This window comes from Actinoplanes sp. NPDC051851 (assembly GCF_040681165.1).
GTDB lineage: Bacteria > Actinomycetota > Actinomycetes > Mycobacteriales > Micromonosporaceae > Actinoplanes.
This window is the reverse complement of sequence record NZ_JBFAYF010000029.1, coordinates 56070-113740: the sequence shown is the minus strand read 5'-3', so window position 1 is coordinate 113740 and position 57671 is coordinate 56070. Positions and strand designations below refer to the sequence as shown.

At 71.3% G+C, this 57671-nt stretch carries 51 protein-coding genes (2 of these 51 cut by a window edge); 34 read left to right on the top strand and 17 right to left on the bottom strand.

The annotated features are described in order from the left end of the window. A protein-coding gene (locus AB0M08_RS26190; protein ID WP_364498288.1) for a hypothetical protein crosses the window boundary here: on the bottom strand, nt 1-1030 show its 5' portion. It extends 4220 nt beyond the left edge of the window; 1030 of the gene's 5250 nt are visible here — the first part of the coding sequence; the start codon lies at nt 1028-1030; the stop codon falls past the left edge of the window. Nucleotides 1031-1883: 853 nt separating this feature from the next. After that, a complete protein-coding gene (locus AB0M08_RS26185) occupies nt 1884-2408 on the bottom strand; it encodes a hypothetical protein (protein WP_364498287.1) in 525 nt (174 codons plus the stop codon). Nucleotides 2409-2676: 268 nt separating this feature from the next. Here AB0M08_RS26185 and AB0M08_RS26180 point away from each other — a divergent pair, with 268 nt between their 5' ends. After that, complete coding sequence (locus AB0M08_RS26180) at nt 2677-3825, top strand: glycosyltransferase family 1 protein (RefSeq protein WP_364498285.1); 1149 nt, start codon at nt 2677-2679, stop codon at nt 3823-3825. After that, complete coding sequence (gene mptB, locus AB0M08_RS26175) at nt 3822-5531, top strand: polyprenol phosphomannose-dependent alpha 1,6 mannosyltransferase MptB (protein WP_364498283.1); 1710 nt, start codon at nt 3822-3824, stop codon at nt 5529-5531. Before AB0M08_RS26180 ends, mptB begins: the two co-directional genes overlap by 4 nt. Here mptB and AB0M08_RS26170 read toward each other — a convergent pair. After that, entirely contained in the window at nt 5447-5848 is a 402-nt protein-coding gene (locus AB0M08_RS26170; RefSeq protein ID WP_364498281.1) for a TIGR03618 family F420-dependent PPOX class oxidoreductase, read from the bottom strand. The genes mptB and AB0M08_RS26170 overlap by 85 nt on opposite strands. 61 nt (nt 5849-5909) lie before the next feature. Continuing rightward, a complete protein-coding gene (locus AB0M08_RS26165) occupies nt 5910-7334 on the bottom strand; it encodes a DUF2252 domain-containing protein (RefSeq protein WP_364498279.1) in 1425 nt (474 codons plus the stop codon). 171 nt (nt 7335-7505) lie between these two features. On the opposite strand from AB0M08_RS26165, the gene AB0M08_RS26160 reads away from it, so the two are divergent. From AB0M08_RS26160 to mmsB, 5 genes are all read left to right on the top strand, one after another. Next, entirely contained in the window at nt 7506-8492 is a 987-nt protein-coding gene (locus AB0M08_RS26160; protein ID WP_364498277.1) for a LacI family DNA-binding transcriptional regulator, read from the top strand. A 648-nt stretch (nt 8493-9140) separates the two neighbouring features. Beyond that, nucleotides 9141-10622, top strand: a complete 1482-nt coding sequence (gene araA / locus AB0M08_RS26155; protein WP_364498276.1) for an L-arabinose isomerase — start codon at nt 9141-9143, stop codon at nt 10620-10622. Nucleotides 10623-10649: 27 nt separating this feature from the next. Beyond that, entirely contained in the window at nt 10650-11777 is a 1128-nt protein-coding gene (chvE, locus tag AB0M08_RS26150; protein WP_364498274.1) for a multiple monosaccharide ABC transporter substrate-binding protein, read from the top strand. A 74-nt stretch (nt 11778-11851) separates the two neighbouring features. Then, nucleotides 11852-13387 carry a multiple monosaccharide ABC transporter ATP-binding protein gene (gene mmsA / locus AB0M08_RS26145; protein WP_364498272.1) on the top strand — a complete coding sequence of 512 codons (1536 nt, stop codon included), beginning with the start codon at nt 11852-11854 and terminating at the stop codon, nt 13385-13387. Next, complete coding sequence (mmsB, locus tag AB0M08_RS26140) at nt 13384-14631, top strand: multiple monosaccharide ABC transporter permease (protein ID WP_364498270.1); 1248 nt, start codon at nt 13384-13386, stop codon at nt 14629-14631. Before mmsA ends, mmsB begins: the two co-directional genes overlap by 4 nt. Before the next feature lie 71 nt (nt 14632-14702). On the opposite strand, the gene AB0M08_RS26135 is transcribed toward mmsB, so the two are convergent. Together AB0M08_RS26135 and AB0M08_RS26130 are read right to left on the bottom strand one after the other, a co-directional pair. Next, nucleotides 14703-15953 carry a DUF1501 domain-containing protein gene (locus AB0M08_RS26135; RefSeq protein WP_364498268.1) on the bottom strand — a complete coding sequence of 417 codons (1251 nt, stop codon included), beginning with the start codon at nt 15951-15953 and terminating at the stop codon, nt 14703-14705. A gap of 7 nt (nt 15954-15960) precedes the next feature. After that, nucleotides 15961-17478 (bottom strand): DUF1800 domain-containing protein, encoded by a 1518-nt coding sequence (locus tag AB0M08_RS26130; protein ID WP_364498265.1) that lies wholly within the window; start codon nt 17476-17478, stop codon nt 15961-15963. Nucleotides 17479-17605: 127 nt separating this feature from the next. Between AB0M08_RS26130 and AB0M08_RS26125 the strand changes: the two genes are divergently transcribed. Further along, nucleotides 17606-18667: an ROK family protein gene (locus tag AB0M08_RS26125; protein WP_364498262.1), complete on the top strand. Its 1062-nt coding sequence runs from the start codon at nt 17606-17608 to the stop codon at nt 18665-18667. Nucleotides 18668-18703: 36 nt separating this feature from the next. Here AB0M08_RS26125 and AB0M08_RS26120 read toward each other — a convergent pair whose 3' ends face one another. After that, complete coding sequence (locus tag AB0M08_RS26120) at nt 18704-19060, bottom strand: STAS domain-containing protein (protein ID WP_364498259.1); 357 nt, start codon at nt 19058-19060, stop codon at nt 18704-18706. Nucleotides 19061-19197: 137 nt separating this feature from the next. Next, nucleotides 19198-20688: a glucose-6-phosphate dehydrogenase gene (gene zwf, locus AB0M08_RS26115; protein ID WP_364498256.1), complete on the bottom strand. Its 1491-nt coding sequence runs from the start codon at nt 20686-20688 to the stop codon at nt 19198-19200. Nucleotides 20689-20935: 247 nt separating this feature from the next. On the opposite strand from zwf, the gene AB0M08_RS26110 reads away from it, so the two are divergent. After that, a complete protein-coding gene (locus AB0M08_RS26110; protein WP_364498254.1) occupies nt 20936-21880 on the top strand; it encodes an exopolyphosphatase in 945 nt (314 codons plus the stop codon). 193 nt (nt 21881-22073) lie between these two features. Here the strand turns inward: AB0M08_RS26110 and AB0M08_RS26105 are convergent, their stop codons facing one another. Next, entirely contained in the window at nt 22074-22952 is an 879-nt protein-coding gene (locus tag AB0M08_RS26105; RefSeq protein WP_364498252.1) for a DUF1775 domain-containing protein, read from the bottom strand. Between the two features lie 155 nt (nt 22953-23107). Here AB0M08_RS26105 and AB0M08_RS26100 point away from each other — a divergent pair, with 155 nt between their 5' ends. The 3 genes from AB0M08_RS26100 to AB0M08_RS26090 all read left to right on the top strand — a co-directional run bounded on the left by AB0M08_RS26100 (nt 23108) and on the right by AB0M08_RS26090 (nt 25027). Further along, nucleotides 23108-23317, top strand: coding sequence for an RNA-binding S4 domain-containing protein (locus AB0M08_RS26100; protein WP_364498249.1), 210 nt, complete (start codon nt 23108-23110; stop codon nt 23315-23317). An 85-nt stretch (nt 23318-23402) separates the two neighbouring features. Next, on the top strand, nt 23403-24290 hold the full coding sequence (locus AB0M08_RS26095) for a hypothetical protein (RefSeq protein WP_364498247.1): 888 nt from the start codon (nt 23403-23405) through the stop codon (nt 24288-24290). A 92-nt stretch (nt 24291-24382) separates the two neighbouring features. Further along, nucleotides 24383-25027: a hypothetical protein gene (locus AB0M08_RS26090; RefSeq protein WP_364498244.1), complete on the top strand. Its 645-nt coding sequence runs from the start codon at nt 24383-24385 to the stop codon at nt 25025-25027. Between the two features lie 7 nt (nt 25028-25034). On the opposite strand, the gene AB0M08_RS26085 is transcribed toward AB0M08_RS26090, so the two are convergent. Next, complete coding sequence (locus AB0M08_RS26085; RefSeq protein WP_364498241.1) at nt 25035-25403, bottom strand: FKBP-type peptidyl-prolyl cis-trans isomerase; 369 nt, start codon at nt 25401-25403, stop codon at nt 25035-25037. A gap of 136 nt (nt 25404-25539) precedes the next feature. On the opposite strand from AB0M08_RS26085, the gene AB0M08_RS26080 reads away from it, so the two are divergent. The 5 genes from AB0M08_RS26080 (at nt 25540) to AB0M08_RS26060 (ending at nt 29666) form a co-directional block, all read left to right on the top strand. Next, nucleotides 25540-26433: a lytic polysaccharide monooxygenase gene (locus AB0M08_RS26080; protein ID WP_364498239.1), complete on the top strand. Its 894-nt coding sequence runs from the start codon at nt 25540-25542 to the stop codon at nt 26431-26433. A gap of 113 nt (nt 26434-26546) precedes the next feature. Continuing rightward, nucleotides 26547-26831, top strand: coding sequence for a hypothetical protein (locus tag AB0M08_RS26075; RefSeq protein ID WP_364498236.1), 285 nt, complete (start codon nt 26547-26549; stop codon nt 26829-26831). Nucleotides 26832-26850: 19 nt separating this feature from the next. After that, nucleotides 26851-28245 (top strand): DUF4331 domain-containing protein, encoded by a 1395-nt coding sequence (locus AB0M08_RS26070; protein WP_364498233.1) that lies wholly within the window; start codon nt 26851-26853, stop codon nt 28243-28245. Continuing rightward, nucleotides 28242-28643 carry a phospholipase gene (locus AB0M08_RS26065; RefSeq protein ID WP_364498230.1) on the top strand — a complete coding sequence of 134 codons (402 nt, stop codon included), beginning with the start codon at nt 28242-28244 and terminating at the stop codon, nt 28641-28643. The genes AB0M08_RS26070 and AB0M08_RS26065 overlap by 4 nt, the downstream gene beginning before the upstream one ends. A gap of 9 nt (nt 28644-28652) precedes the next feature. Continuing rightward, entirely contained in the window at nt 28653-29666 is a 1014-nt protein-coding gene (locus AB0M08_RS26060; protein WP_364498228.1) for an AraC family transcriptional regulator, read from the top strand. Between the two features lie 98 nt (nt 29667-29764). On the opposite strand, the gene glgC is transcribed toward AB0M08_RS26060, so the two are convergent. The 3 genes from glgC to AB0M08_RS26045 all read right to left on the bottom strand — a co-directional run bounded on the left by glgC (nt 29765) and on the right by AB0M08_RS26045 (nt 34895). Beyond that, nucleotides 29765-30997, bottom strand: coding sequence for a glucose-1-phosphate adenylyltransferase (gene glgC, locus AB0M08_RS26055; protein WP_364498225.1), 1233 nt, complete (start codon nt 30995-30997; stop codon nt 29765-29767). A 59-nt stretch (nt 30998-31056) separates the two neighbouring features. Next, complete coding sequence (locus AB0M08_RS26050) at nt 31057-33261, bottom strand: bifunctional diguanylate cyclase/phosphodiesterase (protein WP_364498222.1); 2205 nt, start codon at nt 33259-33261, stop codon at nt 31057-31059. Nucleotides 33262-33347: 86 nt separating this feature from the next. Next, nucleotides 33348-34895: a GGDEF domain-containing protein gene (locus AB0M08_RS26045; RefSeq protein ID WP_364498219.1), complete on the bottom strand. Its 1548-nt coding sequence runs from the start codon at nt 34893-34895 to the stop codon at nt 33348-33350. A gap of 59 nt (nt 34896-34954) precedes the next feature. Here AB0M08_RS26045 and glgA point away from each other — a divergent pair, with 59 nt between their 5' ends. The 3 genes from glgA to AB0M08_RS26030 all read left to right on the top strand — a co-directional run bounded on the left by glgA (nt 34955) and on the right by AB0M08_RS26030 (nt 38633). After that, on the top strand, nt 34955-36157 hold the full coding sequence (glgA, locus tag AB0M08_RS26040) for a glycogen synthase (RefSeq protein ID WP_364498216.1): 1203 nt from the start codon (nt 34955-34957) through the stop codon (nt 36155-36157). After that, nucleotides 36154-37761, top strand: a complete 1608-nt coding sequence (locus tag AB0M08_RS26035) for a family 10 glycosylhydrolase (protein WP_364498214.1) — start codon at nt 36154-36156, stop codon at nt 37759-37761. The genes glgA and AB0M08_RS26035 overlap by 4 nt, the downstream gene beginning before the upstream one ends. A gap of 233 nt (nt 37762-37994) precedes the next feature. Further along, nucleotides 37995-38633: a maleylpyruvate isomerase family mycothiol-dependent enzyme gene (locus tag AB0M08_RS26030; RefSeq protein WP_364498211.1), complete on the top strand. Its 639-nt coding sequence runs from the start codon at nt 37995-37997 to the stop codon at nt 38631-38633. A 457-nt stretch (nt 38634-39090) separates the two neighbouring features. On the opposite strand, the gene AB0M08_RS26025 is transcribed toward AB0M08_RS26030, so the two are convergent. Together AB0M08_RS26025 and AB0M08_RS26020 are read right to left on the bottom strand one after the other, a co-directional pair. Beyond that, nucleotides 39091-39819 (bottom strand): hypothetical protein, encoded by a 729-nt coding sequence (locus AB0M08_RS26025; RefSeq protein WP_364498209.1) that lies wholly within the window; start codon nt 39817-39819, stop codon nt 39091-39093. Beyond that, nucleotides 39800-41431, bottom strand: a complete 1632-nt coding sequence (locus AB0M08_RS26020; RefSeq protein WP_364498206.1) for an ABC-F family ATP-binding cassette domain-containing protein — start codon at nt 41429-41431, stop codon at nt 39800-39802. Before AB0M08_RS26020 ends, AB0M08_RS26025 begins: the two co-directional genes overlap by 20 nt. A gap of 56 nt (nt 41432-41487) precedes the next feature. Between AB0M08_RS26020 and AB0M08_RS26015 the strand changes: the two genes are divergently transcribed. Then, nucleotides 41488-43077, top strand: a complete 1590-nt coding sequence (locus AB0M08_RS26015) for a GGDEF domain-containing protein (RefSeq protein ID WP_364498317.1) — start codon at nt 41488-41490, stop codon at nt 43075-43077. On the opposite strand, the gene AB0M08_RS26010 is transcribed toward AB0M08_RS26015, so the two are convergent. Then, on the bottom strand, nt 43010-43813 hold the full coding sequence (locus AB0M08_RS26010) for a PhzF family phenazine biosynthesis isomerase (protein ID WP_364498203.1): 804 nt from the start codon (nt 43811-43813) through the stop codon (nt 43010-43012). The two genes, AB0M08_RS26015 and AB0M08_RS26010, sit on opposite strands and share 68 nt — an antisense overlap. A gap of 121 nt (nt 43814-43934) precedes the next feature. Between AB0M08_RS26010 and AB0M08_RS26005 the strand changes: the two genes are divergently transcribed. Together AB0M08_RS26005 and AB0M08_RS26000 are read left to right on the top strand one after the other, a co-directional pair. Next, the gene (locus tag AB0M08_RS26005) at nt 43935-45359 is read left to right on the top strand and encodes a sigma 54-interacting transcriptional regulator (RefSeq protein ID WP_364498201.1); all 1425 of its coding nucleotides are present in this window, start codon (nt 43935-43937) and stop codon (nt 45357-45359) included. Next, nucleotides 45356-47287 carry a VWA domain-containing protein gene (locus AB0M08_RS26000; RefSeq protein WP_364498198.1) on the top strand — a complete coding sequence of 644 codons (1932 nt, stop codon included), beginning with the start codon at nt 45356-45358 and terminating at the stop codon, nt 47285-47287. Before AB0M08_RS26005 ends, AB0M08_RS26000 begins: the two co-directional genes overlap by 4 nt. A gap of 87 nt (nt 47288-47374) precedes the next feature. Here the strand turns inward: AB0M08_RS26000 and AB0M08_RS25995 are convergent, their stop codons facing one another. Continuing rightward, nucleotides 47375-48337: an AraC family transcriptional regulator gene (locus AB0M08_RS25995; RefSeq protein ID WP_364498195.1), complete on the bottom strand. Its 963-nt coding sequence runs from the start codon at nt 48335-48337 to the stop codon at nt 47375-47377. A 520-nt stretch (nt 48338-48857) separates the two neighbouring features. On the opposite strand from AB0M08_RS25995, the gene AB0M08_RS25990 reads away from it, so the two are divergent. From AB0M08_RS25990 to AB0M08_RS25940, 11 genes are all read left to right on the top strand, one after another. Further along, a complete protein-coding gene (locus AB0M08_RS25990; RefSeq protein ID WP_364498192.1) occupies nt 48858-49481 on the top strand; it encodes a CDP-alcohol phosphatidyltransferase family protein in 624 nt (207 codons plus the stop codon). Between the two features lie 158 nt (nt 49482-49639). Further along, on the top strand, nt 49640-50632 hold the full coding sequence (locus tag AB0M08_RS25985) for a DUF881 domain-containing protein (protein ID WP_364498189.1): 993 nt from the start codon (nt 49640-49642) through the stop codon (nt 50630-50632). Continuing rightward, on the top strand, nt 50629-50961 hold the full coding sequence (locus AB0M08_RS25980; RefSeq protein ID WP_364498186.1) for a small basic family protein: 333 nt from the start codon (nt 50629-50631) through the stop codon (nt 50959-50961). Before AB0M08_RS25985 ends, AB0M08_RS25980 begins: the two co-directional genes overlap by 4 nt. 7 nt (nt 50962-50968) lie before the next feature. Then, a complete protein-coding gene (locus AB0M08_RS25975) occupies nt 50969-51841 on the top strand; it encodes a DUF881 domain-containing protein (RefSeq protein WP_364498183.1) in 873 nt (290 codons plus the stop codon). A gap of 40 nt (nt 51842-51881) precedes the next feature. Beyond that, complete coding sequence (gene gcvH, locus AB0M08_RS25970; protein ID WP_364498180.1) at nt 51882-52262, top strand: glycine cleavage system protein GcvH; 381 nt, start codon at nt 51882-51884, stop codon at nt 52260-52262. 206 nt (nt 52263-52468) lie between these two features. After that, on the top strand, nt 52469-52921 hold the full coding sequence (locus tag AB0M08_RS25965) for an FHA domain-containing protein (RefSeq protein ID WP_364498178.1): 453 nt from the start codon (nt 52469-52471) through the stop codon (nt 52919-52921). Nucleotides 52922-52989: 68 nt separating this feature from the next. After that, nucleotides 52990-53658, top strand: coding sequence for a MerR family transcriptional regulator (locus tag AB0M08_RS25960; protein ID WP_364498175.1), 669 nt, complete (start codon nt 52990-52992; stop codon nt 53656-53658). Nucleotides 53659-53762: 104 nt separating this feature from the next. Then, nucleotides 53763-54227, top strand: coding sequence for a bifunctional nuclease family protein (locus tag AB0M08_RS25955; RefSeq protein WP_189330985.1), 465 nt, complete (start codon nt 53763-53765; stop codon nt 54225-54227). Nucleotides 54228-54362: 135 nt separating this feature from the next. After that, nucleotides 54363-54917 carry a MerR family transcriptional regulator gene (locus AB0M08_RS25950; protein WP_364498171.1) on the top strand — a complete coding sequence of 185 codons (555 nt, stop codon included), beginning with the start codon at nt 54363-54365 and terminating at the stop codon, nt 54915-54917. Between the two features lie 28 nt (nt 54918-54945). Further along, nucleotides 54946-55557, top strand: a complete 612-nt coding sequence (locus AB0M08_RS25945; protein ID WP_364498169.1) for a hypothetical protein — start codon at nt 54946-54948, stop codon at nt 55555-55557. Between the two features lie 40 nt (nt 55558-55597). Then, nucleotides 55598-57671, top strand: the 5' portion of a protein-coding gene (locus AB0M08_RS25940) for an ATP-binding protein (protein WP_364498166.1). The gene runs 1241 nt beyond the window's last position; the window shows 2074 of its 3315 coding nt (coding positions 1-2074); the start codon lies at nt 55598-55600; the stop codon falls past the right edge of the window.

Genomic DNA, 57671 nt, shown 5'->3' with positions numbered 1-57671 from the left:
GGCCGGTACGGCGCAGCTCGTCCTCGTCCCGGCGGGGACGGCGTCCCCCGACCGGGCGGATCGGGCCGAAGTCGTCCTCCTCCCAGGGCTGGGAGATCGAGCCGCGGCCGCGGTCGTCCTCGTACCGGGCGGCCTCGGAACGGCGCTGCGAACCGTAGTCGTCGTCCCGGTCGGCGGGCCGGCGGGAACCGGGCCGCTCGTCGGGCCGGGGCTGCCGGCGGACGTCGGCACCGTCGTCCCAGCGGCCGTCCGGACGGCTCTCCGCGGTACGCCGGCGGTCACGCGAACCCCGGTCGTCGTCCCAGCGGTCGCCCTCCCACCGGTCGTCCTCGCGCCGGACATCCTCGCGCCGGACATCCTCGCGCCGGACATCCTCACGGCGCACATCGTCACGCCGGACATCCTCCCGGCGGACATCGTCACGGCGGTCGCGGCGCGGGGTGTCCTGCTCCGCCCAGCGGGCGCGTTCCCGGTTCTCCTCCTGGCGGGGGTCGCGAGCCTCACCGCGGGGATCCCGGACGTCGCGGGTCTCCCGGGGATCCCGGATGTCGCGCGGATCGCGGGGGGCACGGGAGTCGCGGGACTCCTCGCGCTTGGCCTTGTCGCGGGCGCGGGCACCGTACCGGTCCGGCTGCGCGGGCCGGGTGCGGCGCTGGCGCTCCGGGTTGTTCCGGGCGGCCGGATCCACGATCGGGAAGTCCGGCTTGTCGAAGTCGATGCCGAGCTCGGGCCGGTTGAAGTCGATGTCGTCGAAGTACGATCCGGCCAGGTTCTCGACCGAGGTGTCGACCGGCGAGAAGTCGGGGTCGTCGAGCCAGCTCGGGCGCTGGTCGTCGAAGGGCTGCTTGGCGGCCTTACGCGCGCGCCGCGCGGCGAGTTCGTCGCTCTCCGTGTCGGTGCGGCTGGTGGGGATGATCGGGTCCGGAGCGGTGCGCTTCTCGTAATGCGTCTGCTGGATCACCGCGTGTTTCGGCATCATCGAGTATTCGGAATACTCGTCATCCCAGTACTCGTCATCCTCGAAGCTCATGACACGGCTCCGTCATGGCCGGGAATCGTCCCGCCGGCCCTCCGCCGCATCTGCGCCACCGTCCTCACCTGATCCACCTCCGCGCCCCCCGGTGCCGCCCGACGCGCTCCCGGATCAACCCCTACTCCACGTGAAGGATGTGGAAGGTTAATCACGGATTTGCGCAGTGCGCCACCGCCCTGCGGGTCCCCCTCGGCCGGAACGCGTGAGCCGCGCGCCCGGTGACCGCCCCGGCGCCGCAGCCCGCCGGGAGTCCTCGGTCACGGGGGAGTACGTCGGCCCGGTGCGGCCGGTTCAATGTGGTGAGCTGTGAATACCCGGAAATTTCGGAGCGTTTACGGCGTGTTCCGCGAACCCCGTGGTCATCAACCCGGTGCGGCTTCCGGGGGTAACGGGGGCCGCGTCGAATTAAGCACTTCTTAAGGTCGTTTTCAGGATGAGGAGAACGTGCGGGCGACCCCGATCAGGTGACGGAACGTGGCGAAGGACACCGCCCACGGTTGCGGATCTCGGCGATTCGCGTGGCACGGTTGATGGGTGCCCGGTCCACGAAGGACCGAGTCCGGAACTCCCCGGCCGGCGGCCGCGGCCCCCACGCGACAGCGGCTGTTCCCGCGCCCGAAAGACGACCGCCCGGCAGTCCCCCCGATACGCCGGGCGCTTGGCGGACAGGGCGCCGAGGCCGGGACGAGAGGCGGCGGCGGGGACCCCCACCCGCCGCCGTTCTTGTCCCTGCGGGCGGGGTCGGATGACAACTACCCGCGGGGTGAGGCCGGATGACGACTACCCGCGCGTGGGGTCGGATGACGACTACCCGCGCGTGGGGTCGGATGACGACCACCTGCGGGCGGGGTCAGATGACGACGCGGCGGGCGATCTCGAAGAGGCGCCGGCGGCCGCCGAACGTGCGACGGACCGAGGCACCCATCGCCTCGAAGAGGGCGTCGCCGCCGAAGTCGCACTCCTCGTCGTGGCTGAGTTCGCCCAGCAGCAGGTGCACCGCCAGCTCGTCCTCGAGGCTGTTCGGCAGGTAACCCTCGCCCGGCAGGTCGGCCGCGAACACCCGCTGGGCCAGGCCGCTGTCGCCCGCCGGGTCGTCCGCCTCGGGGGCGTGCAGGTAGAGCAGGGCGGCCGTCTGCGGACGCAGGACCCGCTGGAACACGCAGGGCTCCAGGTCGTACACGTCGGCGAGCGCGCCACCCCAGAAGGGATCGGTGACCGCGTAGCCCACACCGGCCAGGTGCCGGGCCGCGGACCACCCGCTGGGCCCGTCGTCCCAGGTGATGGTCGGGGGGAAGCCCTGGTCCGTGCGGGGCAGCAGACCCGGGAGGTTCCCCAAGTCCGCCAGCAGTCGCGCGGTTCCGGGGGTCGGTGTCACCGGGTGATCATGGCAATCGACGGTTCCGCAAGTAAAGCCGGGTCCCGGGTTCACAGCATTAAGCCGACAATTCGCCCGGGTGCGCCGAACTGAAGAGGGAAGCGGGGGCTGAGCAGGGAAGCGGGGGCTGAACAGGGAAGCGGGGGCTGAACAGGGGCGCCGGGCGGAACAGTGGCGCAGAGGTGAACATCAGTATTGTCAGCCACCGTTCCGCCCTGCTTCACATGTGTGTCTCCCGATGGCCCCGGCCTCCGCTTCCCCTGGGTGCATGCGCATCGCGCTGGTCACAGAGTCGTTCGCGCCGGACGTCAACGGCGTCGCCCACTCGGTCGTACGGACTGCGGAGCATCTGATCCGTACCGGTCACGAGCCGATCGTCATCGCGCCCGTGCCCGCCCCCGGGCCGGTCGCCGCCGCGCCGCCCTACCCGGTGGTGCGGATCCCCTCGGTCCCGATGCCCGGGTATCCGCAGATCCGCCTCGGCCTGCCGCTCCCGGCGCTCCGCACGGCGATCAGGCGGCACCGCGCCGACGTGGTCCACCTGGCCAGCCCGTTCGTGCTGGGCGCGTGGGCCCAGGCCGCCGCCCGGTCACTCTCGCTGCCCTCGGTCGCGGTCTATCAGACCGATGTCGCCGCGTACGCCAGGGCCCGGAATCTCGGCTATGGCGAGCAGGCCTCGTGGCACTGGATCCGGCGTCTGCACAACGCCGCGACCCGGACCCTCGCGCCCTCCACGGCATCGGTGCGGGCGCTCCAGCGGCACGGGGTGGAGCGCGTCCACCTCTGGCGCCGGGGCGTCGACGACGTGCGGTTCCACCCGGACCGGCGCAGCGACGGCATCCGCCGGGCGCTCTGCCCCGGCGACGAGGTACTGGTCGGCTTCGTCGGACGGCTCGCCGTGGAGAAGGAGGTACACCTGCTGGCCGCGGTCTCCAAGATGCCGCGGGTACGCCTGGTGATCGTCGGTGACGGCCCGGCCCGGGCGGAGCTGCGCCGTGCGCTGCCCGCGGCGACGTTCCTCGGCGCCCGGCACGGCGACCAGCTCGCCCGGATCTACGCGAGCCTGGACGTGTTCGCGCACACCGGGCCGTTCGAGACTTTCGGGCAGACCGTGCAGGAGGCGATGGCCAGCGGCGTCCCGGTGGTCGCGCCGGCCAAGGGCGGCCCGCTCGACCTGGTCAATCCCGGTCAGACCGGCTTCCTGGTGCCGCCGCACGAGTCCGGCGGCTTCACCGACGCGGTCCGGCATCTGGCCGCCGACCCCGCGCTGCGCCGCCGCCTCGGTGCCGGCGGCCGCGCCGCGATCGCGGGCCGGAGCTGGGCCGTGGTCGGCGACCAGCTCCTGCACCACTACGCCGAGGTGCTCGGCACCGCGTCCCCGGGGCGGGTCACGCTGCGCACGGCGGCCGCGGCGTGAGCGCACCCGGTCCGGCGTTCGCCCGTTACCGCCGCCACCGGCCGATGCCGGCGACGACCCTCCGCCTGCTCGGCCTCGGGGGATCACTGCTCCTGGCCGCGGCCGCCCTGCTCGGCGGCGCGTGGCCGGACGCCGACCTGGTCGCCACCCCGGCCAGGATCCTCGCCGCCCCGTTCGGCGGGGCGGTCCTGTCGCTCTGGCTGGTGGGTACCGCACTGCAGGGGTACGCGTGGTGGTCCGGCCGGGATCGCGACCCCGGCGTCCGCTGGACACTCGGCACGCTGGCGCTGTGGAGCGCTCCGTTCCTGTTCCTGCCGCCGGTCGGCAGCCGGGACTTCTTCTCGTACGCGTGCCAGGGTGAGATGTTCCGGAACGGCGTGAGCCCGTACGAGTACGGCGTCGCGGCGGGCGCCTGCACGTGGCTCGGCACGGTCTCCCCGATCTGGCGGGACACCCCGGCGCCGTACGGTCCGCTCTTCGTCCTCGCCGCCGCCGGGGTGACTGCCGCCGCCGGGGTGATCGCCACCGGGGTGATCGCCATCGCCGGGGCGCTGACCCCGGCCCTGGTGCTGTTCCGGCTGCTGGCCCTGGCCGGGCTCCTCGCCGTCGCCGCCGGCCTGCCGGTGCTCGCCCGCCGCTGCGGGGTGGACCCGTCCCGGGCGCTCTGGGTCGCGCTGGCCGGGCCGCTGGTCGGCGCGCACCTGATCGGCGGCCCGCACAACGACGCGGTGATGCTCGGCCTGGTCGTCTCGGGGCTGGCCCTGGCCGCCCGCCATCCGCGCCGTCTCCCCGCGGTGCTCGCCGCCGGGGTGCTGCTCGGGCTGGCCGTCGCGGTCAAGGCGGTCGCCGTCGTGGTCCTGCCCTTCGCCGTCCTGCTCTGCGCCTGCCCCCGCCGCACCATGCCGTCCGCGTCACCCGCGTCACCCGCGTCGCCCGGGTCGCCCGCGTCGCCCGGGTCACCCGGGTCACCCGGGTCACCCGGGTCACCCGCGTCGCCCGCGCCGTCCGGGCCGATCAGCTCCGGGCTGATCAGTTCCGGCCGGGACGGGGCCACGGTGGACTGGCAGCGACTGATCCGTTCCGGACTCGCCGTCGCTGTGGGAGCGGGTGCCGCCTTCGCCGGGGTCACCGGGGCGAGCGGGCTCGGGTTCGGGTGGATCGCCGGGCTCGCGGCGGGCGACACGCTGATCCAGTTCACCTCGCTGCCGACCGCGATCGGGATGACGCTGACCTACCTCGGCGAGCCGTTCGTGCCCGGGTTCGACGCCGTACCCGCACTGCGTCTGATCGCCCTCGCCGCGCTGGCCGTGACGCTGGTCCTGCTCTGGGTCCGGGCGCTGCGCGACCACGCCCCGGCCCGGGCCGCCCTGCACGGCGCCGGGCTGGCCCTCGCCGCCGTGGTGGCGTTCGCCCCGGCGATCCACCCCTGGTACCTGACCTGGCCGCTGGCCATCCTCGCCGCGACCACCCACCGCACCAAGGTGATCATGGGGCTGGCGATCATGCTCTCCTTCTCGGTGCTCTCCGACGGCAGCGGCCTGGCCCGGTTCGCCAAGTTCCCCGGAGCCCCGCTGGTCACCGTCGTCCTGCTGGTGCTCGCGGGTGCCTGGCTGAAGCGCCGTTACGCCAGGGCGGCCGAGCCCAGCACCCGGGTCACCGTCACCTCGATGACCACCCGGGCCGGGTTGGGGCGCGGGGTGCGGTAGCGGGACGCGTACCACCGCTCCGCCTCGGCGACCGCCGCCGGCTCGTCGCGGATCACCGCGAGACCCTCGACCGTGCTCCACCGCCGCCCGTCGACCTGGCAGATCGCCACCCGCTCCTGACCGCGGAGAACGTGCCGGACCTTCGCCGAGCCCCCCGACGAGATGACCCGCGCGATCCCGGCCACCGGGTCCAGCGTGGCGCCGACCGCGACCACGTGCGGCGACCCGTCCGCACGCAGGGTTGTGAGCGTGCACAGGTGCCGTTCGGTCCAGAACTCCCGCAACGCCGCGGACTCCAGCGGGATCACGCCGCTCATACCGTTCCTCTCCCCGTGACACCGTTCCGCGGTTGCGCCGGGTGCCACCCGGTGCGGTCGTTCATGCCGGGGCCTCCGCCGGGAGGGCGCCGCGTTTGACCGCCGCGACCAGGGCCGCGTGGTCGCGTTCCACCTGATCCGCGTACGACCGGGCGAACCTGCCCAGCGACTCGTCCAGTTTGTCGCTGCCGCCCACGTACCCGGCGATCATCGAGGCGCCGCTGGTCCGGGCGTGCGACTTGGCGAGCAGGTAGCCGCAGATCCCCGCGTAGTCGGCGAGCGCACCGGCGTTGATGTCCTCGACGACGATCGCGCCCTTCATGTCGCGGAACTGGCGTACGTAGTACTGATGCTCGCCGACCGTGGTCCACCCGAGCAGCGGATCGCTGACCGTCTGCAGGGCCTGCTGATACTCCACCACGCGCTGTCCCTGATGCCGGTGCCAGGCCAGCGCGCCGTGCTGGTGTTTCGCCACCACCGACCGGCGGGCCTGCTTGAGCTGGAGGAACACCACGTCCTCGGGGTCACTTCCCTCGCAGAGCGCCACGTACGCCCGCAACCCCACCGACCCGACGCCGACCACCTTGTGCGCGACGTCGACGATCCGGTAGCCGCCGAGGATCCGCGCCCAGTGCGGCTTGAGCGTGTTGAGGTACCCGTCCAGGGCCTCCTCCAGCTGCTCCCGCTCCTGGTCCGTGGGCCGGGTGATCACCGGTGGCTCCTCGACCAGGCGCCGGGTGCCGTCGCGCCGCTCGGTGAAGCGGGGCAGCGCCCGGTCGCTGGTCCGGCGCCGGGCCCGCCGCGCGGCCCGCTCGATCTCGTCCCGGAAGCTGGCCCGGCTCGCCGCCGACCGCATTGCGTCCACGCCGAGCTGGTCGAACGAGCGGGCCAGCAGCGGACGGCCGGAGAGGTGCGCGATCTGCTCGCGGTACTCCTCGACGCAGTGCTGTACCGCGTCCTCACAGGAGCTCTCCCGGAACCCGTTCACCCGCCCGGCCACGTGCACGCTGACCACCAGCCGGCGCAGGTCCCACTCCCACGGGCCGGGGTGCGCCTCGTCGAAGTCGTTGAGGTCGAAGACCAGCTCGCGCTCCGGGGAGGCGTAGAAGCCGAAGTTGCCGAGGTGGGCGTCGCCGCAGATCACCGGGGTGATGCCGGTGTGCGGCAGCCCGGCGAAGTCGTCGGCCATCAGGCCCGCGGTGCCGCGCAGGAACGTGTACGGACTGGCGATCATCCGGCCCACCCGGACCGGCACCAGCCAGGGCAGACGTCCCTCGTGCGACGCGGCGACCTGGCTCACCGGGTCGGGCCGGCCGGCCGGTGGCCTCCAGTGCGCCATGTCCGCGCGGGGGGACCGGTCGCGCAGGCCACGGCCGATCTCGTATCGTTCGGCGCGCGGCCGTGCGGGGCGGCGCAGGGACGTGAAGCCCTCGTCGTCCGCGGTGCCGAGAACGACGAGGTTGGCGGGGGTCGGTGACGCGTCCATCGCTGCCGAGCGTACGTGCCGTCACCCAACGCCCGTGCGGGGCTCGCGCAATGGGATTGTTATCGATAACATTTTCGCACATCGGAGTGTGCGGTTGACCCGTTACTCTCCATGACAACTCGACACGGCGAGGTGCGCAAGTTGGAGCCCAGGGGAACCCGTAGTCCGGCCATGACGGATGTGGCCCGGCTCGCCGGTGTGTCGCACCAGACCGTCTCGCGCGTCCTCAACGATCATCCGAACGTCAAGGAGCAGACCCGGATACGGGTCCGTGCCGCCATCGCCGAGCTGGGCTATCGTCCCAACCGGGCGGCCCGTGCCCTGGTCACCGGCCGGTCCCAGCTGATCGGCGTGGTCGCGCGGAACAGCACGCTCTACGGTCCGGCCTCGATGCTGACCGAGTTCGAGCAGGCCGCCGCGGACGCCGGGTTCGCGGTGAGCGTCGGCAGCGTCCGCGAGCTGGACCGCGACTCGATAGGGGCGGTGGTCGAGCGTCACCTGGACCAGCGGGTGGCCGGCCTGGTGGTGATCGCACAGACCGCGTCCGCCGCCGAGGCCCTCGCGGAGATCCCCGCCGACGTCCCGGTGGTCTTCATCGACGGCGATCCGGCCGGCGGCCGCGCCCTGGTCACGGTGGATCAGGTGGCCGGCGCCCGGGCCGCGACCCGGCATCTGCTGGAGGCCGGGCACCAGACCGTCTGGCACGTCTCCGGCCCGACCGACTGGTTCGACTCGGCGGGCCGCATCCAGGGCTGGCGGCAGACCCTGGAGGAGGCGGGCGCCGAGATCCCGCCGCTGCTCAGCGCCGACTGGTCGGCCGCCGAGGGCTACCGTGCCGGTCAGATGCTGGCCCGGATGCCCGAGGTCACCGCGGTCTTCGCGGCCAACGACCACCTCGCGCTCGGTGTGCTGCGCGCCCTGCACGAGCGCGGCCGCCGGGTGCCGCACGACGTGAGCCTGGTCGGTTTCGACGACGTACCCGAGGCCGCCTTCTTCATCCCGCCCCTGACCACGGTCCGCCAGGGGTTCGGCGACGTGGCCCGCGCGGCTCTCACCCTGCTGCTCGGCCAGATCCACGACGAGCCCGCCACCGCCGACCAGGTCGTCGTCCCGGCCCAGCTGGTCGTCCGGCAGAGCGTCACCCCGCCGTCCGTCTGACCCACGGCGGCCTTCCGGTCACTCGAGGTCACTGCCCCGGCTCCTTCTCGCGGCCGGGGCTTTTCCCGTACGCCCGACGGCGTCTCCACCGCGCTCAAAAGGTGCTCGGGGGCGGCGCGCCCGCTCACGGGTGCGCGCGGTGGGGTCGAACCTCGCTCATCCGCCGGTTCGGGCGGGGCGGCAGGAAGACCCTGCTCCGGGCGTACCGGAAAAAGGCGCAACTGGCGACCGGGGTGGCCGATCTTCGAGGTGTGGAGCAGAATCCGGGACAGACGCGACCGGCGTAGCCGGGAGTGGGGTGTTTCCGGTGTGGTCCGCGCCGGGTTAAACGGCCGTTACCGCGTTGTTGCAGACGGCGCGTTGACACGAGAATTGTTAGCGATAACACTAGGGCTCTCCCGCCGGAGTGTGGCCGCTGCCACCGTTCGGCTCCCCTCGTGGAGGTACACCTCATGCGCGTCGTCGAGCAGAGCGCCGCCCACGCCACCGGCGTCCGGGGCGCCTCGACGCGTCGTGACGCGATGTGCCATGAGATGAACAGATCTTCCGGCGGGACCGTCCCTGGTATGTGTGGGTTGTGGATTGACGTCATCCCGCGACGAGCCACCGAGAACCGCTGATTTTTTCACAACCTCAAAGGAAAAACCGATGAAACCGCAGATCTGGTTTCTCACCGGTAGCCAGCACCTCTATGGCCCGGAGACCCTCCAGCAGGTGGCCGACCAGTCCGCCGAGATCCAGCGGACCCTGGCCGGCGGCCTCACCGCCGAGCTGATCACCAAGCCGGTCCTGACCGACTCGGGCGCGATCAAGCAGACCATGCTGGAGGCGAACGCCGACCCGGACGTGATCGGCGTGATCGCCTGGATGCACACGTTCTCGCCGGCGAAGATGTGGATCGGTGGCCTGGACGCGCTGCGCAAGCCGCTGCTGCACCTGCACACCCAGCACAACGTGTCGCTGCCGTGGGAGTCCATCGACATGGACTTCATGAACCTCAACCAGGCCGCGCACGGCGACCGGGAGTTCGGGTTCATCCAGGCCCGCCTCGGCGTGCCGCGCAAGACGGTCGCGGGGCACACCTCCGACCCCGCCGTGCAGGCGCGGGTCGAGGGCTGGGCGAAGGCGGCGACCGGCCTGCAGCGGATGCGGACGCTGCGCCTGGCCCGCTTCGGCGACAACATGCGCGACGTCGCGGTCACCGAGGGCGACAAGGTCGAGGCCGAGCTGCGCTTCGGCGTCTCGGTCAACACGTACGGTGTGAACGACCTGGTCGAGGTGGTCGACGCGGTCGACGAGAAGACGATCGACGCGCTCATCGACGAGTACCGCGAGACCTACGACATCGCGCCCGAGCTGCTGGGCGAGCGTGCCGAATCGCTGCGCTACGGCGCGCGGATCGAGGCCGGTCTGCGGCGGTTCCTGACCGACGGCGGGTTCGGCGCGTTCACCACCAACTTCGAGGACCTCGGCGGGCTGCGCCAGCTCCCCGGCCTGGCCGTGCAGCGCCTGATGGCCGACGGTTACGGCTTCGGCGGCGAGGGCGACTGGAAGACGTCCGTCCTGCTCGCCACGATCAAGGCGATGGGCGCCGGCACCGGCCGCGGCACCTCGTTCATGGAGGACTACACCTACCACTTCGGCCCCGGTGAGCCCAAGATCCTGGGCGCGCACATGCTGGAGGTGTGCCCGACGATCGCCGCGGGTAAGCCGAAGCTGGAGATCCACCCGCTCGGCATCGGCGGCCGCGAGGACCCGGTCCGCCTGGTCTTCGACGCCACCCCGGGCCCGGGTGTGGTGATCGGCCTGGCCGACCTCGGCGAGCGGTTCCGCTTCGTCGCGAACGTGATCGACGTGGTCACGCCGGACGAGCCGCTGCCCAACTTGCCAGTCGCCCGTGCCGTGTGGAAGCCTGCGCCGTCGTTGTCGACGTCGGCCGAGTGCTGGCTGACGGCCGGGGGCCCGCACCACACCGTGCTCACCCAGGCCGTCGGAGCGGAGGTCCTCCGGGACTTCGCCACCATGGCCCAGACCGAGCTCCTGCTCATCGATGGCCGCACCACGACCGACGACTTCGCCGACCGGGTGCGGTGGAACCAGGCGTACCACCGCCTGGCCCGCCCTCTGTAACACCAACGCTCAAAGAGGAGTTTCACCATGAAATACCCACGGATCGCGGCGGTCCTCACCGCTGCCACCCTGGTCGCCACGATGGGCGCCTGCGGGTCCAGCGAGAAGACCAGCGAGAAGACGTCGACGAGCACGGACAACACCGGCGCCCTGGTCGGCGTGACCATGCCGACCCGGTCCTCGGAGCGTTGGGTCGCCGACGGTGACAACGTGAAGAAGCAGCTCGAGGCCCTGGGCTACAAGGTCGACCTCCAGTACGCGGAGAACGACATCCCGACCCAGACCCAGCAGCTGGACACCCAGATCACCAAGGGTGCCAAGCTCCTGATCATCGCCTCGATCGACGGCACCGCGATCACCAGCCAGCTGGACAGCGCGAAGGCCGCCAACATCCCGGTCATCGCGTACGACCGCCTGATCCGCGACAGCGCGAACGTCGACTACTACGCGACGTTCGACAACGAGAAGGTCGGCATCCAGCAGGCCACCTCGCTGATCACCGGCCTCGGCCTGCTGAACGCGGACGGCTCGGCGGGCAGCAAGACCGGCCCGTTCAACATCGAGCTCTTCGCCGGCTCGCCGGACGACAACAACGCGACGTTCTTCTTCAACGGCGCGATGAGCGTTCTGCAGCCGTACATCGACAAGGGCACCCTGGTCGTCAAGTCCGGTCAGAAGGACTTCAAGACCGTCGCCACGCTGCGCTGGGACCCGGCCACCGCGCAGAAGCGCATGGAGGGTCTGCTGACCTCCACCTACAAGAGCGGCACCAAGGTCGACGGCGTCCTCTCGCCGTACGACGGCATCTCGATCGGTATCCTCTCCGCCCTGAAGAGCGCCGGTTACGGCACCTCCTCGCAGGCGTACCCGATCGTGACCGGCCAGGACGCCGAGAAGGCGTCGGTCAAGTCGATCATCGCGGGTGAGCAGTACTCCACCATCTACAAGGACACCCGCGAGCTGGCCAAGACCACCGTCTCGATGGCCGACGCCATCCTGAAGGGCCAGACCCCCACCACGAACAACACCACGGACTACGACAACGGCAAGAAGGTCGTTCCGTCGATGCTGCTCGAGTCGGTCATCGTCGACAAGAGCAACTACCAGAAGGAGCTCATCGACTCGGGTTACTACACCGAGGCCGACCTGAAGTGATCTAGCTCCGAGCCCCGCCCGACCCCAGCGGGCGGGGCTCGGTTCTCTCCTTAGCGGCCCAAGGAGGGTCCCACATGACTGACACCATCCTTCGGATGTCAGGCATCACCAAGACGTTCCCGGGCGTCAAGGCGTTGCAGGACGTCAACCTTGAAGTCCGCAGGGGCGAGATCCTCTCCATCTGCGGCGAGAACGGGGCCGGCAAGTCGACCCTGATGAAGGTGCTCTCCGGGGTCTACCCGACCGGCACCTACGACGGCTCCATCGAGTACGACGGTGAGACCTGCCAGTTCTCGGGCATCCGGGACAGCGAGCACAAGGGCATCGTCATCATCCACCAGGAGCTCGCGCTCGCCGGCAACCTCTCCATCGCCGAGAACATCTTCCTCGGCAACGAGCAGGCCAAGGGCGGCTGGATCGACTGGAACAAGACCAACGCCGCCGCCGACGAGTTGCTGCGCCGGGTGGGTCTGGCGGAGAGCGCGGTCACCCCGGTCATCAACCTGGGCGTCGGCAAGCAGCAGCTCGTCGAGATCGCCAAGGCGCTCTCCAAGGACGTCAAGCTGCTGATCCTGGACGAGCCCACCGCGGCGCTGAACGACGACGACTCGGCCCACCTGCTCGGACTGCTGAGCGGGCTGCGGGACGAGGGCATCACCTGCGTCATCATCTCGCACAAGCTCAACGAGGTGATGAGCATCTCGGACCGGGTCACCATCCTGCGGGACGGTAAGACCATCTGGACCGAGGAGACCGCGAAGCTCACCGAGGACAAGATCATCTCGGGCATGGTCGGCCGGGACCTGGAGCACCGGTACCCGGAGCACGACTCCACCATCGGCGACGAGGTCCTGCGGATCGAGGACTGGACCGTCTTCAGCCCGACCCAGCCGGACCGGGCGCTGGTCAACAAGGCGAACCTGACGCTGCGCCGGGGCGAGATCGTCGGCCTGGCCGGCCTGATGGGCGCCGGGCGCACCGAGCTCGCGATGAGCGTCTTCGGCCGCTCGTACGGGGTGAACATCTCCGGTCGCCTGGTCAAGGACGGCAAGGAGATCCAGGCCCGGTCGGTGCAGGAGGCCATCAAGCACGGCCTCGCGTACGCGACCGAGGACCGCAAGCGCTACGGCCTCAACCTGATCGAGGACATCAAGCGCAACATCTCCGCCGCCGCCCTCGGCAAGCTCGCGAAGCGGGGCTGGGTCGACGGCAACGAGGAGCACAAGGTCGCGGACGAGTTCCGGGCCAGCATGAACATCAAGGCGCCGACCGTCGAGGCGGTCGTCGGCAAGCTCTCCGGCGGTAACCAGCAGAAGGTCGTACTCTCGAAGTGGATCTTCACCAACCCGGACGTGCTCATCCTGGACGAGCCGACACGCGGTATCGACGTCGGCGCGAAGTACGAGATCTACACGATCATCAACCGGCTCGCGGACGAGGGTAAGGCCGTTCTGGTCATCTCCTCGGAGCTCCCCGAACTGCTCGGGATCTGCGACCGCATCTACACCCTCTCGGCCGGACGGATCACCGGCGAGGTGGCGCGCGCCGAGGCGACGCAGGAGTCCCTGATGACTCTCATGACGAAGGAAGAACAGGAGGTCGCGCCGTGACGGTCGCACCCACCAACGCGGACCTCGCGGTCGGCAAGCAGCCGGCTCAGGCGCCCGGCAAGAAGAGCGGCTTCAACCTCAACCTGAAGCAGAGCGGTATCTACATCGCCTTCGCGGCGATCATCGTGCTGTTCACCATCCTCACCGACGGTGACCTGCTCGCCCCGCAGAACATCAGCAACATCATCGTGCAGAACTCGTACGTGCTGATCCTCGCGATCGGCATGATCCTGATCATCATCGCCGGGCACATCGACCTCTCGGTCGGCTCGGTGGTCGGTGCGACGGGCGCGTTCGCCGCGGTGCTGATGGTCCAGCACGACGTGGCGTGGCCGATCGCCCTGGTCCTCACGCTGCTCTTCGGTGCGCTGATCGGCGCGTGGCAGGGCTTCTGGGTGGCGTACTTCGGCATCCCCGCCTTCATCGTCACGCTCGCCGGCATGCTGCTGTTCCGGGCCGTCACCTACAAGATCCTGGGCAACCAGGGCATCGGCCCGTTCCCGGACCCGGTCCGGAACCTGGCGAACGGCTTCACCGACGGCTTCCTCGGCAACATCGGCCTCGGTAACGCGCTCGGCGGCGCCGACCTGTTCAGCATCATCGTCGGCCTGCTCGTCGTGGTCGCCATCGTGTTCACCCAGTGGCGCGCCCGCGCCGGCCGGGTCGCGTACAACCAGGTCGTCGACCCGCTGTGGCTCTTCATCGTCAAGGCGGTCATCCCGGCCGTGCTGGTGATGTTCGTGATCGTGCAGCTGGCCCGGTACCGCAACATGCCCTGGGTGCTGATCCTGCTCGCCGTCCTGGTCGTCGGCTACACCCTGGTGACGAACCGGGCCGTCTTCGGCCGGCAGATCTACGCGATCGGTGGCAACCTGCAGGCCGCGACGCTCTCCGGCGTCAAGGTCAAGTCGGTGCTGTTCTGGCTCTTCGTGAACATGGGCGTGCTCTCCGCGCTGGCCGGCCTGATCTTCGCGGGCCGGCTGAACCAGGCCAACCCGACCGCCGGTAACAGCTTCGAGCTGGACGCCATCGCGGCCGCCTTCATCGGTGGCGCCGCGGTCCAGGGCGGTGTCGGCAAGGTGGTCGGTGCCATCACCGGCGGCCTGATCATGGGTGTCATCAACAACGGCATGATCCTGATCGGCGCGGCCTCCGAGACGGTCATGCTGGTCAAGGGCGCGGTCCTGCTGGCCGCGGTCGCCTTCGACATCTGGTCGAAGCGCCGCACCGCCGCCGGCCGCTGATCCACCGCTCCACCCGAGATGGGCCGGCGCTCCCTGCCAGGGGAGTGCCGGCCCTTCGGCGATCCGGAGGGCTATCGCGCGGCGGCCAGCCCGAAACGGGACGGTGCGACGCCCGGGAAGACGTCGTCGAGGGAGCCGAAGCCGCAGCGCCGCTGGAGGAGTTCGCCGATCACCGAGCGGTAGTCGGTGGTGGCCCGCAGATCGCCCGCGACCAGGTCGTCCGGTGCCAGACCGGGCCAGTCGGCGTAGACCCTGCCGCCGCGGATGCCGCCGCCGAGCAGCAGCATCGCGTTGCCGTGGCCGTGGTCGCAGCCCCGGGACGAGTTCTCCCGCACCCGCCGCCCGAACTCGCTGACGGTGAGCACGGTCACCCCCTTCATCCCGTCCGGCCCCAGGTCGGCGGCGAAGGAGGCCAGCGCGGCGGCCAGGCCGGCGAGGTTGTCGTACATCCGGTGGCCCGCGACCGCCGGGCCCAGCCCCTGGTGCATGTCCCAGTCGCCGCAGTCCACCGCGGCCGTGACCAGCCCGGATCCGTTTCTGATCAGCCGGGCCACGTCGCGTAGCGCGGTGCCCAGGTCGGTCTTCGGGTACGCGGCGTTCCCCGCCCCGGCCGCCTTCACCCGGCCGGTGGCGGCGAGGGCACGGTCGGCGGCGAGCACCGGTGCGGCCAGGTGGGCCGGGGCGTCCGCGTACATCGCCCGCAGCGCCGCCGCCATCGGCCGCTTACCCTCCCCGGCCAGCGCGAAGGTGTCGATGCCGGACATCGCGACGGCGCCGGTGGACCCCATCAGCCGTGAGGGCATCGTGCTGCCCATCGCGACCCCGGCCAGCGGTGCGGTCGCCCCGGTCCGCCCGAGCATCCGTTCCAGCCAGCCGGTGCGCAGGTCCGTACCGGGCGCCGCGTTCTCCATCGCCTCCATGGCCGCGAAGTGCGACCGGGTCGGATTCGGCTGCCCGACCGCGTGCACCGCCGCGAGGGAACCGTTGCGCCAGAGCGGCAGCAGCGGCGCGAGGGCCGGATGCAGGCCGAAGGACCCGTCACCATCCAGGATCAGATTCTTGGGTACGCCGATCGTCGGCCGGGCCCGGTAGTACTCGGCGTCCCCGACGGGCGCGATGGCGGACAGCCCGTCGAACCCGCCGTGCAGGGAGACGACGACGAGCACGTCCCCGTCGTACCCGCTCCGGTCGGCCGCGAACGCCAGCCGGGTGTCGATCGTCGTGGCCGCGAGCCCGCCCAGCACGGCACCCGCCGTGCCCAGCAGCCCGCGCCGGGTCAGCGTGGCGGCGCGGTTCTCCGCGCAGCACTCCTCGGTCGTCATGCGGCGGTCACCTCAGCTGGAACGAGGGCGAGTCGAGGACCAGGGCGATCAGGTACGGCGCGTTCCCGGCCAGCGACCCGTCCTTGGCGGTCAGGGGACTGGTCGGCAGCTTTCCCGCGACACTGAGCACGGCCGCCGTGTGCGCGGCCGGCAGCCGCACCCCGATCAGGCGTACGGCGAGCGCGTCGATCAATGCGCCGTAGGTGGCCGGCAGCGGCCCGGCCAGCGTGCTGAGCAGGTCGGCGGGGCGGGTCAGCTGCTTCGGGTACCAGCCGCCGGCCAGGTTCAGGTGGGCGTTGCAGCGGGCCAGGAAAGCGGAGGGCGACGCCCAGATCGCCGCGACGTCCGGGAATCCGTTCGGCGGCGACCAGCGGAACGGCGCGTTCCCGGCACCGGCCACGATGTCGTAGAGCGCGTCCAGGCCCGCGACCCCGTCCTTCTCCGGGCCGAGACCGAGAGCGCGGACGGACGCGATCAGGTCCTCGTACGGCGTCCGGGTCTTCCGCCCGATCGACGCGGCGAACTCCGCCGAGGTGAAGAGCGCGCGCAGCACCGGCACGATCGCGGTGTCGTTCGCCAGGTAGACCTCGGCCAGCCGGGTGACCAGGGACTCCGGCGCCTCGTCGGCGACGAACCGGACGCAGAGCTTGCGGGCCAGCCGCTCGGCGGTCGCCGGGAGCCGGGCCAGGTGGTCGAGGAGGGCCAGCGCCGCGGCCTCGCCGTCGGTGCCCGCGTTGGCGTGCGTGAACCCGAGGATCCGGACCGCGCCGGTGAGGTGCAGCGAGGCGTCGTAGGCGTACTGCCCGGAGCCCTTGTTCACGGTCAGCCCGGTGAGCAGGCGCGACGCGGCCTGCACGTCGTCCTCGGTGTAGCCCATGCCGACGGTGTGCAGCTCCATCAGCTCGCGGGCGTAGTTCTCGTTCGGGTGCTGCTTCGTCGACGAGCGCTGGTCCAGGTAGGTGAGCATCGCCGGGTGCCGGGCCGAGGCCTTGAGCATGTCGGCGAACCGGCCGAACGCGTGGGCGCGGATCACCCGGGCCTCGTAGTCGCCCCGCGAGTCCCAGACGCCACTGGACGGCGCGGCGACGTGCAGGTGGTTGGCCCAGAACGCGGCGGTGACCTCGAAGAGCTGCCGGTTGCTCCAGACGGCCCGCGCGATGGTGGCCCGGCCGAGCTGCTTCATCGGCACGTACGAGTTCTTCGCGACGGCAGCGCGTACATCCGCAATCGCAGCGAACGCCAGCGGAAGCCGCGCGACCAGCCCGTCCGAGACGGAGTCCGCGATCTTCGCCGGCGCCAGCTGGCGCTCCAGCCACGCGGCGGCGCCCAGGCGGCGGGCCTCGGCGAGCGAGGCCGGCGTCGGACCGTGGGTGGCGCGGCGCAGCAGGTGGGCGATCGGGTCCGCGCCGACCAGATCCCCTGGCGCGGCAGCGGCGGCCCGGGTGGGAGCGGCGACGGCCGGGGCCTCGAGGGCGAGCCCGGTGGTCACGGCCACGGTGGCGGCGGCGGTTCCGGCGATCAGCAAACGGCGCTCCATGCGATGCGGTTCGGCGTGTGCGGCGCATGCCCGCGCCGCTGCAACCGTGACTAACGAGCCCGCAATCCGTCCGCACCCCTGACCGAACGGCTGATTCGGACGTAGGCTCGCATCCGTGGATCAGGGAGAAACCGTGCGCACCCCGGCGTCCTGGGTGGTTGTCGGGCTCGACAACGGCGGAACGTGCAACAACGCCACCGTGCTGGACGCGACCGGCCAGTTCCTGGTGGAGAGCCTGGTGGAGAACCCGAGCCGGGTGCTGGACGGCCCGGAGTCGGCGGTCGAGTCGCTCGCCGCCGCGTTCACCGACATCCTCGACCTGACCAGCACGCCGCTCTCGCTGGTCCGCGCGGTCGGCCTGGACACGCCCGGCCCGGCCAGCGCGCACGGGGTGATCTCCTCGAAGGGCGCCACCAACTTCAACCAGGCCTCCTGGCACGGCTTCGACATCCGGGGCGCGCTGGAGGCCCGGCTCGGCCTGCCGGTGATCTACAACAACGACGCCAACGCCGCCGCCCTCTACGCCCACCACCGGCACTTCGGCGCGGAGGCGGTGGAGCGCTCCTCGGTCGCCGCGATCGTCGGCACCGGGCTCGGCGGGGGAGTGGTGGAGAACGGCAAGGTCATCCGGGGCGTCGCCGGGATGGCCGGCGAACTGGGTCACGTGCAGATCCCGCTGCACGGGGTGCTCGAGGAGGACCAGCTCCGCGACCACATGCCGCTCTGCAACTGCGGGTTCGAGGGCGACGTGGAGAGCATCGCGTCGCTGACCGGGATCAAGAAGAACCTGCTGCCGTACTGGCTGACGAGGTTCCCCGATCACCCGCTCGCCGCCGAGCCGGTCGCGAGCGCCGCCAAGCAGCTCCGCGGGTACGGTGAGAAGGAGGACCCGCTCGCCATCGCGGTCTTCACCCAGCAGGCCAAGGCGATCGGCAAGCTCTTCACCATCGCGGCGAACTTCACCGACCCGGCCGCCTACTTCCTCGGCGGTGGCGTGGTCGAGGCGGCGCCGCACTTCCGGCAGTGGTTCCTGAACACCGTCCGCGAGGGCACCGACCTGCGCGACGAGCAGGCGAAGGCCGCCACCTTCGCACTCGTGCCCGACCTGGACATGGCCGGCGCCCGGGGCGCCGCGGTGGCGGCGCTGGACGAGGTCGCGGCGGGCACGCTCCGCTAGACGGGCTCGGCTGGCGGGCTCGGCTGGCACGCTCGGCTAGACGGGCGGTTCGGGGGGTTTCTCCTCGGTCAGTGCCGACGTGACGTCCGGGAACATCGGCAGGTAGTCGCTGAGCCCGAGGGTGTCGAAGAGGCGGCGGAGGAAGCCGGAGGGGGAGGCCAGGCGGACCCAGCCGCCACGTTCGGCGGCGCGCCCGTGTGCCGTGACCAGCACGCCGACGCCCATCGAGTCGCAGAAGTCGAGACCGGCCACGTCCACCACCACGCGCGGGGCGGGGCGTTCGACGAGGCGGCCCAGGTTGGCCTTGAGGACGGGCGCGGTGTCGATGTCGAGGGAACCGCGCAGGACGAGGACGGCCGTGTTCGGTGGATGGTGCGCGACCGAGACCTGCATGCCACTGTTTCTTTCCGGTCGGGGAGCGAGCTCGCGAGGGATGTATCGATGTTGCTGACCATTCACCCTAGGCGAGCCCGCCCACCGCCGCAGTTCTTCCGGTCGCCGTGGCGCGTCGGCGCCCGTTCCTCCGGCCGTCAGCCGGCGTTACGCCACTTCCTGCCGCTGCGGCCGATCAACCGGTCCGCGTCGGTCGGGCCCCACGAGGCGGCCTCGTACGTCGGGATCGGCGACTGGTCCTTGCGCCAGTGCTCGATGATCGGGTCGACGATCCGCCAGCACTGCTCCACCTCGTCGGTGCGGATGAAGAGTGTCGGGTCGCCGATCAGCGCGTCCAGCAGCAGACGCTCGTACGCCTCCGGCGACTCCTCACGGAAAGTCTGCTCGTACGAGAAGTCCATGCTGGCGGTGCGCACCCGGAACGAGTGGCCGGGCACCTTGGCGCCGAACCGGAGCGAGATGCCCTCGTTCGGCTGGATCCGCAGCACCAGGGCGTCCGCGTCCAGCTCGGTCAGCTGGCTGGTCGGGATCGGCAGGTGCGGCGGCCGCTGGAACTGCAGGGCGACCTCGGTGACCCGGGCAGGCAAGCGCTTTCCGGTACGCACGTAGAACGGCACCCCGGCCCAGCGCCAGTTGTCCACGTTGAGGCGCATCGCGGCGAACGTCTCGGTCCGCGACAGCGGGTCGACGCCGATCTCCTCGCGGTACCCGGCCATCAGCTCCTCGCGGGTGCCACCACGGGTGTACTGACCCCGGACGGCGGCGTCGGCGATGTCCCGGTCGGTGGGGAGCCGGATCGCCTGGAGCAGCTTCACCTTCTCGTTGCGCAGGTCCTCGGCGCCGAACGAGGCCGGCGGCTCCATCAGGGCGAGCGCGAGGACCTGGAGCACGTGGTTCTGCACGATGTCACGCATCGCGCCGGCGTGCTCGTAGAAGCCGCCGCGGGTGCCGACGCCGAGCGTCTCGGCGACGGTGATCTGCACGTGGTCGACCCAGGAGCGGTCCCAGATCGGCTGGAAGATCGAGTTGGCGAAGCGCAGCGCCAGCACGTTCTGGACGGTGTCCTTGCCCAGGTAGTGGTCGATGCGGAAGACGTTCGCCTCGTCGAAGACGCTGTGCACCACGCCGTCGAGCTCGCGCGCGGTGGGCAGGTCCCGCCCGTACGGCTTCTCGATCACCAGGCGGGAGAAGGAGCCGTCGTAGGCCTGGTTCAGCCCGGCGCCGGCCAGCCCGTTGATCACCGGCTCGAAGGCGTTCGCCGGGGTGGAGAGGTAGAACAGCCGGTTACCGGACGTGCCGCGCTGCGCGTCCAGCTCGTCGAGGGTCTCGGAGAGCCGCTTGTAGGTCTCGGGGTCGTCGTAGCCGCCCGCGACGTACCGGATGCCGCCGGCGAGCTGGCGCTTGCTGGCCAGGCTGCGGCCACCCAGGGCGCTCTCCGCGAACTGCTCGTCGGACATCGGCGTCCGGGCGACGCCGACCAGCGCGAACTGGTCGGGCAGGTGGTTGTGCCGGGCGAGACTCTCCACCGCCGGGAGCAGCTTGCGCCGGGTCAGGTCACCGGAGGCGCCGAAGATCACCAGGGTGGCCGGCGGAGCGCTGCGCTCCTGGATGAGCTGAGGTTGGTCCATCTTTCCGTGTCCTCCGACCGGGTTGTGCGTCCGCTTGAACCTTACGCAGCGGCACCCCTTGATGGTTCAGCCCGATCCGCTCAGTGCGGGACAAGTGGCGGTAAACACGGGGTTACCGGTGAGTACCGGTGACGGACGTCACCCGGTGCCGCCTCAGGTCGCGCGATCACTTCACTTCAAGCGACACGGGCCTTACCGATAAAAGTGGCAAAATGGGCGCAAAGGCGTGGCAACCGAGGGGGACCCCGTGAAGTACCGGCTCGTGACCCGCAGCGACTTCGACGGCCTCGTCTGCGCCGTGCTGCTGCGTCACCTGGACATGATCGACGAGTCCAACATCCTGTTCGTCCACCCCAAGGACGTGCAGGACGGCGTCGTCGAGGTGACCGACCGGGACATCCTGACCAACCTGCCGTACGACTCCCGGGCCTACCTGGTCTTCGACCACCACCACTCGGAGACGCTGCGTGCCGAGGGGGACCGGAGCAACCACGTCATCGACGCGGACGCGCCGTCGGCGGCCCGGGTGATCTACGACCACTTCGGCGGCAAGGCGCGCTTCCCCAAGGTCTCCGACGACCTGATGCTCGCAGTCGACCAGGCCGACTCGGCGGACTACTCGCTCACCGACATCCTCAGCCCGGCCGGCTGGACGCTGCTGAACTTCCTGATGGACAGCCGGACCGGCCTGGGCCGCTTCCGCAACTTCCGGATCTCCAACTACCAGCTGATGATGCAGCTCATCGACGCCTGCATCGAGCACTCGGACGTCCACGAGATCCTCGCCCTGCCGGACGTCTCGGAGCGGGCCAAGCTCTTCCACGACTGCTCGGCGCGCTTCGTCGAACAGCTGCACCGGGTCAGCCGGCTCGACGGCGACGTGGTCCTGGTCGACCTGCGCGACGAGGAGGTGATCGAGGCCGGCAACCGGTTCATGGTGTACGCGCTCTTCCCCGAGGCCCGGATCTCGATCCACGTCATCTGGGGACGGCAGAAGCTGAACACCGTCTTCGCCTGCGGCAAGTCGATCCTCGACCGCACCTCACCGGTGGACATCGGCGAGGTGATGCTCCGGTACGGCGGCGGCGGGCACATCGCGGCCGGCACCTGCCAGATCCCGCACGACGAGTCGGACCGGGTGGAACGGGAGATCATCGACTCGCTCCGCACCGAGCGGGTCGTCCCGGTCTAGAACCGGCCCGGAACTACGAACGGGTGGGGAGCCATGTGGCTCCCCACCCGTTCGACGCGCGGATCACGGGCCTTGCCCGGGGCCCCACCCGCCTGTCGTGGTCCGCGCCCCACGCGCGTCTTCACGACAACCTCACGCCCACCCGCGTGAGGTTTCCCGCTGCAGGACCCTGCCTGCGTGGGAGCTTGTCAGTTCAGTTCTTGAGACTCCACTTACCGGCGGCGACGGCTTCCTTCTCCTCGCCGTCCTCCGCCTTCTCCGCGGGGGTCTCGGTCGCGGTCTCGGCCGTGGGAGGGGAGACCTCGGCGTCCGCCTCGGCCTTCGGCGCGTCCTCGTCCTCGTCCGGCTCGCCGGGCTCCTCCTCGGCGCGGTGCCGGCTCTTGACGTAGATCCAGCCGGCGCCGAAGAGCGCGAGCGCCGCGATCACCCAGCCGGCGATGGAGAGCACCGGCATGCCCCGGTTCTGCTCCTCGGCGTTCGCCACGAGCTGGCGGAACAGCTCCTCCTCGTCGTCGGCGGCCGGGGCGGTGGTGGCCGTCGCGCCGTGGGCGTGCGCGGCCGTCGTACCGGACGGGTCGGCGGTGAGCTGGAGCGTGGCGGTGGACGCGGGAGCGGCGGTGCCGTCCGTGTACTTCATCTCGACGTCGAAGCGCATGGTGCTGAGCGTCGGCAGCGGGCCGATGGCGACGCTCAGATCGGCGGAACCGCCCGGCGCGATCGACTTCCCGCCGACCGCGATCCAGGTGATCGAGTCGGTGGCCTCGCTGACCGGGGTGCCGCCGTGGATGGTGGCGAGCGGCGTACTCAGCTTCCGTTCGTCGATCTTCGGCGCCCAGTCGTCCACCGAGAGCGGGTAGACCTCGGCGACCGGCGTGTCGTCCGGTATCCGCAGGACCACCGTCGACACCGGCTTGGTGCCGGTGTTGGTGGCGTGGAAGGTCAGATTCTCTCCGCTGCCCTGGACAGCGCTGGGCGGGCTGACCGTCACGTCGGCGAACGCCGGCCCGGCCACGCCGAGCACGCCGGCCGCGGCCATCACGGTCAGTACGCCCGCGCGGCGGGCCGTCCCCAAATGCCTCACGAGAACTAGTTCGGATCACGTGCCCCGATGGTTCAACGGGCCGTGGAAAGTTTTCCGGTTCTTTTCGCGCACCTCACCACGGCTGTCGATCACCGTGCCGCCCCCGGTCTCCGGCGGGGGTCCGGGCGTACCCGAGAATGGTCGGCATGCGCGACGTGCCGATCGACGGTGACATGATCCGGCTGGGACAGTTCCTCAAGCTGGCCGACCTCATCGAGACCGGGGGCGAGGGCAAGATCCTGATCGCCTCGGGTGACGTGACCGTGAACGGTGAGGTCGACACCCGCCGCGGCCGCCAGCTGCACGCCGGTGACGTCGTCGCGGTCCAGGGGCGCAGCGCCCGGGTCGTTCCCTGAACCCTCCTGCGGGGAGATCCACCCGTTCGGCGGGAAACCGGGCGGAGCGGGGAACCGGGGCCGGGCGCGGCTCGTCGTACCCGGTATGACTCGAACCCGCGGCCTCCTGACCGCCCTACCCCTGCTCCTGCTCGCCGCCTGTGCTCAGCCCGGCACCAGCGCCGGATCGGCGGGCTCGGCCGGCACGGCCGACCCGGTCACCGAGAGCGCCTCCGCGGCGAGCGCCCCCGCGGTGCTCCGGGTGGAGAAACGCGGCGGCTTCGTCCCCGCCCAGTACCTCCTCGGCCGGCTCCCGCTGGTCAGCGTCTACGCCGACGGCCGGGTGATCACCGAGGGCCCGGTGCCGGCTATCGCCCCGGGGCCCGCCCAGCCGAACGTGCAGGTCCAGCGGGTGACCCCGGAGCTGGTCCAGCAGTGGATCACCGAGGCCACCGCCGCCGGCGTGAAGACCGGCGCCGAGTTCGGCTCGCCGAACATCGCGGACGCGCCGAACACCAGGGTCACCCTGGTGACCGGTGGGACCACGCAGTCCGTCGAGGTGGTGGCGCTCAGTGAGGCGCAGCCCGAGGACGAGACGCTCACCGCGGCCCAGCGGGCGGCGCGTAAGAAGCTGAACGCCTTCGTGGAGAAGCTCACCGCCTACTCCACCGACAGCCCGACGAAGGTGGAGGCGTACCGGCCGACGTCGGTGGTCGCGCTGGCGAGCACGTACAACGACCCGGGTGACGGGCTGACCGGGGCCGACGTGGCGTGGCCCGGGCCCGCACTGCCCGGCGAGATCATGAACGACGCCACCGGGATCGGCTGCGTCGCCGTGACCGGCACCGAGGCGACCACGGTCTGGGACGCGGCGGCTGAGGCCAACCAGCGCACGCCGTGGGTCTCCGGCGGGAAGAAGTACCAGATCACCTTCCGCCCGATGCTCCCGGACGAGACGGACGGCTGCACCACCCTGCGTACCAGCGCGGGGTGAGCCCGGGACCCCGTGCGCGCCCGTTTTGCGGGGACTATTACCGTCGATGGACGGGAGTGGGGACGCACGGAGGGCACGGAACGTTGGCAGTGATGGCGGCGCAGATCCTGATGGCGCTGGTGATCCTCGCGGTGATGGCGCTCGGGGGCCTGGCCTGGCTGGCCTCCCGGCAACGGGAGCGGCCCGGTCCGGCCCGGGCGGCCGCCGGCCCGGACCCGGCGGACGTCGCGGTCGAGCTGGTGGCGGGCGCCGAGGAGGTGCGGGCCGCGGCCCGGCGCGCGGTGGCCACCGCCGACCAGGCCCGGGACCGGGCCACCGAGGCGACCGGGGTACGCGAGGAGGCCGAGGCGCGGTACCGCGAGGCGCAGTGGGAGGCACGGGTCGCCGTCGGGGAGCCGGCCCGGCTGCTGATAGAGCGGGCGGCGCTGGAGGCGTACGGGCGCGGCGAGCTCTCGTCCGAGCAGCTCAACCGGATCTGGGAGCGGACCCGTACCGAAGAACCCGATCAGAACGGTGCGGACGTCACCGCGGCGCGCTCGCGGCTGAAGGAGGCCCTGGTCGAGACGGTCCGCGTCCGCCAGGAGGCGCACGTCGCCGAGGTCGCCGCCGAGGTGCTGGCCGAGGAGGCCCGGTTCGCCGAGGAGGAGGCGCTGATCGCGCAGGTCCGTGCGGACGCCGCCGAGGGGCTCTCCGGACTGCTGGAGGACCCGGACTCTCGCCCGGGCCCCCTCAGCTAGTTCGTGGTCAGTGGACCTCGACCAGGTCCACGACGAAGACCAGCGTCTCGTTCGGCTTGATCACGCCGCCGGCGCCGCGCGAGCCGTAGCCCAGGTGCGGAGGGATGGTCAGCTTGCGACGGCCACCCACCTTCATGCCGGCCACGCCCTGGTCCCAGCCGGCGATGACCTGCTGGCCGCCGACCCGGAAGCCGAACGCCTCGCCGCGGTTGTAGGAGGCGTCGAACTCCTTACCGGTGGAGTGGGCGACGCCGACGTAGTGCACGCTGACGAAATCGCCGGCCTTCGACTCCTGGCCGGTGCCCTCGACCAGGTCCTCGACGACCAGCTCACTGGGGACTTCGGCCGGCATGGGACCGACGTCGGGCTTGTTCATGAATCCTCCCGTAAGGGTGTTACCAGTCTCGGTCATGCAATCACAGCCCGAGCCTCGCTGAACGAGCGGTGCCGGATCTCCGTATCTCCCGGGTGACCGGGACCGTCCCGGCCGTTCCATCCGCTGGGGGATTCCCATGCCCGTCCGCCGCATCACCGCCGCCGGTCTCCTGGCCGTGGGCGCGACCCTGGCCGTGCCGGCCGCGCCCGCCTCCGCGCACGGCGCCCCGACCACCCCGATCAGCCGGTCGGCGGCCTGCGCCGGGAACGGCACCAAGCCGAACGCCGCGGCCTGCAAGGCGGCGAAGAAGGCGACCGACGGCTTCCTCGGCGCCTTCGACAACATCCGGATCGCGAACGTGAACGGCGACGACGAGAAGTTCGTGCCGGACGGGAAGCTCTGCAGCGCGGGCCTGGACCTCTACCGGGGCCTCGACCTGGTCCGCGACGACTGGCCGTCGACCTCGGTGAAGTCGGGGCAGAAGCTGTCGGTGTCGTACGAGGGGACGATCCCGCACGAGGGGACCTTCCGGCTCTACCTGACCAAGGCGAGCTGGGATGCGGAGAAGAAGCTGACCTGGGACGCCCTGGGCAGCAAGCCGCTCGCGTCGATCACCGACCCGCCGCTCACCGGTGGGGCGTACCGGATGAAGGTGACGCTGCCGGAGCGGACCGGCCACCAGATCCTCTACGTGGTCTGGCAGACGAGCAGTACGCCGGACACCTACTACTCGTGCTCCGACCTGATCTTCCCGGCGGCGGCCGCCTCCCCGTCCCCGTCGCGGTCCACGCGTTCGTCCGCCACGCACTCCGTCGCGGCCTCCTCGGCCGCCCCGGTACGGGCGACGGTGGCCGCGACGGTGGCGGAACCCGTGGAGAGCGCGGAACCCGCGGTCCTGGCCGCCTCCGACAGCGGCAGCAGTCCGATCACTATCGGTCACTGGATGATCGCGGGAGCCCTCGGTGTGGGCGCTCTCGCGGCCGCGGCGGCGGGTCTCGGCCGTTTCCGCCGCCGTCGGAACAGCCTGTGACCTGCGTAAGAAAAAGCTGAAAAAACATTTGAACCCTGTGGGACCCGGATCACGTACTGACGGGCGTCGACAACATTTGCTCGTCCGTCCCCCACACAGACGAAAGGCCCGACATGCGTCGTGTTCGTTACCGTTCACAGGCCTCGCCGCGGATGGATCGCCGGACGATCCTGGCGCTCAGCGTCGGCGGCGTCGCGGTGGCCGGCGCTTCGGTCGCCGGCATCAGCCTCGCTGGTGAGAGCGATGCCGAGACTCTGTCCTCCAAGGACGACTCGCCGCTGGTGATTTCCGTGCGGGACGCTAAGAAGGGCACGCTCGACGTGTTCTCCGGCAATTCGAAAAAGACCGTGACTGATAAAAAGCTCGCTGCCCAGTTGCTCAAGGCCGCCGGCCGCTGACCCGGAGGAACCGTTTCTCATGTCTTCTCACCGCGAAGCCCCGGAAATCAGCAAGGACCCGGTCGCTGACAGTTCCGACCTGTACGCGTTCGTCAGCCCCGACGATCCGGACACCGTCACCATCATCGCCAACTACGTGCCGCTGCAGCTCCCGGCCAGCGGCCCGAACTTCTTCGAGTTCGGCGACGACGTGCTGTACGAGATCCACATCGACGCGAACGGTGACGCCCGCCCGGACATCACCTACCAGTTCCGGTTCAGCACCGAGCTGCGCAACAACAAGACGTTCCTCTACAACACCGGCCAGATCGAATCGCTGGACAGCGAGAACTGGAACCGGCGGCAGTTCTACTCGGTCACCAAGGTCGACAGCCACGGCAAGAGCACGGTGCTGGCCAAGAAGCTCCAGTGCCCGCCCTGCAACGTCGGCAAGATCTCGATCCCGGACTACGAGAAGCTCGCCGAGGACGCCGTCGTCAAGCTGAAGAGCGGCGAGAAGGTCTTCGCCGGCCAGCGTGCCGACGCCTTCTTCGTCGACCTGGGCTCGATCTTCGACCTGGGCACGCTGCGTCCCTTCCAGGACAAGCACCTGGTCGGCCAGGCGCTCTTCAACTACGCCGGCAAGGCGGTCAACGCGACCGACGAGACCAACGTGCACAGCATCGCGATCCAGATCCCGCTGAGCATGGTCCGCCGCGACGGCAAGAAGCGGGTCAAGGCGGAGGACTCCGGCGCCGTGATCGGCGTCTGGACCTCGGCGAGCCGCCGCCAGGTGCAGGTCCGCAACGGCGAGGGCACCGCGGACGACGTCTACGTCGGCCCGCAGGTCCAGGTCTCCCGGCTCGGCAACCCGCTGTTCAACGAGGTCATCGTTCCGATGGCCGAGAAGGACAAGTTCAACGCGCTGGCCCCGAGCGAGGACAAGAAGTTCGCCGAGTTCGTCGCCACGCCCGAGTTGGGAGCGCTCCTGCCGGTGCTCTACCCGGGCCTCTTCGACAACCTGGCCGCGCAGAACAAGAAGAAGGAGGACCGGGCCGACCTGCTCGCCATCCTCCTCACCGGTATCCCGAGCGGCCTGATCGACGGTTTCCAGAACAACACCGGAAAGGTTCAGGCCGACATGCTCCGCCTGAACACCGCGATCGCCCCGTCGAAGACCGAGAAGAAGTTCGGCCTGCTCGACGGCGACCTCGCCGGCTTCCCGAACGGCCGCCGGATCGCCGACGACGTGGTCTCCATCTCGATCCGGGCCATCGCCGGTGTCACGCTGCCGCTGGTCGACAAGGACTTCGAGCCGGACGCCGCGGCGGCCCTCGTCGAGCAGGGCCTGAGCATCAAGGACGCCAGCGCCAAGCTGCTCAAGAAGTTCCCCTTCCTGGGTACGCCCTTCGACGGATTCTCGGTGCCCTCATGAGCCACGCGCACAGCCACGGTCACAGCCACAGCCACTCGCACGACCACGGGCACCACCACCACACGCTGGCCCCCTCCGGCCAGGGCACGGTGATGCTGAACATCGGCGGCGAGATCGGTGCCCTGCTCATCAACACCGAGGCCGAGTGGCACGGTCACGAGATCGAGGTCAGCCCCGCGGGTGACCCGGGCGCGCGCCAGCACGCGGCGGTCCGTGCCCGGTACGTCAGCGGTGGCGTCACCTACTGCGTGGTCATCGACGGCCTCCGGGCCGGCCGGTACTCGATCTGGGCGGACGGCCCCGAGCCGCTCGCCGAGCTCGAGGTGCGGGGCGGCGCGGTCGCCGAGTTCACCTGGCCGGAGCACGCGGTACCCGGGCGGACCCTGCTTTCGGTTTAGTCTGGGCGGATGGCAGGCGTCCACGTCCGCGGCCCGGCTCCACCGGGCGCGGACGTTCCCAGCCACGTCGCGCTGCGTACCACCGACGTGGAGGAGGCCCGCGCGTTCTGCCGCCGGATCTACTACGGCAGGCTCCGGATCGACCCGGTCGGTGACCCCGGCCGGTTCCACTTCAACGCCGACGTGGTCGAGCTCGGCCCGATCACGGTCGGTGAAGTGGGGTACGGCACCGACATCCGGGTACACATCGCCGGCTTGGAGACGTCGTACCACGTGCTGGTCCCGTTGACCGGCACCCTGCGTTCCCGCCACCGCGGCGCGACGGTCGTGGCCGACCCGACCCGCGCCGCGGTGTACCGGCCCACCGGGGACATCGAACTCGACTGGCCCGGCTCCTGCCGCCTGCTGAGCGTCAAGATCGAGCGGGCCGCCCTGGAACGGGAACTCGACGCGGCCCTGGACCAGCGGGTGGTCTCGCCCCTGCCGCTGGGTGCCAGCTTCGATCTCGTGGACGGGCCGGGGCGTACCTGGGCCGCGCTGGTCCGCCTCCTGCTCACCGAGCTCCGCGGCACCGACGGGCTCGCCAGTCAGCCCCGGATGGCCGCCCGATGGCGGGATCTCGTCGTCAGTGGGCTCGCGCTCACGGTCGAGCATCCGTACGGGGACGAGCCCGCCGGACTTCAAGGTCCCTACCGCCCGCGTACGGTGAAAAGGGCTCTCGACGCGATGAACGCGGAGCCGTCCCGTCCCTACACCGCCCGGGACCTGGCCGCCATCGCCGGGGTCGGGGTGCGCATCCTGCAGGAGTCGTTCCGGCAGCACGTGGGGATGTCACCGCTGACGTACCTGCGGCGGGTCCGGCTGGACGGGGTGTACGCGGAGCTCAACCGCTCGGATCCCGGGACGACCAGCGTGAGCCAGGTGGCGTACGAATGGGGTTTCACGCATCTGGGCCGCTTCGCGGGCGCCTACCGCGACCGCTTCGGTGTCACGCCGTCCCAGACCCTGCGCGACCGGTCCTAGGCCGCGCCTCGGAATCCGGCTGGGGCTGCGGCGTGGCCCGAGCGGCCCACCCGGCGCCGAGACGGCGAAACCGGGTGGGCGACAGAGCCGGGGACGCCTCAGAGTTCGATCTGGTGGCCCTTGCCGATGACGACCACGCCGTTGTCGCTGACCGTGTAGAGCTTGCGGTCGCGGTCCAGGTCCACGCCGATCTGGGCGCCCTCCGGGATGGTCACGTTCTTGTCGATGATGGCGTTGCGGATCACCGCGCGCCGCCCCACCGACACCCCCTCCATCAGGACCGCGCCGTCGACGTGGGCCCACGAGTTCACCCGGACGTTCGGTGAGATGACCGATCGCTCCACCAGGGCGCCGGAGACCACCACGCCGGGCGAGATCATCGAGTCGATGGCGCGGCCCTGCCGGTCGTCGTACCCGTGCACGAACTTGGCGGGCGGCCACGAGCCGTAGTTGGTGAAGATGGGCCACTCGTGGTTGTAGAGGTTGAAGACCGGCAGGGTGGCGATCAGGTCCAGGTGGGCCTCGTAGAACGAGTCGAGCGTGCCCACGTCGCGCCAGTAGCCGCGGTCCCGGTCGGTGGCGCCGGGTACGTCGTTGTCGCGGAAGTCGTAGACGTTGGCCTCGCCCCGTTCGACCAGCATCGGGATGATGTTGCCGCCCATGTCGTGCTTGCTGTCCGGGTTCTGCGCGTCCGCCGAGACCGCCTCGCAGAGGGCCCGGGTGGTGAAGACGTAGTTGCCCATCGACGCGTAGACCTCGTCCGGGGAGTCGGCCAGCCCGACCGCGTTCCGGGGCTTCTCGCGGAACGCCTGGATGCGCTTGCCGTCGGCGCCGACCTCGATCACGCCGAACTGGTCGGCGAGCGAGAGCGGCTGCCGGATGCCGGCCACGGTGACCGCGGCGCCCGAGGCGATGTGGTCGTTGACCATCTGCTTCGGGTCCATGCGGTAGATGTGGTCGGCGCCGAAGACGATCACGTAGTCCGGCGACTCGTCGTTGATCAGGTTCAGGCTCTGGTAGATCGCGTCGGCGGAGCCGGCGAACCAGCGGGGGCCGAGGCGCTGCTGGGCCGGTACCGGGGTGACGTAGTTGCCGAGCAGCGTGGACATCCGCCACGTCTTGGAGATGTGCCGGTCCAGCGAGTGCGACTTGTACTGGGTCAGCACGACGATTTTGAGATACCCCGCGTTGGCGAGGTTCGACAGCACGAAGTCGATCATGCGATAGATGCCGCCGAAGGGCACGCCGGGCTTGGCCCGGTCCGCCGTCAAGGGCATCAGGCGCTTGCCTTCTCCACCAGCCAGAACGATCGCAAGCACCTTGACAGCCATGGGAAGGACGCTAATATCCGCCCGCCCCGTCCGCCACCCAAAGTGTCACGCATCTTTGGTCAAACGGCGGTGCTGCTGCTCTCCTGAACGGCGGCCATGGTCTCGATGACCGCCGGATCGCAGGGCCGGGCGAAGTGATAGCCCTGCACCAACGGGCATCCTAGCTCCCAGAGCATCGCCGCCTGTTCGGCGGTCTCCACCCCCTCGGCGACCGTGGTCATGTCCTGGCTGCGGGCCAGTTCCAGGATCGCCCGGATCACCGCGGCGTCCCGGCTGATGAACGCGCGGTCGATCTTGAGGATGTCCACCGGGAGCTGGTGCAGGTAGGCGAGCGACGAGTACCCGGTGCCGAAGTCGTCGATGGCGATCCGGACGCCCCGTTCGCGCAGCCGCTCCAGGACCGTGGTGTCCGCCGCGTCGATCAGCACCGACTCGGTGATCTCCAGGACCAGCCCGGCCGGCGGCAGACCGGTCTCGGCGAGCACGGCCAGCACGGTGTCGCCGAAGACCGGGTCGCGCAGCTGGTGGGTGGAGACGTTCACGGTCACGTAGATGCCGAACCGCCGGTGCCACTCGGCGCCCCGGGCGCAGGCCAGCCGCAGCGCCAGGGTGCCGATCGCGACGATCAGCCCGGACTGCTCGGCCACCGGGATGAAGACGCCGGGCGGCACCGGAACACCGTCCGGGCTCCAGCGCATCAGCGCCTCCACGGCCCGCATCCGGCCGGTCGCGGTCTCCACCACCGGCTGGTAGTGCAGGAACAGCGAGCCGTCGGCGAGGGCCTGGCGCAGACCGGCGGCGATCCGGGCACGCTCGTTCTGCTCGGCACGCAGCGACTCGTCGAACCGCACCAGCCGCGCGCCACCCGCCCGTTTCGCGGACCGGAGAGCCAGATCCGCGTCGCCGAGCACCTTCTCCTTCGCCGTCGACCCCTTCTCGGGTACGGCCTCCGCCAGCCCGATGCTGGCCGTGAGATGAATCTTCCGGTCGTCCACGGTGAGCGGCACCGCGGAGATCGTCTCCAGCACCCGCTCGCCCAGCGCGGCGGCGCCCGCCGGATCGGCCGGCACCAGCCCGAACTCGTCGCCGCCCAGGCGCGCCACCACCACGGCGTCGCTCGCGAAGAGCAGCAGCCGCCCGGCGAGCTGGCGCAGCACCTCGTCGCCGACCTGGTGGCCGTACGTGTCGTTGACCTCCTTGAAACCGTCCAGCGCGATCAGCAGCAGCGCCGTCGACCCACCCAGCCTCTCGATCAGCAGCTCGCGGTTCGCCAGCCCGGTCAGCACGTCGTGCCCGGCCCGGTGCACCAGGCGCTCCTGCAGGTCACCCTGCTCGGCCAGGGAGACCCGCAGCGCGGCGGCCTGCTGTCCGGTACGCCGCGCCAGCAGCAGGATCCGGAGCACCAGCAGCACGCAGAGCGCCGAGGTGATCACCGCCGGGACGATCTGGTCCGCGGTCATCGACCGGTTCAGCGCCAGCGCGGCGAGCACCGGGACCAGCGGGCCGACCACCGCCGCGACCACTATCCCGGCGAGCTTCCCGCGCCGGATCGGCTCGCTCTCGGCACTGCCGAGGACGCCCAGGTCACGGGCGCGCGGGTGGACCGCGGCCGCGGTGGCGACCACGCCGGCGACCTGGATCAGCAGGAACGAGTGCCCGCCGGGCAGGAACGGGCCGGTGCCGGCGCCGCCGGTGGCCGCGTAGAGCAGGTGCGCGCCGAGCATCAGCAGGCCGGAGAGGCCGAGCAGCCGGCCCGGCACGCCGCACCGGGGGCGGGTGCCGCGCAGCGCGGCGGCCAGCACCGCGACGTCGATCACCGCGTAGAGGGTGGCGAGCGCCGTGTCGACCTGCCGGTAGCCGGGGTCGCCGAGGTACGGCAGCACGATGAACGACCAGGCCAGCATGGCGAGGCAGAGCACCAGCGAGCCGGCCTCCACGCCGTTCTCGGCGAGGCTGCCGGAGCGGCGGCGCCGGGTCATCAGCAGGACCGCGACCGCGTAGAGCGTGTACTGCGGGACCATGCTGAGCCCGGAGTCGGTGGTGCCGAGCGCCGGGTGGCCGCGGTTGTCCAGGGCGAGCCACCAGGAGAGCACGATCATCCCGGCGAGGCGGGAGACCACGAGCAGCCGCCAGCCGACGGTGGGGTTCGGCACCCGGGCGGTCAGGGCCGTCCCGACGATCTGCAGGGCGAGGAACGCCACCCCGGCGGCCGGGCCGGCGAACAGCTGGACCGCGGCGACCGCGATCAGGCCACCGGCCAGCACCCCGTGCCATGCGGCGTAGGGCCGGGCGGTGAAGGGCCGGGCGGTGAGCGCCCGCGCGGCGACGGGCCGGGCCGCATACTTGCCGTTCAGCGGGTCGCCACCTCTCCGATCGCGGGCTCGAAGACCCGGTAGCGGTCGCGGCCCGCGGCCTTGGCGGCGTACAGCGCCACGTCGGCCTCGCGCAGCGCCGCCGAGACGGAGTCGACGACGTCCAGGTGCAGCAGTCCGACGCTGGCCGAGACCTTCACCGGATGGCCGGCGAGGACGTGCTCGAGCGCGGCGACGCGCAGCAGAACCTGGGCACGGTACTCGGCGGCCGGGGCGCCGTCGTCGGGGAGCAGCACCGCGAACTCGTCGCCGCCGAGCCGGGACACCGTACCGCCCGGAAGCGCCGCCCGGAAGTCATCGCTGAGCGCGACGAGCAGCTCGTCGCCGACCGGATGGCCGAGCGTGTCGTTGACCAGCTTGAATCCGTCGAGATCGACGAGCATCAGCCAGCCGCGCTCGCCGTGCCGGCGTGTCATGGCCCGGGTCAGGTCCTCGGTGAGCGCGGCCCGGTTGCCCAGACCGGTCAGCGGGTCGTGGGTGGCCCGGTGCTCCAGCTGGGAGCGGAGCGCGTCCAGTTCGGCGGCCCGGTTCTGGGCGACCGTGCCGAGCATGCCCATCCGCAGCACCAGCAGCACGCTCACCGCGACGCTGAGGATGGTCGGCACCACGAAGATGTTGAAGGTGCTGGACACGGTCATGTCCGGCGGGGCGCCGCCCATGCCGCCGCCCATGCCGCCGGGGGCCGGTCCGTCACCACCCGGGGCGGGCCGGCCGACGCCCAGGACGGCCGTACCGCCGGTGAGCACCGGGTTGAGGACGGCGAGCACGATGAAGACGCCGAGTCGCGTACGGGAGACGGTCTTGGTGGCGTCGCTCAGCTCGGTCCGGGCCATGCCGGGGTGCAGCGCGGCCGCGGTGGTGAGCAGGCTGCCGATCACCCAGAGGCCGTGCCGCCAGGCCGCGGGCAGGTTCATGTCGTTGGCGGTGTCGGCGGCGAGCGCCACGTCGCCGAGGAACTGGATCACGGTGCTGGCCACCACGAGCCGGTGTGCCGGGCTGCGGGCGCCGCCGACCAGCAGCAGCACGATCGCCGCCGCGATCCGGATCAGGTCCAGCAGCGCGAAGGCGAAGATCATCGTGATCTGCCCCTCCTGACCCCACCGGGCGCCCACCACCGGGCCGGTGATCAGCGACCAGGTGCCGGCCAGGATGCCGACCATCACGACCAGACCGTCGATGACGTTGGGGCGGGACTGCCCGGCCGGGGTGCACTCGCGGACCCGCTGGACCAGGGCCGCGGTGGAGAGGCCGAACGCGGCGTAGAGCAGGACGATGCCGAGGGCCTCCGCGTGGATCACCTCGTTGGCGACGGTCGCCCCGGCGAAGCCCAGCGTCGAGCCGGCGAGCATCCACCAGAAGACGGCGCGGGCCGGGCGGAACAGCCGGATGCCGACGACGATGCCGAGCCCGGCGCTGATCTGGACGCCACAGGCGACCCACTCGCCCCACGGCTCACCGCGGCCGAGCGCGACGCCGGTCACTACCGTGCCGATGAGCAGGTAGCCGAGCCAGACCCAGGATTTCACATGACGGTATATCGGCCGGGACGGGCCGGAGTTGAAGCCCGGCGGCTATCCTGCGGTGCGTGGCAGATCCTGTGCGTGTAGACCTCCTGACCCGTGAGTACCCGCCGGAGGTGTACGGCGGCGCCGGTGTGCACCTCGAGTACCTCACCCGTGACCTGCGGAGTCTCGCCGACGTCCGGGTGCACTGCTTCGGGCAGCCGCGCACCGAGGACGGGGTGACGGCGTACCCGGAACCGGCGACGCTGGACGGCGCCAACGCGGCGCTGCGCACCATGGGGGTCAACCTCGCGATGGCGTCGGGCTGCGCCGGGTCCGACATCGTGCACAGCCACACCTGGTACGCGAACTTCGCCGGGCACACCGCCAAGCTGCTGCACGGTGTGCCGCACGTGGTGACCACGCACAGCCTGGAGCCGCTGCGCCCGTGGAAGGCGGAGCAGCTCGGCGGGGGCTACGCGCTCTCCTCGTTCTGCGAGAGGACCGCGATCGAGAACGCCGACGCGATCATCGCGGTCTCCGGCGGGATGCGCCGCGACGTGATCCGCGCCTACCCGGCCGTCGACCCGGACCGGATCCACGTGGTCTACAACGGCATCGACACCGCGCTCTACGCCCCCGACTCCGGCACCGACGTCGTCGAGCGGCTCGGGATCGACCGCTCCCGGCCCAGTGTCGTCTTCGTCGGGCGGATCACCCGCCAGAAGGGTCTGCCGTACTTCATCCGGGCCTGTCATGATCTGCCGCCGGATGTGCAGATCATCCTGCTCGCGGGCGCGCCGGACACCCCCGAGATCGCCGCGGAGGTCGCCGACCTGGCGCGGGACCTCAAGGACGCGCGGGACCCGGAGGGCGTGATCTGGGTGCAGGAGATGCTGCCCAAGCAGGACGTCATCCAGGTCCTCACGCACGCCACGGTCTTCGTCTGCCCCTCGGTCTACGAGCCGATGGGCATCGTCAACCTGGAGGCGATGGCCTGCGAGACCGCGGTCGTCGCCACCGCCACCGGCGGCATCCCCGAGGTGGTCGCGGACGGCGAGACCGGCCTGCTGGTCCCGATCGAGCAGGTCGAGGACGGCACCGGCACCCCGGTCCACCCGGAGAAGTTCGTCGCCGACCTGGCGTCCACGCTGACCCGGGTGCTCACCGACCCCGCGCTCGCCGAGCGGCTGGGCCGGAACGGACGGCGGCGGGCGGTGGAGAAGTTCAGCTGGTCACGGATCGCGGAGGAGACGATGGCCGTCTACCGATCGGTGCTCCCGTGAAGCGGTTCCGCCTGCCCCTGTTCCTGATCTCCGGCCTGATCGCCGTCCTGGGAGTGGGGGCCGGGCTGGTCCGGGCGGCCGTCTACACACCGGCCGGGACCGCGCCGGTCGTCGGCGGCTCGGCGGTCGCCGGCGTTGTCGGCACCACCGGGTCCTGCGACGGGCAGCCGCTGCAGGCCACCCGGGAACTGCGCGGGATGTGGCTGACCACGGTCTACAACATCGACTTCCCGAGTAAACCGGGGCTGAGCCAGGCGCAGGTCAAGGCCGAGTACCTGACATGGCTGGACCTGGCGGTCGCGCAGAACCACAACGCCATCTTCGTGCACGTACGCCCCAGCGGCGACGCGTTCTGGCCCTCCGCCTACGCTCCGTGGTCGAACTGGCTGACCGGGAAGCTGGACGGCACCTCGCCCGGCTGGGATCCGATGGCCTTCATGGTCGAGCAGGCACACGCCCGGAACCTCGAGTTCCACGCGTGGTTCAACCCGTACCGGGGAACACAGCCGGCACCCGGCGGCGGCGCGGGCACGTCGGTCGCCAAACTCGCCGCGAACCATCCGCTGCGCAAGCACCCGGAATGGCGGATCGCCTATCCGACCGGGAAGAACGGCCGGTTCTACTTCGACCCGGGAAATCCGGCCGCCCGCAAGTACGTCGAGGACGCGATGATGGAGGCGGTCCAGAAGTACGACGTCGACGGGGTGCATTTCGACGACTTCTTCTACCCGTACCCGGAAGCGGGTCAGGATTTTCCGGACAATGCGTCGTTCGCGAAGTACGGCGGCGGGAAGTCGAAGGCCGACTGGCGCCGGGAGAACGTGAACACGCTGGTCCGCGAGGTGTACACCCGGATCAAGGCGGTCAAGCCGTGGGTGAAGTTCGGGATCAGCCCGTTCGGCATCTGGCGCAACAAGAGCTCGTCGGCGCTCGGTTCGGACTCCTCCGGACTGGAGGCGTACAGCGCGATCTACGCCGACACCCGAAAATGGGTGAAGGAGGGCTGGCTCGACTACATCGTCCCGCAGTTGTACTGGACGATCGGCTTCGCCAAGGCCGATTACGCCAAGCTGCTGCCGTGGTGGACGAACACCGTCAAGGGCACGAACGTGCAGCTCTACATCGGGATGGCGGATTACCGCGTCGGCGAGAAGAAGGACGGCTGGAGCAACCCCGCGATGCTCGACCGGGAGCTCGCGCTGAATGAGAAGTACGGCGTCAACGGCCAGGTCCACTTCAGTGCCAAGCAGATCCGCGCCAATAAACTCGGTGCGAACGCCCGCTACCGGAAGAATCACTATGCGTCACCGGCGCTGCTGCCCCGGCTGTCCCGCCTGGCGGCCGCCGCGCCTCCGGCCACGCCGGTGATCACCGCCGCTCGCCGCGAGGGGACCAGGCTGGTCCTGGAGACCTCCGCTCCGGGGGCGGTCAGTTGGGCGCTCTACCGTACGACCGGAGCCGGCGCGACGCTCGTGTCCACCGGCCGCGCGGGCGCCCAGGTCGCCGACCCGTCCCCGCCGGCCACCGGGGCGACGTACTGCTTGACCGGTCTTGACCGCTCGGCCAACGAGGGCCAGGCGAGCGCACCCTTCCTCGCCACCTGACGCGCCCGCCGGTGTCCTTCCGCCCTGTTCACTTCGGGTCACGGCTCCCCCCCGGGGGCTCACGGCTCCTCCCGGGTCACGGCTCCCCCCCGGAGGGTCACGGCTCCCACCGGGTCACGGCTCCCACCGGGTCACGGCTCCCACCGGGTCACGGCTCTGCCGGTTCACCGCTGGCGGCGATCTTGTCGCTCGTCGGCGGTGATCTTGGGGGAGAGGCGGTTAGGGTGTCCGGTGTGGACATCCTGGAGATGATCGCGGACGAGCGCCGGGGCATGGCCGACCTGGTCGAGGCGCTCGACGAGAAGCAGCTGGCCACGCAGAGCCTGTGCGGCGAGTGGTCGGTCCGTGAGGTGATCGGCCACGTCACCGCGGCGGTGGCCGCCCCACGCTCGTGGCTCCTCCCGGCCCTGGTCCGCGGCGGGTTCAACGTGCACCGTGCGAACACCGTCCTGGCCCGCCGGCTGGCCGCCCGCTCACCGGCGGAGCTGGCCGCGACCCTGCGGGAGAACGCGACGAACCCGTTCAAACCGCCGCTGGTCGGCTACCACGGCCCGCTCACCGACCTGCAGGTCCACGGGCAGGACATCCGCCGCCCGCTGGGCCTGGCGAACTGGCTCCGCCCCGACCGCCTGCGCCTCGCCCTGGAGTTCCTGACCGGCGGCACGGAGAGCCGCCCGGCCGGTTTCGTCACGAGGAAGCGCCTGGCGGGTCTCCGCTTCGAGGCCACCGACCTGGACTGGTCCTCGGGCACCGGCCCGACGGTCGCCGGCGAGGCCGAGGCGGTGATGCTCGCCCTGTGCGGCCGCCCGATCGTCCTCCCCGAACTCACTGGCGACGGCGTCCCCACCCTGACCACCCGCCTCACCCCCTGACGCCCCCGGTCACCCGCGCGCGGTACTGCGCCGGCCGCCCGCCGAGCCCGCCCGGATCCGGCTGGCCCACAGGGGTGCCTCTGCCGCCGCGACACACCCCTGCACGCCAGCCGAACGTCCGTGGCTGGCGCGTACGGGTCTCTCGGGCCGCTCGACGCACCCGTAGGGCCCAGCCGCGCGGTTCTGGCTGGTCTCCAGGGGTGTCTCGCGGCGGCGGAGACATCCCTGGAGACCAGCCAGGAAGATCCGCTGCCGCGCACCGGTGGGTACCCGCGCACCCGAGGACTCGCCTGCACAGGCCGGTGCCGGTTGCACGGTTGGCGGGTGCGGAGCGCGCGGCCGGCGTCGGCGTGCGGAATGGCGTGGCGGTTACGTGTCCGGGTGCCGGCCGCGAGACCGGGTCACCGCAGGGTGGTCAGCACGGGGTGGTCCGCACAGGGTGGTCAGCGCAGGGTGGTCAGCGCAGGGTGGTCAGCATCGGGAGCAGACGGGTGGCGGTCGCCGGGTCGGAGAGCTCCAGCTCGGTGGCGGTCGCGTCCAGGAGGGCGGCGAACGCGCGGCTCAGCTCCGGCTCGCCGACGTCCCGGACCAGGGTGGCGGCCAGCGGGGCGGTGACCGATTCCGGCAGCAGGTGGGCGCCCTTCGCGTAGTGGAAGGGCAGGCCGAGGCGGAGGCAGGCCAGCGTGATCAGGTGGGCGCGGAGCTGCTCGATCCAGTGGGCGGCCTGCCAGGAACGGGACCGGCGCAGGCAGAGCCGGACGTGCAGGGCGTGGTGCCAGACCATGCCGACCAGGGTGTTCCGGTCGGGTGGTGGGAACGGGGGCAGGTCGCGCGGGGAGCCGAAGACGGTGCGCCACTGCGGGCCGCGCGGGCCGAAGTGGGACTCGGGTGCGAAGGTCAGGTCCACCTCCCGCCAGCCCGGGAGCAGGAAGACCCGGATGATGGCCGGGCCGGACGGTACGTCCCAGTGGTGCACCGCGCCGTGGGAAGCGGAGAGCCGGGCCGTCCAGCGGTCCAGCACCGGCGCGAGGTCGCCCCGGACGGCGAGGACCAGGTCGGTGTCGGACCACCGGTCGTCCTCGCCGACGGCGTGTGAACCGGTGAAGGCGGCGCCGGTGACCGACTCGTCCGTGTCGGCGTACCGGAGAAGGGTCTGTCTGAGGAGGTCAACCGGTGACTCTGCCATCGGCGACCTCCAGGTGGCGGTTGGTGGTGACCGCGTCGAGCATGCGGCGGTCGTGGGTGACCAGCAGGAGCGTCCCGGTGTACGACTCCAGCGCCGACTCCAGCTGCTCGATCGCCGGGAGGTCCAGGTGGTTCGTCGGCTCGTCGAGGACCAGCAGGTTCACGCCGCGGGCCTGGAGCAGGGCGAGCGCCGCCCGGGTCCGCTCGCCGGGGGAGAGCGACGCGGCGGGGCGCAGCACGTGCGCGGACCGGAGGCCGAACTTGGCGAGGAGGGTGCGCACGTCCGGGTCGTTCCAGTCCGGGACGGCGGCGCCGAACGCGGTGGCGAGCGGCTCCCCGCCGAGGAAGAGGCCCCGGGCCTGGTCGACCTCGCCGACGATCACGCCGGAGCCGAGGTGGGCCGCGCCGGAGGTGAGCGGCTCCCGGCCGAGCAGGGCGGCGAGCAGCGTGGACTTGCCCGCGCCGTTCGCGCCGGTGATCGCCACCCGGTCGGCCCAGTCGATCTGCAGGGTGACCGGGCCCAGGGTGAAGTCGCCCCGCCGGACGACGGCGTCGCGCAGGGTGGCCACCACGGCGCCGGAGCGCGGGGCGGTGGCGATCTCCATCCGGAGCTCCCACTCCTTGCGCGGCTCCTCGACCACCTCGAGGCGCTCGATCATCCGGTCGGTCTGGCGGGCCTTCGCGGCCTGCTTCTCGCTGCTGTCGCTGCGCAGCCCCTTGGACTTCTTGTCGCCGTCCGGGGATTTGCGGCGCGCGTTCCGGACGCCCTTGTCCGCCCAGGCCCGCTGCATCCGGGCGCGTTCGAGCAGGTCCTCCTTCTTGTCGGCGTACTCCTCGAACTCCTCGCGGGCGTGCCGCCGGGCGCGGTCGCGTTCCTCGAGGTAGGACGTGTAGCCGCCGCCGTACAGGTGGATCTGCTGCTGGTGCAGGTCGAGTTCGAGCACCTTGGTGACGGTCCGGGTGAGGAACTCGCGGTCGTGGCTGACCACCACGAGCCCGGCGCGCAGCCCCTGGACGAACTCCTCCAGCCGGGCCAGGCCGGAGAGGTCCAGGTCGTTGGTCGGCTCGTCGAGCAGGTAGAGGTCGTACCGGCTGAGCAGCAGCGACGCCATCCCGGCCCGGGCCGCCTGGCCACCGGAGAGGGCGGCCATCGGCAGGTCCAGATCAAGATCAAGACCGTCTTCCAGTACGGCGGAGGCGCGCTCGTCCAGGTCGGCGCCGCCCAGGTCGAGCCAGCGTTCCAGCGCGGCGGCGTACCGGTCGTCGGCGCCGGGCACACCGGTGGCCAGCTCCTCGGCGGCGGCGTCCATGGCGGTCTGCGCGGCGGCCACCCCGGTGCGGCGGGCCAGGAAGTCCCGCACGGTCTCGTCGGCCCGCCGTTCGCGTTCCTGGGGGAGGTACCCGACGTTGGCGGTGGGCGGGCTCAGCGTGACGCCTCCGCTCTCCGAGGGCAGGATCCCGGCCAGCGTCCGGAGCAGCGTGGTCTTACCGGCCCCGTTCACGCCGACCAGCCCGACGACGTCCCCGGGCGCGACGACCAGGTCGAGCCCGGTGAAGAGGGTGCGGTCGCCGTGCCCGGCGGCGAGTTCCTTGGCGATCAGAGTGGCGCTCATCAACCGGCAATCCTAATGACACCGGGTGGAGCGCCGATCAACCCCTCGTGACCAGGATGCAGGCTGTCTCCGCGATGCGGCGTGACCCGGCCGTCCTGGGCGCCATCGCGTGGACGCTCCTCGCCATCGTGCTCATGGAGGTCCTGAGCGCGGTCCCGGACATGCAGGTCAACGTCTTCTGGATGGCCCAGCCGCCGCTCGACGCGCTGCTGGTCTACGCCTCGTGGCGGGTGTACCGGATCGCCGAGGGCCCGAACCGCCGGTTCTGGCGGCTGATGGGTGTCGGCGCGACGCTCTTCCTCACCGGGGACGTGGTCCAGACGGTGATCGCGCTCGCCACGCCGGGGGAGGGGAGCACCGCGGGTGGCATCGTGCAGACCGTGTGCTTCGCGACCGCGCTGAGCCTGCTCATCATCGGCATGCTGATCCACCCGCATCCGGACAGGACCGGCCCGGACCGGCTCGCCTTCTGGCTGGACTCGGCGACCGTGCTGGTCGGCGGCGTGGTGGTGGCGTGGGTCTTCGCGTACAGCCCGGACCCGACCGGCGACACCAACCTGATCGGCACGCTCGCGGCCGGCGCGGTCGTGCTGACCTCGGCGTTCGCCGCGGTGAAGATGATCCTGAGCGGGAACGCCCCGATGCACAAGGCGGCCGCGATCCCGATGATCGCGTCGGCCGTGGTGAACAGCATCGGGCTCTTCGTCGCCCCGAGCGGCAGCGGGCACCTGCCGGCGTACGTCTTCGCGATCCGGCTGCTCCCGTCGCTGCTGGTCGCGATCGGTCCCCGTAACCAGGAGATCGTCGCCCGCTTCGACCACACCGCGTTCGGCGCGCGCCGGCGGCGGCCCTACAGCCTGCTGCCGTACGGGTCGATCGTGGTGGTCTTCGTGACCCTGCTCGTGGTGCTGCCGGACGGGAGGATGCGCGATGCCCGGCTCTGGGGCGTGGTCGTCGGCTTCGGCGTGATCATCGGGCTGGTGGTGGCCCGGCAGCTCGCCGCGTTCCACGACAACAACCGGCTGCTCCGGGAGCTCGACCACACGCTGACCGAGCTGCGCGAGCACGAGGCCCGGCTGCGGCACCAGGCGCTCTTCGACGACCTGACCGGGCTGGCGAACCGGACCCACTTCCGGGTCGAGGCGTGCACCGCGCTCGCCGCCGACCCGGTCGGCTCGGTCTCCCTGATCCTCGTCGACCTGGACGGGTTCAAGCAGGTCAACGACACCCTCGGGCACGCGGCCGGCGACGAGCTGCTGATCGCCGTCGCCGGACGGCTGCGGGACTCGGTGCGCTCCGGGGACCTGGTGGCCCGCCTCGGCGGCGACGAGTTCGCGGTGCTGCTCCGGGACTGCCGGCCGGGGGACGCGGAGGCGACCGCCGAGCGGATCCTGGCCACCATGACCGCGACGGTGCCGTTCGGCGAGGACGCCGTGCGGGCCAACACCAGCATCGGCATCGCGACCGCGACGCCGGCCGCCGACTACACCTCGCTGACCCGGGACGCGGACATCGCCATGTACGCCTCGAAGCACCGGGGCAAGGGCGTCTGGACCCGGTTCGACCCGGCGATGACGTCTATGGCATCGGTACTGCCGCCCCGCTCACCCGCACCCCCGGCTCCCCGGGAACCAGTCGCACCGTGATCCGGCTGGGCCGGCCCAGGTCGTCGCCCTGCCGCAGCAGCAGCGTGGCGTCGTCCGGCACCAGGCCCAGCTCACGCAGGTACCCGCCGAGCGCGGCCGCCGCGGCTCCGGTGGCCGGGTCCTCGTAGACCCCGCCGACCGGGAACGGGTTCCGCACGTCGAAGGTGTCCTCGCCCGCCCGGAAGACCAGCTGGATCGTGGTCCAGTCCCGCTCGGTCATCAGGGATTTCAGGGCGGGCACGTCGTAGTCCAGCCCGGCGAGCCGCTTGCGGCTCGTCACGGCGACGATCGGGTGGTGCGCTCCGGCGTACGCGACCCGGGGCGGCAGCGCCGGATCCAGGTCCCCCGCCGGCCACCCGAGGGCGGCGAGCAGCTCGGTGAGGTGATCGAGAGGCCGGACCGAGGGTGCCACGCTGATCAGCGTCGCCACGCCCGCGTCGTCGACGGTGACCGGCACGTCGCCGGCGTTGGTCCGGAACAGGTGATCGCCGGGGCCCAGCGCCACCGCGGTCGCCACCGTCGCGTGGCCGCAGAACGGGATCTCGGTGAGCGGGCTGAAGTAGCGCACCCGGTACGCGCCCTCGGGGCGGCCGGTGACGAACGCGGTCTCCGAGTAGCCCAGCTCGGCGGCGATCCTCAGCATGGCCGCGTCGTCGAACTCCGACGCGTCCAGAACGACGCCCGCGGGGTTGCCGCCGGCCGGATCCTCAGTGAATGCGGCGTACCTGGAAATCATGGAACGAAGCGTGCCGCGCGGCAGACGGCCGTGCCCAGAGCCAATCCCGCGGGTCTGGCCCTCCGTGTCTGGGAAAGATCACAGTCGCCGACCGTCACGAGTGCGGAGTAGCGTTCTCGCGGTGACAGAGGCGCCGACCGCGATCATCCTCGAACCTCCCGCCGGCCTGCCCCGCACCGTGGGTGAGCTGCGTGCCTCCGGGCACGCGTTCCGCACGGTCAAGGAGGAGCTGCGCGACAACCTGCTCAAGAGACTGCGCTCCGGCGAGACCCGCTTCCCCGGCATCGTCGGCTACGACGACACCGTGCTGCCCGAGGTCGAGCGGGCCCTGCTCGCCGGCCACGACATGGTGCTGCTCGGCGAGCGCGGCCAGGGCAAGACCCGCCTGATCCGGGCCCTGGCCGGGCTGCTGGACGAGTGGACCCCGTACATCACCGGGTCCGAGCTGCACGAACACCCCTACCACCCGCTCACCCCGGCCTCGGTGCGGCTCGCCGCCGAGACCGGCGACCTGCTGCCGATCTCCTGGCTGCACCGCTCCGCGCGGTACGGCGAGAAGCTGGCCACCCCGGACACCAGCGTCGGCGACCTGATCGGCGACGTCGACCCGATCAAGGTGGCCGAGGGCCGTGCCCTGGGCGACCCGGAGACGATCCACTTCGGTCTCGTCCCGCGCACCAACCGGGGCATCTTCGCGGTGAACGAGCTGCCCGACCTCGCCGAGCGCATCCAGGTCTCGCTGCTCAACGTCCTGGAGGAGCGCGACATCCAGGTCCGCGGCTACCAGCTCCGGCTCCCGCTCGACCTGCTGCTGGTCGCCTCGGCCAACCCGGAGGACTACACCAACCGGGGCCGGATCATCACCCCGCTCAAGGACCGCTTCGGCGCCGAGATCCGCACGCACTACCCGGTCGACCTGGAGTTGGAGACCGCCCTGATCCGGCAGGAGGCGGCGCTGGTCGCGACCGTGCCGGAACACCTGATCGACGTGCTGGCCCGCTACACCCGGGCGGTCCGCGAGTCGTCGTCGGTGGACGCCCGCTCCGGGGTCTCGGCGCGCTTCGCGATCGCGGCGGCCGAGACGGTGGCGGCCTCCGCGCTGCGCCGCTCCGGGCTGCGCGGCGAGCGCGAGGCGGTGGCCCGGATCTGCGACACCGTCTCGGTCACCTCCACGCTGCGCGGCAAGGTCGAGTTCGAGAGCGGCGAGGAGGGGCGGGAGACCGAGATCCTGGCCCACCTGCTGCGGGTGGCGACCGCCGAGACGTTCCGGGCACGGCTGGCCGGGCTGGACCTCTCCGGGTTCACCGACATCGTCGCGGAGGGCGCCATCGTCGAGACCGGTGACCTGGTCAGCGCCGAGGAGCTGCTGCGCCAGATCGGGACCGTACCGGGACTGGCGAAGGTCCTGGACCGGCTCGGCCTGGGCGACGCGCCGAGTCAGGGGCAGGCGGCCTCCGGGGTGGAGTTCGTGCTGGAGGGGCTGCATCTCACCCGTCGCCTGGCCAAGGAGATGACCGACGACGGCCGCACCCTCTACGGCTCATGAGCAAGAACAATTTCCGGTACGGAGCATGGCGGGACGGGCCGGACCCGCTCGCGCCGCCGTACGACGTGCGCGCCGCCGTCGACGAGATGGGGGAGCGGGTCATGCGGGGCGACAGCCTGCGCGACGCGCTCCGCGACCTGATCCGGCGCGGTCCCCGGGACGGCCGTGGCCTGGACTCCCTCCGGGACCGGGCCCGCCGGCTGCGCCGGGACGCGATGCGGCGGGGCAACCTGGACGGCGCGGTCACCCGGGCCCGCCAGATGCTGGACCAGGCCCTCGCGGCCGAGCGGGACGCGCTGCGGGCCCGGGACGACGACGCGCGCTTCAGCGAGGCCGTGCTGGACTCGTTGCCGCGTTCCACGTCGCAGGCGGTGTCGGAGCTGTCCGGATATGACTGGGCATCATCCGAAGCGCAGGCTATCTACCAGCAGATTCTCGACGGACTGCGGAACGAGGTCGTCCAGCAGCGGTTCGCCGGGATGAAGCAGGCGCTGCAGTCTGGCGATTTATCCGAAATCTCGGATATGGTGGGCGATCTCAACGCTCTGCTGGGGAAGCACGCCCGCGGCGAGGACACCGAGGACGCGTTCCGGGAGTTCATGGCGAAACACGGCCGGTTCTTCCCGGACGACCCGCGGAACGTCGACGAGCTGATCGACTCGCTCGCCCGTCAGGCGGCCGCCGCGGAGCGCCTGATGCGCTCGCTCAGCCCGCAGCAGCGCGAGGAGCTGCAGAGCCTGATGGACCAGGCGCTCGGCGACGGGCCGCTGCGCGGGCGGATGGCCGAGCTCACCGACAACCTGCGCGCGCTGCGCCCCGGCCTCGACTGGGGCCGCGGCGAGCGGGTGCGTGGTTCCGGCGATCTCGGGTACGGCGACGCGGCCGCCGTGCTCGGCGAGATCGCCGACCTGGACGAGCTGATCGACCAGCTGGACCAGGAGCACCCGGGCGCCACCCTGGACGACGTCGACGTGGACTCGGTGGAGCGCCAGCTCGGCCGGTCCGCGGCGGACGACCTGCGCCGGCTCCGCGAGCTGGAACGGGAACTGCGCCGGCAGGGCTGGGTGGAGCGCGACGGCGAGGGGCTGACGCTCTCCCCGAAGGCGCTGCGGCGTCTCGGCCAGACCGCGCTGAGCCGTATCTTCCAGGACGTCGCCGGGAAACGCGGCGAGCACGACATGCGGGACGCCGGCGCGGCCGGTGACCTGATCGGCTCCTCCCGGCGCTGGGAGTTCGGCGACGAGCAGCCGCTCGACGTGGTGCGTACGGTGGGCAACGCTCTCCGCCGTGCCCCCGGCACCCCGGTCCGGCTGAAGCCCGAGGACTTCGAGGTCGCCGAGACCGAGAACCGCTCGTCGGCGGTGGTCGCGCTCTGCGTCGACCTGTCGTACTCGATGTTCGCCGACGGGCGCTGGGGCCCGATGAAGCAGACCGCCCTGGCCCTGTCCCAGCTGGTCGCCACGAAGTATCCGCAGGACTCGCTGCAGATCATCGGCTTCGGGAAGTACGCTCTCGCGCTCTCCCAGGGCGAGCTCGCCGCGATCGAGCCGACCATGGAGAAGGGCACGAACCTGCAGCACGCCCTGAAGCTGGCCGGCCGCCACCTGCGGCGTCATCCGGGCGCCGAGCCGGTGGTGCTGGTGGTCACCGACGGCGAGCCGACCGCGCACCTGGACGAGGAGGGCGAGGCGACGTTCTGGTGGCCGCCGCTGCGCGAGACGATCCAGGCCACGGTCCGCGAGGTCGACCTGCTGACCAGGTACGGCGCCACGATGAACGTCTTCATGCTCGGCGAGGACCCGGGCCTGCAACGTTTCGTCGGCGCGGTCGCCAAGCGCAACGGCGGCCGCGTCTTCAGCCCCTCCGCCGACGAACTGGGCCGCTACGTCATCGACGACTACGTCCGAGCCCGCCGCGGCCGCCGCTGATCCGTGCCCGTCCGCCGGATATCTCCGACATTTCGTGAATATCTGTCGGATGGGTGGCGTGCGGCGCGAGCGGTGCGTGTGGCGTGGCTACTTGCGGAGGGTGTCGGAGGGGGTGACGCCGTAGCGGGAGCGGTAGGCGGCGGCGAAACGGCCCAGATGGGTGAAGCCGAAGCGGTAGGCCACCTGGGCCACCGTCTCGCGGCCCGGGTCGGCGGTGCGTAAGCGGTCGTGGACCAGGGCCAGCCGGATCTGGCGGAGGTAGGCCATCGGGGGCATGCCGACGTACCGGGAGAAGCTCTGCTGGAGGGCCCGGGAGCCGACGCCGGCGATGGCGGCCAGGTCGGCCACGGTGAACGGGCGGCCCGGCTGGGCGCGCATCGCCTCGACCACCCGGCGGATCGCGCCCGGGGCGGCCAGGGCCGGGCGCTGGCTCTCCAGCTCGTCGCGGTAGCGGTGGCCGGTGGCCAACAGGAATCCGGTCACCAGACTCTCCCTCAACCGTGCCCCGATGACCGGGTGGCCGGTCAGCCCCTCCGGCGTTCCCGCGTCGGCGGCGACCAAACGCAGCAGGCGGGTCCAACTCGCGCCGGGGCCGGTGGTCACGTCGAGATCGGGATGCAGGTCGAGCGGGCCGCGTACCGGGCGGTCCAGGATCCGCTCCAGCTGGTTCTCCAGGTCGGCGCGGTCGATCTTGACAGCGAGGATCCGGCAGTCGTGGTCCCACCGGTCCACGATGGTGTCGCCGACCGGCTGGAACACCGCGGCCCTGCGGGGCGTCGCGCGGCGCGGGTCGTCGCTTCCCTGGTGGAAGGTCATCCCGCCGGTCAGTGGCAGGTTGACGTGGTAGGCGCCCAGCTCGCCCGAGTCGATCCGGACGTCCACCCCGAACTGCAGGTCGCCGATGGTGACCCCGGCGTCGCCACCGACCGCGAAGCGCGCCGACCAGTCCGGCAGCGGGTTCAGTACGTCCACCCGCATCGCGTAGAAGTTTCGGACCAGGACGTCCCTGGCTTCGTCCACGCTGGTGAGGGAGAGAGTCGTCGCTCGCACGCCATACAGCTTGACGTCTCAATTGACACCATGCCAACTGACACCACCCTGCGTGTCTCTTCGCGCTTTTCCGGCGCCCGCCCACCCGAGCCCCCGGCCACCCTCGAACGGCACGGCACGGACGGCACGGCCGGCGCAGAGCCGGGCCAGGCCGGGTCGGGCTGGGCGGCGCGGCGCGGGCGGGTCGAGCGGCACGGCGTGGGCGGGTCAGGTGGGGCGAGGCGAGGCCGCGCGGGGCCGGGCCGGGCGGAGCGGTCGCGGTTGTGGCTGGTCCTCCGGGGTGTGTCCCGGTCCGGGACACACCCCGGAGCGCCAGCCAGGAGAGTGAGCTAGCCTCCTAGGACGACTTAGCGGGCGTGGCGCTCGTGACGGCGCGTCCAGTAGTCGTGGGCGGGTGGTTATAGTGGCCCGGCGAGCGACAACGGGCACCGTCGTGCCCCGGCGGCCGGGAACCGCCGGCGTCGCCCGCACGCTAGGAGCCGGGCGGGGGCCCGGCCTAGGGGGAGAGGAAGTCGTCGCGATGTCGCAGCAGCCTGCGCCGTCCATCGAGACCTCTAACCGGATCTTCACCATCCCCAACGTGATCAGCTTCATCCGGCTGCTCGGCGTTCCGCTCTTCCTGTACCTGCTCCTCGGCCCCCAGCACGACGTCGCGGCGGTCATCGTGCTCGCGCTGGGTGGAACGACCGACTGGGTGGACGGGTACGTCGCCCGCCGGATGAATTCGGTGAGCCGCCTCGGTGAGCTGCTGGACCCGTTCGCGGACCGGCTCTACATCCTGGCCACGCTGATCGGGTTCACGCTGCGCGAGGTGGTGCCCTGGTGGCTGACCGGCGCGCTGCTGCTGCGCGAGGTGGTGCTCGGCGTCGCCCTGCTGGTGCTGCGCCGCCACGGGTACGGTCCGCCGCCCGTGCACTACGTCGGTAAGACCGGCACGTTCATGCTGCTCGCCGCCTTCCCGGTGATCCTGCTGGCCACGGCGGTGCCCTCGATCGACGGGTGGGCCTCGCCGCTGGGCTGGGGGATCGCCTGGTGGGCGCTCGGGTTGTACTGGGCGGCCGCGGCGCTCTACCTGATGCAGACCGCGCAGCTGCTGCGCGCCGACCGGAACGGACCCGAGGCCGCCCGGCCGGTCGCGTCATGAGCACCGGCGACACCGAGATGCCCGGCGGCTCTGAGATGCCCGGCGGCTCTGAGATGCCCGGCGGCTCTGAGATGCCCGGCGGCTCTGAGATACCCGGAGACTCCGAGATGCCCGGAGACGCCGGGAGACCCGAGAGCCCCTTCCGCCGGCTCGGGCGGATGCTCAGCCTCGGGGACTCCGCCGGGGCCGGCGCGGAGCGGCCGCCGGACCCGGACGGGAGCGCGGCCGGGAAGCGTACGTACGGTCCGGACTTTCTCACCCAGCTGTTCCAGCATCCCCTCGACCCCGGGTACGCCGACGCGGCCGCCCGGCGCGCCGCGGGCAACGGCCGGACCGGCGCCCGCAAGCACACGGTCCGAGGGATCGCCGCGGTGACGCTGGGCGCGATCGGGTTCCTGCTCGTGGTGGCGTACCAGCAGACGGTCGCCGAGGAGCCGTCCCGGACCAAAGCCCGCGAGACGCTGATCGCCCAGGTGGAGAAGCGCCGGGACCAGACCCAGCAGTTGCAGGACCGGGCGGACACGCTCGCCGACGAGGTGGCCGCGCTGCGGGAGCGGGAGCTGGGTGGCGCGGTCACCGGGCTGCGCGACCTGGAGGCGGCGACCGGGCTGGCCGCGGTCGAGGGCTCCGGCGCGAAGATCACTCTGGCGGACGGGCCCACCTCGGTGGACGCGGTGACCGGCGAGCGGCGGACCGAGGGGCAGGTCAAGGACACCGATCTGCAGCTCGCGGCGAACGCGCTCTGGTCGGCCGGCGCCGAGGCGATCGCGGTCAACGGGCAGCGGCTGACCGCCACCTCGACGATCCGGCAGGCGGGTGAGGCGATCCTGGTCGACCTGCGGCCGGTGACCACGCCGTACGAGGTGGTCGCGATCGGCCCGGACAGCCTGGCGGGCGACTTCCAGGACGGGTACGCCGGCAAGTTCTTCAAGGTGCTCGCCTCCCGGTACGGCATGTCGTACGACGTCGCCAAGGTCAAGAGCGTGACGCTGGAGGCCGCGACCGAGCCGAAGCTGCGGGTCGCCGAGCCCAGCGTGGAGCCGAGCCTGGACTCCAGCACCGAGCCCGGCACCGAGCCCGGCACCGAGCCCGGCACCGAAACCCCCTCGGACGTCCCGTCCGGCTCACCACCGTCGGAAGGCGGCAAATGATCGCGGTACTCGCCCTGCTCGCGGGTGTCCTGCTGGGCATCGTGATCCACCCGGCGGTCCCGCCGGAGCTGGTGCCGTACCTGCCGATCGCGGTGGTGGCGGCCCTGGACGCGGTGTTCGGCGGGGTGCGCGCCAAGCTCGACGGCATCTTCGACGACAAGCAGTTCGTGGTGTCGTTCATCTCCAACGTGCTGGTCTCGGCCCTGATCGTGTACGTCGGCGACCAGCTCGGCGTCGGCGGTCAGCTGTCGACCGGCGTCGTGGTGGTGCTCGGCGTGCGGATCTTCGGTAATGTCGCGGCGATCCGCCGTCACCTGTTCCGTGCGTGAGGATGCGATGACCGACCGCGAGGAAGCCGAACGGCCGCCGTCCGAGGGCGGGGAGAGCCCGGCTCCGGACGTACCCGAAAATGATCTTGATGTTGAGACGAATCCCACGTCACCCGATCCGGCGGATCTCGATGTCGATCATGACCCCGATCACGATCACACCGCGGATCCGGGGGAGCCGCCGCAGCGGCGGATCAAGCGGCCGGCGCCCGCGGGGACGCTCATCTGGGTGCTTCTGGCGCTGCTCGGTTTCACGCTCGTGGTGCAGCTGCAGAGCAACGACGCGGACACCGGTCTCTCCACCGCGCGGCAGGAGGACCTGGTCCGGATCCTCTCCGACCTGGAGGCGCGGGACACCCGGCTGACCTCCGAGATCGAGACCCTGGAGAAGAGCAAACAGCAGCTCACCTCGGGTGTCGAGGGTCGCGAGGCGGCGCTCGAGGAGGCGAACAAGCGCAGCCAGGAGCTGGGCCTGCTGGCCGGCACCATCCCCGGCCGCGGACCGGGCCTGGAGATCGTGATGGACCAGGTCAAGTCCTCGGATGTGCTCAACGCGGTGCAGGAGCTGCGGGGTTCGGGCGGTGAGGTGATGCAGCTCAACGGCACGAACGCGACCTCGGTACGCATCGTGGCGAACACCTACTTCGTCGACGCGGCCGGTGGTGGCATCATCGCCGACGGCGTACGGCTGACCGGGCCGTTCCACCTGCTCGTCATCGGTCCCGCCGACACCATGAGCACCGCGCTGCAGATCCCGGGCGGGGTGGTCGCGTCGGTGAAGAGTGACGGCGGTAGCGTGACCATGGCCTCGCAGTCCACGGTCGATGTGACTGCGGTGCGTAAGGCTTCGGCTTTGCAGTACGCGCGCCCGGTCTCCTGACCGGGCACGTGGCCAGGACAACGGGCGCAACGGAGGAAGCGTGATTCCTGAGGATCTGCGGTACACCGCGGAGCACGAGTGGGTGTCCGGCGACGGCACCGGCCCCGTGCGGGTGGGCATCACCCACTTCGCGCAGGACGCGCTCGGTGACATCGTCTTCGTGCAGCTGCCCGAGGTCGGCACCGCGGTGCAGGCCGGTGACTCGCTGGGCGAGGTGGAGTCGACCAAGAGCGTCTCGGAGATCTACGCGCCGATCGCCGGCACCGTGGTGGCGCGCAACGACACGCTGGGCGACGAGCCCGAGCTGATCAACGCGGAGCCGTACGCGGCCGGATGGCTGGTCGAGATCGCACCCGAGGATCCCGCCGTGCTCGGGACGCTCCTGGACGCCGCGGCGTACCAGGCGCTGACCGAGAACTGATTCCCAAGGATCGACGAGATCCCCCGGACGCCCGCGCGTCCGGTTGCCCCGCGATATTGGCGCTGACTAGGCTCGCGGGGCACAAGCAGAAGTGTTATCCCTTTGAAACCGATAGTCGTGCGTCGGGCCGTGAGGCTTCGGCGTGATCGTGACACCCACGATCGCGCCGGCGGTGGCGACGACCAACTGATCCGTGAGGTGGTCCGATGACGCGCCCAGACGACGAGTTCCCCCCGCTCGACGTCACGTCCACGCTGAACCTTGGCGCTCTCGACGAGGTGCTCGAGGGTCCCGAGACCGACGTGGTGCCGAGCCGGATGTCCGGTTCGCTGCCGCCCGGCATGGCGCTGCTGGTCGTGCGCCGTGGCCCCAACGCGGGTGCCCGGTTCCTGCTCGACCACGACGTGACGACCAGCGGTCGGCACCCGGACAGTGACATCTTCCTCGACGACGTGACGGTCTCCCGGCGCCACGCCGAGTTCCACCGGGACAACGGGACCTTCACGGTCCGCGACGTCGGCTCGCTGAACGGTACGTATGTGAACCGGGAGCGGGTCGAGGCCGCGACGCTGAGCAACGGCGACGAGGTCCAGATCGGCAAGTTCCGGCTGGTGTTCATCGCCGGCCCGCGACCGGAAGGTGAGGGCGGCCGGGCGTGACGGCGTCGGGGGCTGCCGCGCGCGACCCGGGGGCCTCGCGTCCCCAGGGTGGGCGCGAGGATGCGCTGATGAGCATCGGGGAGGTGCTGGCCCATCTGCGCACCGAGTTCCCCGACACCACGATCTCCAAGTTGCGGTTCCTGGAGGCGGAGGGTCTGGTCGACCCGCAACGTACCGCCTCCGGGTACCGCAAGTACTCCTGGAACGACGTGGCCCGGCTGAGGTTCGTCCTGACCGCCCAGCGCGATCAGTACCTGCCACTGCGGGTGATCCGGGAGCAGCTGGACCGGATGGAGCAGGAGCCGGTGATCCCGCAGCGCCCCACCCTGGTGGCGGTCGGCGCTCCGCGGGCCGTCGACCCGGCGGACGCCCGGATCCAGAAGGCCGACCTGGTGGAGCGGACCGGGGTCGACGAGGCCCTGCTCGCCGAGCTGGAGCAGATCGGCCTGGTCACCGCCCGCCCGCCGGGGTGGTACGACGCCGACGCCGTGATCATCGTCGAGGCGGTCGTCGGCCTGACCCAGTACGGCCTGGAGGTGCGTCATCTGCGTGCCTTCAAGAACTCGTCCGACCGCGAGGTGGGCTTGTTCACCCAGTTGCTGGCGCCGCTGGTGCGCCAGCAGGACCCGGCGGCCCGCGCTCGTGCCGCCGAGACCGCCCGTGAGCTGCAGGCACTGTCGCAGCGGCTGCACGCGGCGCTGGTGCGTACCGGATTACGCGGTGAACTGGGCCGCTGAGGGGTACTCCGCGTGGGGCGAACCCGTTCGCCGTGCGTGTACCGTGCAGAGTAAGGGGCAGCCGTGCGGGGGCGGCGACAAAATACGAACACGGAGGCGGGGCTGTGCGCGAGCTGAGCGTGGTCGGGGTCCGGGTGGAGCTGCCCAGCAACCAGCCGATCGTGTTGCTGCGGGAGGTCGACGGCGACCGGTATCTCCCGATCTGGATCGGCGCGGTGGAGGCAACCGCCATCGCGTACGAACAGCAGGGTGTGAAGCCGGCCCGGCCGCTGACACATGATCTTCTACGGGACATCCTGGCGGCGCTCCAGCAGCCGCTGAAGGCCGTGGAGATCACCGAGTTGAAGGACAACGTCTTCTACGCCGATCTGCTGATCGGCGACAACCTGCGCGTCTCCGCACGCCCGAGCGACTCCATCGCCCTGGCGCTGCGTGTGGGCGCGCCGATCCGCTGTGCCGACCAGGTCCTCACCGAGGCCGGGATCGTGATCCCGGACGAGCAGGAGGACGAGGTCGAGAAGTTCCGCGAGTTCCTCGATCAGGTTCGTCCCGAGGACTTCGCGGGCTGAAAGCGTTCATCGGGTTACGGCCGCGCGGCGTGTCGCTCGTCCGAACGCGGCGTGTCGTGCGGTTACCTCCCTGTCTCCCCGTTGACTGAGATATACGCTCGTGAGGTCCAGGTGAACCGAGCGGGGAGGTAGTCCGTGCACGAGCAGCCTCTTGAGGGCCCACTCGTCGGTGAGGACGGCTCGGTCGGCTATCGCGGTGTCACGGCCTGCCAGGCGGTCGGCATCAGCTACCGGCAACTCGACTACTGGGCGCGCACCACGCTGGTCATCCCGAGCGTGCGCGACGCGGAGGGCTCCGGCACCTCGCGTCTCTACTCCTTCCGTGACCTGGTCGTCCTCAAGGTCGTCAAGCGTCTCCTGGACGCCGGAGTCTCGCTGCAGAACATCCGCCGGGCCATCGAGACGCTGCGGGTACGCGGCGTCGAGGACCTCGCCGGGATCACGCTGATCTCCGACGGCACGACCGTTTATGAATGTCGTTCACCCGAGGAGGTCGTCGATCTCCTCCAGGGCGGCCAGGGCGTGTTCGGCATCGCGGTCGGCGGGGCGTTCAAGGAGATCCAGGGTTCCCTCTCGCACCTGCCGGCCGAACCGGTCGCCGGGCCGCACCCGGTCGGCGTGGACACCCCGGCCGAGCCCGCGGAGGGCGACGAGCTGGCGGCGCGCCGCGCCCGCCGCCGCGCTGGCTGAGCCCTTCCGGGTACGCTAATCTGCGTCGATGCGTGACGACGGGGGTCGTGATGCCGCTCTGCTGAGCGGTGTGGTGGGCTTCATCGCCCTGGTCTTCCTCGGGGTGCTGGCCCTGATCCTGGTGGTCCCGGCGTTCGTGGTCGGCTTCGCGCCCGACTGGTTCTCCGACTCCGCCGCCTCCCGCCGTTCGGGCCTGATCGCGCTCGCCGTTCTGCTGCCGGCCCTGGCCGCCGCGGTCACGATCGGCTGGCGGCGGCGCCCCGACCTGGCCCACGCGACACTGTGGACCTGCGCCCGGCTCGCCGTCTCGGCGGTGCTGATCGGCGTGCCGGTGTACCTGATCTCCGCGATGCTGGCCGAGCACTCCCTGATCGGCAGGGGTGCCCAGGCCACCGCGGTCGCCTTCGGCCTGTGCGCGGTCTCGGCCGCCGCGATCGTCGTGAGCGTCGCCGCCATCGTGCAGATGTGGCGCCGCCGATGGCGGAGTCTCGCCCTGCTGCTGGTGATCGCCCTGATCCCCGGGACGATGATCTGGAAGCTCGGCGTGGGCGAGGAGCACCCCGCCGAGCAGCGTAAGGAGTGCGTGATCATCGTCGGCGGGCGGGTCTGTCCCGGGGATCCGAACACGGTCTACGGCTGACGTCACTCTGGAGGGTGAAATCGGTCAGTACGCTTCCGCCATGGCCCGCAGCCGCATGTCCTACGTGGAAGCCGTCCGGATCCTCACCGGCGGGGATGATCGCGTCACCGTCCTGGGCCGGCTCGCGGGTGGGGCGCTGCTGCTGGCCACCCCGGTCGACCCGGACGTGGTGCTCGGCCTCTTCGACGCCAAGGGCGAGGCGAACTCCCTGCTGCGGGAGCTGTGGGGGAAGGCACCGGCCCGGATCCGCTCCAGCCGGGGGAAGCGCCACTACGAGCTGATCGAGGCCGCCCACCACGTACTGGTGGTCTCGGCCTTCTTCGACGCGCTCGCCGAGCTGATCGGCCCACGGCAGTTCGCCGGCCTGGAGCTCACCGAGGAGGAGAAGGAACGCCTCGGCGGCGGGGTCGGAACCATTCTCCGGGACCCGAACGCGACGCTGGCCGATCTCGCAGGCGGTCTCGACGCGACTCTGGACTGGGTCGACGATGTCTATAACGACCTGGAAGCGTCGTTCCGGGACTTCGTCGGTGGACTGGCCGCAGGCGGGCGGCTTCGGCTGCCTCCGACCGGCAAGGTCACCGGGCTGGCCCTCAACCTCTATCAGGAGGGGTACGGCCGTCTCGCCGTCGACGTGCCCGAGTTCGGCTTCTGGGCGCAGCTCGGTGCGGTGCGGCGGCAGGGGGAGGCCCTGGCGGGGCTGAGTGCCCTGCTGGCCGGGATCGTCGACGCACCGACACCGGCGAGCGACGCGGTGCACGGGCTGGCGCGGCACTACGCCGAGGTGCTGCGCCGTCCACTGTGGCGCTCCGACGCGCCCGCCCCGGTGGGACTCACCTTTCCGTCCGTGGAGCGGGGTTTCGTCAGCCCACGGTTCCGGGTGGCGCACGCCGACCGGGGTGCGCGGCTCAGCGACGAGTCGTGGTGGGAGCAGCAGCCGGAGCAGGACGACCTCGACATGTTCCTCGCCCACCATCTCGCCGACCCGGAGAGCACCCAGCGGCCGCTGATCGTTCTCGGGCACCCGGGCGCCGGGAAGTCGCTGCTCACCGAGATTCTCGCCGCCCGGCTGCCGGCCGCCGCGTACACGACGATCCGGGTGCCTCTGCGGCGGGTGAACCCGGATGCGCCGATCTACCAGCAGATCGAGGCGGCGATCCAGGACGTGACCCGGGAGCGGATCACCTGGGGCGACCTGGGGCGGGCGGTGGACACCACCAAGGTCGTGCTGCTCGACGGCTTCGACGAGCTGGTGCAGGCGACCGGGGTCACCCAGTCGCACTACGTGGAGCAGGCGGCGACCTTCCAGCGCGAGGAGTGGGTGCAGGGGCGCCCGGTGATCATCGTGATCACGTCGCGCACGCTGGTGATGGACCGGACCGTGGTGCACGACGGGACCCCGGTGCTCAAGCTGGAGCCGTTCGACCGGTCGCGGGTCGCCGCCTGGGCCACCGCGTGGAACGTGGCCAACAGCGGTCAGCCGGGGTTCCGGCCGCTGACCGTGGACGAGCTGTGGCGGCACGAGGAGCTGGCGGCCCAGCCGCTGCTGCTGCTGATGCTCGCGGTGTACTCGGCGTCGACCGGTGCCCTCGACGCCGACGGCCTCTCCACGGACCAGCTGTACCGGCGGCTGCTGGACACGTTCATCCGCCGCCAGGTCCGCGAGAAGTCCACGGTGAACCTCGGCGAGACGCGCTACCGGCAGCTGGAGGCGGAGAGCCGCCGGGACCTGGCCGCGGTGGCGTTCGCGATGTTCAACCGCGGACTCCAGTACGTCGGCGAGGAGGATCTCCAGCGCGACCTGGAGGCGCTGCACCCGGAGCGGGAGCGGCCGCCGGTCGACGCGGGGGAGCCGGTGAGCCGGTCGCAGCGGACCGTCTCCGGGTTCTTCTTCGTGCACGAGGCCCGGGTGCCGGGTCGCCGGTCGTACGAGTTCCTGCACGCGACGTTCGCCGAGTACCTGGTCGCCGAGCAGACCATGGAGCTGCTCACCGACCTGGCCGAGGATTGGAGCCGCGCCCGGCGCCGCCACTACCGCGACGAGCCGGGCGACCGCGTCCTGCGCCAGCTGCTGTCACACCAGCCGGTGACCTCCAGCGAGAAGACGTTCGCCT

Coding starts and splice junctions, on each gene's coding strand:
- AB0M08_RS26180 (WP_364498285.1), top strand. CDS start 2,677: ATGCGCATCGCGCTGGTCACAGAGTCGTTCGCGCCGGACGTCAACGGC.
- AB0M08_RS26020 (WP_364498206.1), bottom strand. CDS start 41,431: ATGAGCGCCACTCTGATCGCCAAGGAACTCGCCGCCGGGCACGGCGAC.
- AB0M08_RS25975 (WP_364498183.1), top strand. CDS start 50,969: ATGACCGACCGCGAGGAAGCCGAACGGCCGCCGTCCGAGGGCGGGGAG.
- mmsA (WP_364498272.1), top strand. CDS start 11,852: ATGACTGACACCATCCTTCGGATGTCAGGCATCACCAAGACGTTCCCG.
- AB0M08_RS25980 (WP_364498186.1), top strand. CDS start 50,629: ATGATCGCGGTACTCGCCCTGCTCGCGGGTGTCCTGCTGGGCATCGTG.
- AB0M08_RS26065 (WP_364498230.1), top strand. CDS start 28,242: ATGAGCCACGCGCACAGCCACGGTCACAGCCACAGCCACTCGCACGAC.
- AB0M08_RS26085 (WP_364498241.1), bottom strand. CDS start 25,403: ATGAACAAGCCCGACGTCGGTCCCATGCCGGCCGAAGTCCCCAGTGAG.
- AB0M08_RS26075 (WP_364498236.1), top strand. CDS start 26,547: ATGCGTCGTGTTCGTTACCGTTCACAGGCCTCGCCGCGGATGGATCGC.
- AB0M08_RS26135 (WP_364498268.1), bottom strand. CDS start 15,953: ATGACGACCGAGGAGTGCTGCGCGGAGAACCGCGCCGCCACGCTGACC.
- AB0M08_RS26015 (WP_364498317.1), top strand. CDS start 41,488: ATGCAGGCTGTCTCCGCGATGCGGCGTGACCCGGCCGTCCTGGGCGCC.
- AB0M08_RS26070 (WP_364498233.1), top strand. CDS start 26,851: ATGTCTTCTCACCGCGAAGCCCCGGAAATCAGCAAGGACCCGGTCGCT.
- AB0M08_RS25945 (WP_364498169.1), top strand. CDS start 54,946: ATGCGTGACGACGGGGGTCGTGATGCCGCTCTGCTGAGCGGTGTGGTG.
- AB0M08_RS26000 (WP_364498198.1), top strand. CDS start 45,356: ATGAGCAAGAACAATTTCCGGTACGGAGCATGGCGGGACGGGCCGGAC.
- AB0M08_RS26010 (WP_364498203.1), bottom strand. CDS start 43,813: ATGATTTCCAGGTACGCCGCATTCACTGAGGATCCGGCCGGCGGCAAC.
- AB0M08_RS25985 (WP_364498189.1), top strand. CDS start 49,640: ATGCTCAGCCTCGGGGACTCCGCCGGGGCCGGCGCGGAGCGGCCGCCG.
- zwf (WP_364498256.1), bottom strand. CDS start 20,688: ATGGACCAACCTCAGCTCATCCAGGAGCGCAGCGCTCCGCCGGCCACC.
- AB0M08_RS26025 (WP_364498209.1), bottom strand. CDS start 39,819: ATGGCAGAGTCACCGGTTGACCTCCTCAGACAGACCCTTCTCCGGTAC.
- glgC (WP_364498225.1), bottom strand. CDS start 30,997: ATGGCTGTCAAGGTGCTTGCGATCGTTCTGGCTGGTGGAGAAGGCAAG.
- araA (WP_364498276.1), top strand. CDS start 9,141: ATGAAACCGCAGATCTGGTTTCTCACCGGTAGCCAGCACCTCTATGGC.
- AB0M08_RS26080 (WP_364498239.1), top strand. CDS start 25,540: ATGCCCGTCCGCCGCATCACCGCCGCCGGTCTCCTGGCCGTGGGCGCG.
- AB0M08_RS25965 (WP_364498178.1), top strand. CDS start 52,469: ATGACGCGCCCAGACGACGAGTTCCCCCCGCTCGACGTCACGTCCACG.
- AB0M08_RS26160 (WP_364498277.1), top strand. CDS start 7,506: ATGACGGATGTGGCCCGGCTCGCCGGTGTGTCGCACCAGACCGTCTCG.
- AB0M08_RS25960 (WP_364498175.1), top strand. CDS start 52,990: ATGAGCATCGGGGAGGTGCTGGCCCATCTGCGCACCGAGTTCCCCGAC.
- AB0M08_RS26120 (WP_364498259.1), bottom strand. CDS start 19,060: ATGCAGGTCTCGGTCGCGCACCATCCACCGAACACGGCCGTCCTCGTC.
- AB0M08_RS26100 (WP_364498249.1), top strand. CDS start 23,108: ATGCGCGACGTGCCGATCGACGGTGACATGATCCGGCTGGGACAGTTC.
- AB0M08_RS25990 (WP_364498192.1), top strand. CDS start 48,858: ATGTCGCAGCAGCCTGCGCCGTCCATCGAGACCTCTAACCGGATCTTC.
- AB0M08_RS26170 (WP_364498281.1), bottom strand. CDS start 5,848: ATGAGCGGCGTGATCCCGCTGGAGTCCGCGGCGTTGCGGGAGTTCTGG.
- chvE (WP_364498274.1), top strand. CDS start 10,650: ATGAAATACCCACGGATCGCGGCGGTCCTCACCGCTGCCACCCTGGTC.
- AB0M08_RS26165 (WP_364498279.1), bottom strand. CDS start 7,334: ATGGACGCGTCACCGACCCCCGCCAACCTCGTCGTTCTCGGCACCGCG.
- AB0M08_RS26090 (WP_364498244.1), top strand. CDS start 24,383: ATGGCGGCGCAGATCCTGATGGCGCTGGTGATCCTCGCGGTGATGGCG.
- AB0M08_RS26060 (WP_364498228.1), top strand. CDS start 28,653: ATGGCAGGCGTCCACGTCCGCGGCCCGGCTCCACCGGGCGCGGACGTT.
- AB0M08_RS26095 (WP_364498247.1), top strand. CDS start 23,403: ATGACTCGAACCCGCGGCCTCCTGACCGCCCTACCCCTGCTCCTGCTC.